Origin of the sequence: Rhodococcus sp. NPDC058532 (assembly GCF_042719255.1) — a bacterium.
In the GTDB taxonomy this organism is placed as follows: domain Bacteria; phylum Actinomycetota; class Actinomycetes; order Mycobacteriales; family Mycobacteriaceae; genus Rhodococcus_G.
Window position 1 is genome coordinate 182,206 of sequence record NZ_JBHXNU010000002.1, and the last position, 56,011, is coordinate 238,216.

The following is a 56,011-nucleotide window of genomic DNA, read 5'->3' on the forward strand; positions in this document are numbered from 1 at the left end:
CGCCGCGTGGCGTGCCGACGGTCGCATCGAGTACCTGGGCCGGTCCGACTTCCAGGTGAAGGTACGTGGCTTCCGCATCGAGCTCGGCGAAATCGAGGCGGCGCTGCGCCGGTGCCCCGGTGTCGACGCGGCGGCCGTCGCCGCGGTCGACGACCCGACGCTCGGCGGTCGTCTGGTCGCCTACGTGGTACCGAACCCGGGGACCGACCTCGATCCCTCCGGAGTGCGCTCCGCACTCGGTCGGGAGCTGCCCAGCTACATGGTGCCTGCGGTGATCGTCCCCCTCGACGCGCTGCCGCTTGGCGTCACCGGCAAACTCGATCGGAAGGCGTTGCCGGACCCGGTCTTCACACCGACCGAATACCGCAGGCCGGGGACGGACGGGGAACGCGCGGTGGCATCGGTGTTCGAGGAACTGCTCGGTGTGCAGCGGGTCGGTGCCGACGACAACTTCTTCGAACTCGGCGGCAACTCGATGGTGGCGGTGCGCGTCGTGACCCGGCTCAGGGAGCTGACGGGAGCGGAGGTGTCGCTGCAGCTGCTCATGACGGACCCCACCCCGGCGTCCATCGCGGCGCGCATGGCGGCCGGTCACGGCGATGCGGAGTCCGCGCTGCAGGTGCTCTACCCGATCCGCACCGCTGGCACCGATAGCCCGCTGTTCTGCATCCATCCGATCGTCGGATTGTCCTGGTGCTACACCGGTCTCGCGCAGCACCTCGACGCCTCGCGGCCGGTCTACGGGATTCAGTCCCCGGCGATCGTGGCGGACGGCGACGCGCCAGCCTCGCTCGACGAGCTCGCCGCGCGGTACGTCGCCGAGATCCGGCGGATCCAACCGTCGGGCCCGTACCACCTGCTGGGGTGGTCGCTCGGCGGGGTCCTCGCACACGCGATGGCGGTGCAGTTGCAGCAGGTCGGGGAGCGGGTGGAGTCGCTGACCATGCTCGACAGCATCGCCGAGCGGATCGAGCGGACCGAACCGGCCGCGCCGGTCGGTGCCGCAGATCTGTTGGCGGGACTCGGATTCGACGGGCAGCTTCCCGCGGGCCTGGACACCCTGTCCGCGGAGGCCCTCACCGAGGCGGCGTCGACGCTGCTGCCCGCAATCGGTGGACCGCTCTCGGTCTTGACTGCCGAGCACGTTCAGCGGATGATCGCGAGCGCCCAACACAATTCCGACCTCATGGAGCGTCATCGGCCGGGAGTGTTCGCGGGCGATCTGCTGTACTTCACCGCGGCACTGGATGATTCCACGGGATCACGAGGTGCCCGGACGTGGCGTCCGTTCGTCAGCGGAGGCATCGAGAACCATCAGGTCGAGAGCACGCACTGGCACATGACCGTGCCCGCGTCCCTCGACACGATCGGCCCGGTGACGCGGGCGCACCTCGCCGTCGCCGACGGTGGGCCCGGAGCCTCGACGAGAAACGGACACTGACGTATGCGGTCCAGTTGGACGATCCTGCCCGCCCTGGTCGCTGCGGTGGCGCTGACCCCGCTCGGCGTAGCCGCCGCGGGTGCCGCCCCCGCCCCCGCCGCCGCCACCGAGGCGGCGGGGGAGTCCACGCAGGCTGGCCGGCTCGACCGCATCGAGAAGATCGACGACACGCGGTGGAACGTCTTCGTGTACGCGCCGTCGATGGACGAGGTGGTGGAGTTCCAGGTGCTGCGCCCGGCCGACACCAGCGCCCCCCGGCCGACGCTGTACCTGCTCAACGGGGCCGGGGGCGGCGAGGACGGGGCGAACTGGATCGGGCAGACCGACATCGAGGACTTCTTCGCGGACAAGAACGTGAACGTGGCGATCCCGGTTGGCGGCTACATCAGCTACTACACCGACTGGCGACGCGACGACCCGAAGCTCGGCCGCAACCAGTGGCAGACGTTCCTCACCGAGGAGGCGCCGCCGGTCCTCGACGCGGCGCTCGGCGCCAACGGGGTCAACGCGATCGGCGGTCTGTCGATGTCCGCGAGCTCGGTCCTCGACCTCGCCATCCAAGCCCCCGGCCTGTACCGCGGGGTCGCCTCGTACAGCGGCTGCGCGATGACCAGCGACCCGATCGGGCAGGCGATGGTGCGGGCCGTCGTCGAGGTCGCAGGCCGGGGCGACACCCGGAACATGTGGGGTCCGCCCGGCGACCCGGAATGGGTCCGGCACGATCCGTACGTCAACGCCGACAAGCTCCGCGGGCTCGAGCTGTTCGTCTCCAGCGGCACCGGGCTGCCCGGCGAGTTCGAACGTCCCGAGGCGCCGCGGCCCGCGCTGTCGCCGCCGCTGCCGGACCAGATCGTCGTCGGCGGGGCGATTGAGGCCGCCGCCAACTACTGCACCCACCGGCTGGTGGCGCGCCTCGGTGAGCTCGGCATTCCCGTCGACACCGACCTGCAGCCGACCGGAACCCACTCGTGGGGGTACTGGCAGGACACGCTGCGCCGGTCGTGGCCGACGCTGGCCCGCGCGCTCGGCGTCGACGAGGCGTAGCCGTCAGGCCTCGGCGGGCAGGGCTGTGTCGTCAGGCCTCGGCGGGCCGCGCTGCCGCCCTTGCGTCGCGGGCCGCGGACGTCGCGGGGTGCACCGCGATCAGGCCCAACCCGGCCCGTCGCCTGCAGTGCCGCACCAACTCCGCGTACGCCGGGGCCCCGAGAAGCTCGGTCAGCTCCGGGCCGTACGACTGCCACACCGGCCGGGTGCCGACGTGCGCGTCCGGCGACCCCGAGCAGTACCAGTGCAGGTCCGCGCCGCCCTCACCCCAGCCGCGCCGGTCGTACTCGGTGAGCGTGGTCCGCAGGATCTGCTCGCCGTCCGGCCGGGCCACCCACTCCTGCGTGCGCCGAATCGGCAACTGCCAGCACACGTCCGGCTTCACCTCGAGCGGCTCGATGCCCTCGCGCACCGCCATGATGTGGAACGCGCACCCGAGACCGCCCTCGAAGCCGGGGCGGTTCAGGAAGATGCACGCACCCTTGTGCCTGCGGGTCCGCAGTGCCGGTTCGTCGTCGAGGTCGTCCTCCTCGACGTAGCCCTTCTTGCCGAGGCCCTTCTCCATGAACTGCCAGTCGGCTGGCGTGAGCATGCTCACGCAGCGGTCCAGCTTCTCGCGGTCCTCCTCGTCGGAGAGGAAGGCGCCGTGCGAACAGCAGCCGTCGTCGGGCCTGCCCTCGATGATCCCCTGGCAGGCCGGGGTGCCGAACACGCAGGTCCACCGGGAAAGAAGCCAGGTCAGGTCGGCGGCGATGAGGTGGTCGGGATTCGCCGGGTCGACGAACTCGATCCACTCGCGGGGGAAGTCGAGGTCCACCTCCGGAGTGGGCGTCATCTTCGCGGTGTTCGGGGCGGCGCCTGCTGTCACAGTGCCAGACGGTAGACCCAGTACCGTGGTCACGTGCGGTTAGGGGTACTCGACGTCGGAAGCAACACCGTCCACCTTCTGGTGGTCGATGCGCACAGGGGTGCGCATCCCACCCCGATGAGTTCGACCAAGGCGACGCTGCGGCTCGCGGAGAACACCGACGCGGCGGGCGACATCACCGTCGGCGGCGCCGAACGGCTGGTCGCGGCCGTCGGCGACTTCGCGTCGATCGCGGCCACGTCCGGGTGCGGCGAGTTGATGGCGTTCGCGACGTCCGCGGTCCGGGACGCCAACAACTCCGAGGCGGTGCTCGCCAGGGTGCGGGCCGAGACCGGGGTGAACCTGGAGGTGCTGTCCGGGGTCGACGAGGCCCGGCTGACCTTCCTCGCGGTGCGCCGCTGGTACGGCTGGAGCGCGGGCCGCATCCTGAACTTCGACATCGGCGGCGGGTCCCTCGAGATGACCGCGGGCGGGGACGAGGACCCGGACGTCGCGTTCTCGCTGCAGCTCGGCGCGGGGCGACTGACCAGGGACTGGCTGCAGTCCGACCCGCCGGGTAAGCGTCGGGTCGCGGTGCTGCGGGACTGGCTCGACGCGGAACTGGTTGAGCCGGCCAAGGCGCTGCGCGCCGCGGGCTCCCCCGACCGCGTGGTCGGCACGTCCAAGACGTTCCGGTCGCTGGCGCGACTCACCGGGGCCGCGCCCTCCGCCGCGGGCCCCCGGGTCCGGAGGACACTGACCGCGAGCGGGCTGCGCCAGCTGATCGCGTTCATCTCGCGGATGACGACGTCGGACCGCGCGGAGCTGGAGGGTGTGAGCGCGGACCGGTCACAACAGATCGTGGCAGGCGCACTGATTGCGGAGGCGAGCATGCGGGCACTGTCGGTGGACGAGCTGGAGATCTGTCCGTGGGCGCTGCGGGAGGGTCTGATCCTGCGCAAACTGGACACGGACATGGGCGGCGAACTGGTGGTGGCGCGATGAGTGGCAAGCCCGAGGACACCGGGCAGATCTCCGTCGCGGAGCTGCTCGCCCGCAACGGTCAGCAGGTCGAGTCCCGGGGCGGGCGGCGGCGCCGCGGCGCAGCAGGCGGGATCAGTGTTGCCGAACTGACCGGTGAACTGCCGGTGGTATCGGACGCGGATGTCCGGCCCCGCAACCGGCGCGCCGCACCCGACCCGGACGACGACATCGCAGGCGCCTCCGGTGCCGGTGCGGTCCCTGCCGCCCCGGCCCCGCGCCCGGAGGCCCCGGACCCGATCCCGTCGGTCAGCACGACGCCGGAGGCAACGCCGCCGTCGCTGCCCGTCGCGCCCGGCGTCCCCGCCGAGGTCGATCACACCCAGGCGATCCCGGCGCTGCGGCGGGCGGTGCTCGCGAAGGCGGACGCGGACCGCAAGGCCGCGGCCGACCGGTCCGCGCAGGACAGCGCATTGTCGACCGCGGCCCCGGCCGGGACGGTGCCCCCGACGGTGTCGGGGCCGATCCCCGCGCCAGCACCGGCCGCTGCCAGCACCGCAACCCCGGCGCCCGCGTCGGCGGTCGAGAAGACGACCGTCGTCGACGCCGTGACGCCAGCCGCGGGCGGCTCGGTTGCGTCAGCCGCGGGCGGCTCGGTCGCCAGCGGTTCGGTGCCGTCGGCGGGCCTCGGCTCCGAGTCGCCGGCCGAGAAGACCACGGTGGTGCCCGCGGCGAGCACGGGGCGCCGGTTCCGGCCGGAGCCGGAGGCGGAGGCGCCCGACGCGTCGGGCGGGTCGAAGGCCAAGCCCTACACGGGGACGCCCACCGTCCGCGAGCCCGCGCTGCTGTCCGGCTCGAGCCTCGAGGCGGACCTGCTGCGTCAGGCCCGCAGTGCCCGCACCGAGTCGCTCGACGAGGCGCGGGCACTGGTGCACACCACGGGCGAGTTCCCGCGGGTCACGGACACGCCGGGGGCCGCGGAGGCCACCGATGTGACGGTGGCGCCCGCCGCGAAGGCGGCAGGACGCGACGACACCGGCCCTGCCCCCGCGGTTGACGACGAGGACGACGGCCCTGCGGAGCAGGCGAGCACCACCCGCGGCGGCGCGCTCCGCCAGTGGGCAGTGCTCGTTGGGCAGGCCGTCGTCGCGATCGTCGCGGGCGCGCTGCTGTTCAAGGGCTTCGAGAAGCTGTGGGAATCGCTGCCGTGGGTGGCGCTGGTACTGGCCGTGCTGGTGATCGCCGGGCTGGTCGCGGTGGTCCGCATCCTGCGTCAGACCGAGGATCTGCTGAGCCTGCTGATCGCGGTGATCGTCGGCGTGTTCGTGACGATCGGCCCCCTCGTGTTCGTGCTCAGTTCGAGCTGACGGTGGCGGCGGGAAGCGGCGGTCCGGTGGACCGGGCGGCGGGCCGGGGTCACCGGATCCTGGTGGGTCTGTCGACGGCGTCGGTGTACCCGCAGAACACGGAGGCGGCGTTCGAGTACGCCGCCGAACTCGGCTACGACGGTGTCGAGCTGATGGTGTGGGCGGAGACGGCCAGTCAGGACCTGGCCACCGTCACGCGGATGGTGCGGAAGTACGCGGTCCCGGTGCTGGCCGTGCACGCGCCGTGCCTGTTGATCTCGCAGCGGGTGTGGGGCGCGGACCCGGTCGCCAAGTTGGAACGGTCGGTGCGGGCCGCGGAGGCCCTCGGCGCGCGGACCGTCGTCGTGCACCCGCCGTTCCGGTGGCAACGCCGGTACGCGGACGGGTTCGCCGATCAGGTGCACGACCTCGAGCAGCGCAGTGATGTCGCGGTCGCCGTGGAGAACATGTTCCCGATGCGCGCCGACCGATTCTGGGGCGCGAAGTCGAAGTCGGCCGAGCGGCTGGAGAAGCGGGGCGGTCCGGGACCCGGCGTGTCCGCGTTCGCGCCGTCCTACGACCCGACCGATGTCGGGCACGCGCACTACACTCTTGACCTCTCGCACACCGCGACCGCCGGGATGGACGCGGCCGCGCTCGCGAGCCGGATGGGGGAGGGCCTGACCCACCTGCACCTGGCCGATGGCCGCGGTGCGTCCGCGGACGAGCACCTGATCCCGGGGCACGGCAGCCAGCCCTGCGCGCAGATGTGCCGGTCGCTGGCCGCGTCCGCGTTCGACGGGCACGTGGTGCTCGAGATCAACACGCAGAACGCGCGCACCAGGGCCGAACGCAGGTCGATGTTGGCGCAGTCGCTGGCGTTCGCCCGCGAGCACCTCGCGAGATAGCCGCTGCCGCGGACCGTGGGGGGGGGTTCCCCCCCCGGGGGGGGGAACTCCACCCACAGTGCCGCAGGCGCATCCGCCGGGGCTCAGAGGATCCGCTGCAGGACGAAGTCGTGGTGCAGTTGGTCGCCGACCCGGAAACGTTTGGTGCCCGCCCGCGTGAATCCCTGCTTGGCATAGAAGCGTTGGGCGCGGGCGTTCTCCTGGTTGACCCCGAGCCACACCCCGGCGAGACCGGCGCCGCGCGCCGCCGCCACCGCGGCGTCCATCAGCCGGTGCGACACTCCCTCGCCGTGATGGCCGGGAAGCACGTAGAGCTTGCTGAGCTCCACGGTCGGGAGCGCCGTCACCGCACCCCGCACATCGGGGTCGTCGGGCAGGCCGTCGACGAGCATCGCGTACCCGACGATCGTCCCGCCGGTGACGGCCTTGAGCACGGTCCGGTCGGGGTCGTCGAGGTAGTCGGCGAACCGCTGGGCGGACAACACGGTGGCGAGGAAGTCGTCGACGTCGGCGGCGGTGACCGACGGCGGGCACGCCAGCGGGAAGGTGACCGCCGCGACCGCGGCGAGCTCCGCCGCGTCGGAGGAGACGGCGGGGGAGACGGTGACGGTCACAGCCGTGCCACCGTGTCCTTCGCCTGGCGCAGGCTCATGCCGGTGTGCTCGCACAGCATGCGCGCAGCCTTGCCGTCCTTGCCCTCGGACTTGAGCGCGCGCAGCGCGGGGGCGAGATCCGACCAGCCTCCGGTGGGGGGCGCACTGTCCGGGCCCGCGGTCGGCACCCACTCGCCGCGGGCGACGGCGTCGACGGCCGCCTTCGCGTCGACCAACCCGAGGTCGGTGCGTTCCCGCAGCAGGGCGATCGCCTGAACCTGCTTGTGGTCCGCGACGAGCCGTTCGATCCGGTCCCGCGTTTCGAGGTCGAGTCCGCGGACGAACGCCGGGCTGTACGGGTCCGCGAGCGCGGTCTTTCGGCGGGTCAGCAACCACACGACGACGACGGCGACGTCGACGACAATCAGCATCACGATGAGCCAGCCCCAGTTCGGCATGATGCCAGTCAACCACCTCCCGACGCCGCGCAGGCACGGGGTCAGTGCACCGGATCGGCCGCCTGCGGCGTCGTCGGCACCCGGTCCGGCCGGAACGCCGGGGCAAGCAGGATCAGGGCGACCGCGAACGCGAGCGGAATCGCGAAGCCGATCCGCATGTTCGACAGCGCGGCCACCGCGCCGACGATGCCGCCGCCGATGATGGTGCCCGCATAGTTGAACAGGTTCAGCCGCGCCACCACGGCATCCGCGCGGTCCGGCGGCGCGAGCCGGCCCGCGGCGCTGAAGCAGAGCGGCGCGACGACCGGCGCGCCGAGCCCGACGATCAGGAACCCGACGATCGCCATCACCGGTCCGGTCGCGCAGACCACGACCACCAGGCCGACCGCGCCGATCGTGGCACCGACCCGGACGACGGCGATCTCCCCGTGCCGGCGCACCCAGAAGTCGCCGGTCAGCCGGGACACCAGTCCCGCGCCCTGATATGCGGCGACGGCAAGCGCGGCGGTGCTCGCGCTGGCCAGCAGCATGTCCGTCAGGTACAGCGCGGACCAGTTGCCGACCGCGAAGTCGATCGCGAAGAACAGGGCCATCGCGATGCCGAGCGCGAGGAACGGGCGCAGCGGGACCGACAGCGGTGCCGCGGCGGTCGACGGGTCCGCCGCCTCGCTTCCGGTGACCAGCAGCCGCGGACCGAGCGCGGCGGTCCCGGCGCCGACGACCACCGCCGCGATCAGCAGGCACACCCCAAGACCGACACCGAGTCCCGCGGATGCAGACACGAACAGGGCACCGACGATGGCGCCGACGCTCCACACCGCGTGGAACGACGACAGGATCGACCGCCCGTACCGACGCTGGATCGCGACCGCCTGCATGTTCGCCGCGGCGTCCACCATCCCCAACCCGATGCCGTAGCAGGCGAATCCGACGAAGAACAGGATCGTGGTGTGGGAGAACGCGATTCCCACGCCTGCCACCGCGATCACGGACAGCCCGACGCGCAGGGTGGTCCGGCTCGACGTGCGGGTCGCGACGAACTCGGCGAGCACGCTGCCGGCCCCCGCGACGAGCGAGACGGTCACGACGGCGACGACGATGGTGGTCTCGGTGAACCCGAACTTGTCCTTGAACTGGGGAAGCTGGGTCAGCAGCACCGCGAGGAAGAAGCCCTGCAGCGCAAACGCCGCCGCGGTCGCGACGCGGGCAGTGCGCTGGTCGGGCAGGGGATCGGTCATGTTGTGGTCGGTGCTTTCGCCGGGCCCGCGGGCGGGAATGGGGGAGCAGTCGGTCGTGCACGCATTGAAACACTGCTCTGGACGTGCGTCCAGGAAACCGTCAGACTCCGTCCATGACTGCAGCGCACTCCGATCCGACCTTTCCCCCCGACTTCCTGTGGGGTGTGGCCGCGGCGGCCTACCAGATCGAGGGGGCGGTCGACGCCGACGGCCGCGGCCGGTCCATCTGGGACGAGTTCTGCGACCGACCGGACACCGTGGTCGGCGGGGAGACCGCTGCGGTCGCGATCGACCACTACCACCGGTACCGCGAGGACGTCGCCCTGATGCGTGACCTCGGGGTCGGGGCGTACCGGTTGTCGGTGTCGTGGCCGCGCGTCCAGCCCACCGGCCGCGGTCCCGTCAACGCGGCGGGCCTGGACTTCTACGACCGGGTCATCGACGAGCTCTGCGCGGCGGGCATCGCGCCAGCGGTGACGCTGTTCCACTGGGATCTCCCGCAGGCATTGCAGGACACCGGCGGATGGCTCGACCGCGACACCCCTGCCCGGCTGGCCGAGTACGCGGACATCGTCGGCCGCAGGCTCGGTGACCGGGTGCGAATGTGGATGCCGCTCAACGAACCCGTGGTGCACACCCTCTACGGTCACGCGCTCGGCGTGCATGCGCCCGGCCTGCAACTCGGGTTCGGTGCGCTCCAGGCCGCACACCACCAGCTGCTCGGCCACGGCCTTGCGGTGCAGGCGCTGCGCGCCGCGGGCTGCACCAACATCGGCATCGCCTCCAACCACGCCCCCGTGCACGCCGCGAGCGACGACCCGGCCGACGTCGAGGCAGCCGACATCTACGACCACATCGTCAACTGGACGTTCGCCGACCCCGTCCTGCGCGGTGCCTACCCGGCGCCGGAACTCGCCGCCATCCTCCAGGGGCCGATCGGCGATGACCTGAAAACCATTGCGCAGCCGCTGGACTGGTTCGGCATCAACTACTACGAGCCGACGGTGATCGGTGCCCCGATCAGCGGCGAGGGCAGCAGCGGGGTGCTCGAGGTCGACCTGCCGCCCGGCATGCCGTTCCGCCCCGTCGCGATCGAGGGCTATCCGCGGACCGACTTCGGCTGGCCGATCGTGCCCGACGGGCTGCGGGAGATCGTGCAGACCTTCGGCGACCGCTACGGCGACGCGCTGCCCCCGATCTACATCACCGAGTCCGGCGCCTCCTTCCACGACGCCGACCCGGACGGGGAGGGCCGCGTCCGTGACACCCGACGGATCGACTACCACCGCGACCACCTGCACGCCCTGCGCGCGGCGCTCGACGCGGGCGTCGACGTCCGCGGCTACTTCGTGTGGTCGATCCTGGACAACTTCGAGTGGGCCGCCGGATACCGCGAGCGGTTCGGCCTGGTCCACGTCGACTACAACACCCTCACCCGCACACCCAAGGACTCCTACCATTGGTACCGGAACCTGATCCGCGCCAACCGCCCGGCGGGCGTCACGCCATGACCCAGTAGCCCGGTGTCAGGCCGTGACGGTGCGGTCCCGCGTCAGGCCGTGACGGTGCAGTCCCGCGTCAGGCCGTGACGGTGTCCAGGTCCTGCCGCCAGTCGTACACGACCACGGTGCGCAGCACGATGTCCTGAATCGACCGGCGCCGCGGGTCGACGACCACCCAGACCAGCCCGATCGGGAAGAAGACGCACGCCAGCGCCCGCAGCAGTGCGGTCGCCCAACGGACCCGCCGGTGCCAGCGCGTGGTGACCCGCAGCCCCATCGCTAGCGACCCGACGGTGCGCCCGGTCGTCGCCCAGCACCCGGTCAGGTACACCACCGACGTGCCGAGCCATGCCGTCACCGACATCAGCAGTTCGGGTGCGGGAAAGCTGAACGCCTGCGGCGAGAGGAGCAGTCGGACGAAGACCAGCGCGAGGTAGCCGAGGCCGAGCAGCGTCAGCACGACACCGAGGTCGACCGCCGCGGCGAGGCCCCGGGTGACGATCCCGGCCGGTCGGCGTTCCGGAACGGCGGGCGTCACCGGCCGGCCCCCTCGCCGGTCCTCGGGTACCCGTGATCGTGCCGGTCGCGGCCGAACAGGCGGCCGACGAAACCGGCGACCGCGTCGTCGGCCTGCATGCCCTGGCTGCGGACCCCGCGCACCGCCTCCTCGGACAGCGACCCGGTCGAGTCGCGGATGATCTGCGGCAGGTCGACGCCGTCGATGATGCGGTTCGCGAGCCCGATCAGGTCGAGGCGGGCGATGATCGCATCGATGTCGATGCGGGCGGCGACGGCGTCCACATCGATGCCCGCCGCGAGCACGTCGAGATCGAGGGTGGCGGCAATCGCGTCGAGATCGATCCGGCGCACCTGGCGTTCGAGGTCCACCGTGTCGACGATCGCGTCGAGGTCGATCCGGCGCACGATGGCAGCCACGTCCACCCGCGCGGCGATCCGGTCGACGTCGATGCCCGCGGCGATCAGGTCGAGGTCGACGTGCTCACGCACGATCCGGGTCAGGTCGACCTCGAGCAACGCGGCGGCCACCACCTCGCGGACGGCGCCGCGCAGCACCGATCGGCCCAGCTCCGTTGCGGCACCGAGTGCCGCGGCGCCGCGCTCGGCCGCCGTCGACGCCAGCGCGTCGAGGGACCGGCCAACGCCGGGGACGACGCGGGCCGCGCCGAGGACGCCGCGCGTGGACCACCGCAGCAGGTCGACCGCGCCCGCGGCGGCACCGACCGCCATCAGCATCGGGTCGGTCCGGCGCGGGGACCCGGCAGGCGGAACTCCCGGCGGCGGCGCATCGGCGGCGATGACCATGGCGGCGTCCTCTCGATGCGGCGATTGTCTGCACCAGTACATACCCGATCGGGCGGCAGGTCCGCAGATCGGCGCACCGGGACGCCGAGCAGGACCGACGACACCACGAAGGGCCCCCGGCATGCCGGGGGCCCTTCGTGTCGAACTATGGTGCGCGATACTGGGATTGAACCAGTGACCTCTTCCGTGTCAGGGAAGCGCTCTCCCGCTGAGCTAATCGCGCGGGTTTCACCTTCGTGCGAGGTGGAGACGGGAATCGAACCCGTGTGCACGGCTTTGCAGGCCGTTGCCTCACCACTCGGCCACTCCACCGCGGGGGTTGATCACCCTCTCGAGCGGATGACGGGATTCGAACCCGCGACCCTCACCTTGGCAAGGTGATGCGCTACCAGCTGCGCTACATCCGCATTGCAATCTCGGGGGCGTTGCTTCCTCCGGGCTGCGAGAAGGAACAGTAGCCCATGGAGCGCGCAGACCACAATTCGGCTGGTCAGGATGTATTTCCGGGGATTCTGTCGGCGCGCGTGCCTGGCCGCGAGGCGGGCAGAGCGCCGCTCGCGCCGGAACGGGGGAATGAAAAAAGGACCCCGGAAATCCGGGGTCCTTTCGTCGAACTATGGTGCGCGATACTGGGATTGAACCAGTGACCTCTTCCGTGTCAGGGAAGCGCTCTCCCGCTGAGCTAATCGCGCGCGTCTATCGGTCGTGCATGAGAGGTGGAGACGGGAATCGAACCCGTGTGCACGGCTTTGCAGGCCGTTGCCTCACCACTCGGCCACTCCACCGCAAGGTTGAGTCCAACCTCTCGAGCGGATGACGGGATTCGAACCCGCGACCCTCACCTTGGCAAGGTGATGCGCTACCAGCTGCGCTACATCCGCATTGCAATCCCGGGGGCGTTGCTGCCTCCGTGCTGCGAGATGAAACATTAGCCCACGGGGTCGGGGCCGACAAATCGCCTGGTCAACTCCGGTGAATGCAAACAACAGCGGTGCAATTCACCTGCCAGTGGGCGAGGGGCCGGGCCCTTCCGTCCCGGATCGAGGTGGCGGGCGGGCGGATGCGGAACCCGCGGGCGAGGTGTCCCCGGCCGGGAGGGGGTCGGGAACGTCCTCGTGCGGGCGTGCAGCCGTGTGACCTGCCGGTTTTCCAACCATCACTGGACCGTGCTAGTTTTCTCCTCGTTCGGCCGCCGGAGTTGATCTCCGCGGCACGGTCCCGTGGCTCAGTGGGAGAGCGTCCGCTTCACACGCGGAAGGTCGCTGGTTCGATCCCAGCCGGGACCACAGCAGAAAAGGCGGTTGCGAGGGTTCTCGCGGCCGCCTTTTTGCTGTCTAATGGTTCGCCATGACGTTGGTTCACGGGTTCCCCGCCGTTGTCGACGACAGTTCCCACACCCTAATTCTCGGGTCCATGCCCGGCGCGCCGTCCCTCGTTGCAGGCAGGTACTACGCCAATCCCCGCAACAGCTTCTGGCCGATCATGGGCGAACTGTTCGGCGCGGGACCCGACCAGCCCTACCCGCACCGGCTGCGGACCCTGCAGGACAACGGCGTCGCGTTGTGGGACGTGCTGAAGGCGTGCCGCAGGACGGGCAGCGCGGACGCCGACATCGAGGTCCGCTCCGAGGTTCCGAACGACTTCGCCGCCCTCTATTCGCGGCACACCGCGATCGAGCGGGTGTTCTTCAACGGCGCCCGGGCGGAGATGGCCTACCGCCGGTCGGTGGTTGCGGCGGGTGCGCACCCCGCCGGCGTGACCCTCGCCCGGTTGCCGTCCACCAGCCCCGCGAACGCCGCGACGCCGGCCCTGGCGAAGGTCGACGCGTGGCGGGCCCTGCTGGAGCGGTGACGACCCGCGGCCGTGCTGCGGGTCGCTCGGTACCGTTGACCGGGTGACGGCACAGGCGCGCAGCGAGAACCGGTGGATGCGGGCACGACGGCGGATCGCCGCGAACCCGGTCCTGAACCTGAGCTACCGGATCGCGGTCGGTGTCGTCGGGACGCTCGTTCTCGCGGTCGGCATCATCGCGATCCCGTATCCGGGGCCGGGCTGGCTGATCGTGTTCGCGGGGCTGGGGATTCTCGGCTCGGAGTTCACCTGGGCGTACCGCCTGCTCCGGTTCGCGAAGGGCAAGTACGACGAGTTCATGGAGTGGTTCGGCAGGCAGTCCCCGGTGGTGAAGATCCTGGCGGGGCTCGGGACCGCGCTGGTCGTGGTCGCGACGCTGTGGGTGCTCGGCGCGATCGACATGGCGGGCGGGTGGATCGGGATCGAGCACCCCTTGCTCGAGTCCCCGCTCTGACAGTGCATACTGCCCGCAGCACTACAGGCGTTCGCGCAGGGGAAGTCCGGTCGAAGTCCGGCGCTGGCCCGCAACGGTAGGCCGCTCTCGCAGCGGTGAGCCCGATTACCTGCCGATCGTCGTGCGACTCCCCATCGTCGTGGTCCACGAGCGGAAGTCCGGTCAGTGCGCCGGCGGATCGGCCGGTGCCGTGTCGGATGCTGCGCTGGTGGACCCCCGAACCCCGAGGTCCCCGTGAACATTCACCACAAGCGACGCGGCATCGCTTCTCTCGCACTCGTCGCCACCCTCGCGCTGACCGGCTGCTCCCGGGACGCAGGCGCCGCCGAACACGCGGCGGCGCAGCCGTTCCCCACGCCCGTCACCGTCACCAACTGCGAGCGCACCACCACCTTCGACGCGCCACCGCAGCGGATCATCCCGATGAACGCCCACGTCACCGAGGTGCTGATCCTGATGGGCGTCGCCGACCGGATCGTCGGCATGGGCTACGGGGAAACCCCGAACCCGATGCCGGAGGTCGCCGACCGGTTCCGCGCCATCCCGAGCCTGGCCCGGCAGTACCCGACCGCCGAGCAGATCCGTGACCTCGAACCGGATCTGGTCGTCGGCGGGATGCGCAGCGCCTTCGACGCGAAGGAGGGCCGGGACCGCGACCTGCTCGAGGCGGCGGGCATCGACACCTTCCTGTTTTCCGAGTACTGCGGGCAGGGTTTCCCGTCGATCGGGCTGCTGGAGAAGGACTTCGCCGATCTCGGTGCCCTGCTCGGTGTCCCGGAGGCGGCCGCGACGCTGACCGCCGAGATCACCCAGCCGCTCGCCGAGATGCGCGAGCGGCTCACCGCGGCTGGCGCGGCGCCGGTGCCGACCTTCTTCTACGACGGCGGCGAGAACGAGCCGCTGACCATCGGCGGGGTCGGGATCGGCAATCTGATCGCCGAGTACGCGGGCGCACGCAACATCACTGCCGACGGTGTGAAGCCATACACCACGACCACCTGGGAGACGGTCGGCGAACGCGCGCCGGAGGCGATCGTCGTCCTCGACTACGGCAATGCGCCGGTCGAGCAGAAGCTGGCCTACCTGCGCGGGCACCCGATCATGTCGGCGACCCCCGCGGTCCGCGAGGACCGGATCGTCGTGCTGCCGTTGGGCAACTTCTTCGAGGGCCCGCGGATGGTCGACGCGGTGCGCGAGCTCGCCGGGCGGCTGCATCCGACCGTGCCGGGGGTGACCGGATGACGGTCGTCGCGGCGCCCGCCGCGTCGACCCCTGCCGCGGACGCCCCGGAAGCGGCCCGTCGGATCGCAACGCCCGCACTGATTCTCGGCCTCCTCGTCGCGTTACCGGTGGCGATCGCGCTCGCGGTGTCGTTCGGTTCGGTGCGGATCCCGGTCGGCGACGTGTGGGCGATCGTCGGCCACCGGATCAGCGGGGGAGCCTTCGACCCGTGGTGGTCGCAGGCCAGGGAACGGATCGTCCTCGACTCCCGCCTGCCCCGCGCCCTGACCGCGGCCGCGGTCGGTGCCGCGCTCGCGCTCGGCGGCGCGCTCGCGCAGGCCGTCACCCGCAACCCCCTCGCCGACCCGTACCTGCTCGGGGTGTCCTCCGGCGCGGGTTTCGGGGTCGTGCTGGTCACCGTGCTCGGCGTGGGCACCGGCCTGCTCGGGGTGTTCACGGTGCCCGCGGCCGCGTTCCTCGGCGCGCTGGTGCCGCTGGTCGCGGCCCTCGCGATCGGCGGCAGGCACCACAACGTGACCGGCGTGGTGCTGGTCGGCGTCGCGATGGCCCAGGTGTTCACCGCGCTGACGATGTTCGTGCTGCTGGTGATCGCGGACGAGCACCAGCTGTCGACGGTGCTGCGCTGGCTTGCTGGCGGATTCGGTGATGCCCGCTGGTCCACCGCGGTGTGGCCCGCGGTCGCGCTCGCCGTCATCGGCGCCGCCGCGCTGGCGTCGGCGCGCTGGCTCGACCTGCTGCACGCCGGCGACGACGGGGCAGCCGCGCTCGGCATGAACGTGCGCCGCTTCCGGGTGCTCGTCCTGCTGGGTGTCTCGGTACTCGCGGCGGCCGCCGTGTCCGTCGCGGGCGGCATCGGGTTCATCGGACTGCTGATCCCGCACGTGGCGGGCTTCCTGGTCGGGCTCGGCGCGATGCGGCTGCTTCCGGTGGCCGCGCTGCTCGGCGCGGTGGCGCTGGTGCTCGCGGACCTCGCCGCCCGCGCGGTCAGTGCGAGCACCGAGCTGCCGGTCGGTGTCGTCACCGCCCTGGTCGGTGCGCCGGTGTTCGTGGTGATGCTGTACCGCCAGTTTCGGCGGGAGGACGCATGAGCGCCGCGGTGGCCATCCACGAACTGCGCGCCGAGCTCGGCGGCCGCGAGGTGCTGGCCGGGGTGGACCTGCAGGTCGCCCCGGGGCAGGTGCTGGCGCTCGTCGGCCCGAACGGCAGCGGCAAGACCACGGTGCTGCGCTGCTGCTACCGGGCGATGCGGCCGAGCGCGGGCCTGATCGCGGTCGGGGGCAGGGACTCCGCGACGATCGGGCGGCGGGAGCTGGCGAGGGAACTCGCCGCGAGCACCCAGGAACCGCCGAGCGCGCCGGGGCTGACGGTGCGGGAATCGGTCCGGCTCGGCCGCGCCGCGCACCTGGGCTGGCTCGAACGCGCCAGCGGGCGGGACACGGCCGTCGTGGACGACGCGCTCGCCCAGGTCGGGTTGACCGCGCACGCCGACCGGGACGTGCGGGCGCTGTCCGGTGGGGAACGGCAGCGGGTCTCGATCGCCCGCGCCCTCGCCCAGCGGCCGCGGGTGCTGCTGCTGGACGAGCCGACCAACCACCTGGACCTGCGGCACCAGCTGACCGTCATGCGGCTGCTGCGGCGGCTGGCCGATGAGGGCCTCGCCGTGGTGGTGACGCTGCACGATCTGCGGCTCGCCGTCGAGTACTGCGACCGGATCGCGGTCCTGCACGACGGCGCGGTGGTCGGGGCCGGTGACCCCGCCCTGGTACTCGACGGGCCGCTGCTTGCCGATGTCTTCGGGATACTCGGATCCGTGCATACCGACCCGGCGACCGGGGCCCGGTCGCTGTCGGTGACCGGGCTGGCCGAGGAGGAGGTGGAGGCGCGATGAGGGCGACGCTGCTCACCGACGCGGACTGGCTCGACGCCCGGATCGCGGACACCGGACGCCGGTGGACCTGCCGGGACCGCAGGGTCAACGGCACCCTGTGGTGGTACTCGGCGAGTTCGACGCTGCTGGCGCCCGCGACCACCGGACTGCTGCGCGCCGGGGTCGCGCCCGACCCGGCGCTGGCGCACGCCACCGCGACGCTGCGCCCCGACGGCTACCTCGACGCGCTGCACACCGAGGCGACGGTGCGGGGACCGGAGCAGCTGGCCGCCGGCCTGCGGGACACCCTCGAGGCGATCATCGCCGCGTTGGCGCAGGCCAGCGGCGCCGGTGTGCCCGCGTTGTGGGCGATCGCCGCGGACTCGCTCGGGAACCGGGCGCTCGACGCGGGGGCCGGGCTCGGCTCGCCCGCCGCGGGCAGCGCGCTCGCGGTCCGGCTCGCGGAGCTGATCGGGCCGCCGCTCCCGGTGCCGAGGTTCGTCGACGTCGGTCCGCGCAGGTTCCTGCGCCGCACGTCGTGCTGCCTGATCTACCGCGCGTCCGCGGCGGTCGCCGGTGCCGATCCCGGTGCCGCCGACCGGGCCAAGTGCGTCAGCTGCCCGCATCAGCGGCCGGAGGTGCGTGCCGCGCGGCTGGCGGGCCTGTAGGCGCACCGGACCGGGTGTACGGGCCGAACGGTCGGCGGTGCCGATAGCATGAGGGCTCATCTGCCGTGCCGACGTCGTGTCGGCCCGTACACCGAGGAGCACATCGCCGTGACCACGCCTGCATCCGTAGCCCCAGCCGCCCGCGTCCGGGTGCCTGCCGGGACTACCGCCGGTGCGGCGGTCCGTGAGGCCGGCCTCCCGACCAAGGGCCCCGACACCGTCGTCGTCGTGCGGGACGCCGACGGAACCCTCAAGGACCTGTCCTGGACCCCGGACGTCGACGTGGAGGTCGAGGCCGTCGCCGCCGACACCGACGACGGTCGCAGCGTGATCCGGCACTCCTGCGCGCATGTCCTCGCGCAGGCGGTGCAGCAGGAGTTCCCGGACGCGAAGCTCGGCATCGGCCCGCCGATCAAGGACGGCTTCTACTACGACTTCCAGGTCGCCGAGCCGTTCACCCCCGAGGACCTCACCCGCCTCGAGAAGCGGATGAAGAAGATCGTCAAGGACGCGCAGCGGTTCTCCCGCCGCGTCGTCGACGACATCGAGGACGCCCGCGTCGAACTCGCGAACGAGCCGTTCAAGCTCGAGCTGATCAGCGACAAGTCCGGGATCGACGACCCGGAGATCATGGAGGTCGGCGGCACCGAGCTGACCATCTACGACAACCTCAACCCGCGCACCGGCGAGGTGATCTGGAAGGACCTGTGCCGCGGCCCGCACCTCCCGACCACCAAGTTCATCCCGGCGTTCAAGATCACCCGCAGCTCCGCCGCGTATTGGCGGGGCAACCAGGAGAACGCGCAGCTGCAGCGCATCTACGGCACCGCGTGGGAATCGAGCGAGGCGCTCGACGAGCACATGGAGCTGCTGGCCGAGGCCGAGCGGCGCGACCACCGCAAGGTCGGTGCGGAACTCGACCTGTTCTCCTTCCCCGACGAGCTCGGCTCCGGGCTGCCGGTGTTCCACCCCAAGGGCGGCATCATCCGGCAGGAGATGGAGGACTACTCCCGCAAGCGGCACGTCGAGGAGGGCTACGAGTTCGTCTACTCGCCGCACATCACCAAGGGACACCTGTACGAGGTCTCCGGTCACCTCGACTGGTACCGCGACGGCATGTTCCCGGCGATGCACATCGACGAGGAACTCAACGAGGACGGCACCGTGCGCAAGCCGGGCCAGGAGTACTACCTCAAGCCGATGAACTGCCCGATGCACAACCTGATCTTCCGGTCCCGCGGCCGGTCGTACCGGGAGCTGCCGCTGCGGCTGTTCGAGTTCGGGTCCGTCTACCGCTACGAGAAGTCCGGCGTCGTGCACGGACTGACCCGGGTCCGCGGCATGACGCAGGACGACGCGCACATCTACTGCACCAAGGAGCAGATGCGCGACGAGCTGACCACCACGCTGCAGTTCGTGCTCGGCCTGCTCAAGGACTACGGACTCGACGACTTCTACCTCGAGCTGTCGACGAAGAACCCGGACAAGTTCGTCGGCGACGACGCGCTGTGGGAGGAGGCCACCGCGACGCTCCGTGAGGTCGGCGAGGCCTCCGGCCTGACCCTGATCCCGGACCCGGGTGGGGCCGCGTTCTACGGTCCGAAGATCTCCGTGCAGGTGCAGGACGCGCTGGGTCGCAGCTGGCAGATGTCGACGATCCAGCTGGACTTCAACCTGCCCGAGCGGTTCGAGCTCGAATACACCGGCACCGACGGCGCCAAGCACCGCCCGGTGATGATCCACCGTGCGCTGTTCGGGTCGATTGAACGGTTCTTCGGCGTGCTCACCGAGCACTACGCGGGAGCGTTCCCGGCGTGGCTGGCCCCGCTCCAGGTGGTTGGCATCCCGGTCGCGGAGGCGTTCGAGGACCACCTGCACCACGTGGTCGGCGGCCTGCGCAAGGCGGGCATCCGCGCCGAGGTCGACGCCAGCGACGACCGGATGCAGAAGAAGATCCGCACCCACACCACGCAGAAGGTGCCGTTCATGCTGCTCGCGGGCGAGCGGGACGTCGAGTCCGGTGCGGTCAGCTTCCGTTTCCGGGACGGCACCCAGGTCAACGGTGTGCCGGTCGCGAAGGCCATCGCGGTGATCACCGACTGGATCGCCCGCCGCGACAACTCGTCGCCGACCGCGGACCTCGTCGGGGACCTCACATGAGTGGGACACCCGACCAGCCCGAGGGGTCGATGGTGGACACCGGGCCCGGCGACCCCGACCGGCTGCAGCGGCTGTGGTCGCCGCACCGGATGTCGTACATCGCCGAGTCGCCGAAGGCGGCGACGTCGGAGGAGGGACCGTTCACCGCGATCCCGAAGATGAGCGACGAGGAGGGCCTCATCGTCGCGCGCGGCGAGCACGTCTACGCGGTGCTCAACCTGTACCCGTACAACCCGGGGCACATGATGGTCGTGCCGTACCGGCGGGTCGCGGCGCTCGAGGATCTCACCGCGGGCGAGTCCGCCGAGCTGATGGCGTTCACCCAGCAGGCGATCCGCGTGATCAAGCGGGTGTCGCGACCGGACGCGTTCAACGTGGGTCTGAATCTCGGTGCGGCAGCAGGAGGGTCGCTCGCCGAGCACCTGCACCAGCACATCGTCCCGCGGTGGGGCGGGGACGCCAACTTCATCACCGTCCTCGGCGGCACCAAGGTGATGCCGCAGCTGCTGCGTGAGACCAGGGCGCTGCTGTCGGCCGCGTGGCAGGAGCCGATTACCGGCAGCGGAGGCGAATGAGATGCTGAGCATTCTCGGGCGGGCGTCGGTGTCGAAGGTGACCGCGCCGATGGGGCGGGCGCTGATCGGCACCGGGCTGACACCGGACGTGGTGACCGTGTTCGGCACCGTCGCCAGCGTGGCGGGCGCGCTGACCCTGTTCCCGTCCGGGCACCTGTTCTGGGGAACCATGCTCATCTGGTTCTTCGTGATGTTCGACATGCTGGACGGGGCGATGGCCCGGGCCCGCGGCGGCGGCACCCGGTACGGGGCGGTGCTCGACGCCACCTGTGACCGGATCGCGGACGGCGCCATCTTCGCCGGCCTCGCCTGGTGGGCGGTGTACCACGAGGGCAGCCGTTCACTGCTGGTCGCGACGCTGATCTGCCTGGTGACCTCGCAGGTGATCTCGTACGCGAAGGCGCGCGCCGAGGCGAGCGGCCTGTCCGCCGACGGCGGACTCATCGAGCGGCCGGACCGGCTGATCATCGTCCTCGTCGGGGCTGGATTGACCGGTATTGCGGGGCATTTCGGTATCGGATGGCTGGAATGGGCGGTGTACGTGGCGATGTGGCTGCTCGCCGTCGCCAGTGTCATCACCGTGTTTCAGCGGGTGCTTGCGGTGCGGAACTCGCCCGGTGCGCGTGACCTGCTGCCGATCGCCGCACCCGATGGCGAGGCACAGTGAGCCTCGGGGAACGGGCGAGCGATCTGGGGTACGCGGCGGGTTGGCGCCTGGTCCGGGCGCTGCCCGACCGCGTCGCGACCCGGCTGTTCGACCTCGGAGCCGACCTCGCCACCCGGCGCGGTGGGCCGGACCAGTTGCGGCGCAACCTCGCCCGCGTGCTCGGGGTGCCGCCGGATCGGGTGCCGGACGAGCTGATCCGGGCGTCGGTGCGGTCCTACGCCCGGTACTGGCGGGAGGCGTTCCGGCTGCCGTCGATGGACCAGGCCGAACTGGGTCGGCGGCTGGACTCGAAGATCCAGGGGCAGGAACACCTCGAGGCTGGTCTCGCCGCGGGCGCGGGTGTCGTGCTCGCGTTGCCGCACACCGGGAACTGGGACATGGCAGGGGTCTGGCTGGTCCAGAAGCACGGCCGGTTCGCAACGGTCGCCGAGCGGCTCAAGCCGGAGTCGCTGTACCAGCGGTTCGTCGCGTACCGGGAAAGCCTCGGCTTCGAGATCTTCCCGCTCAGCGGCGGGGAGGCGCCGCCGTTCGGTCAGCTCGCGGACCGGCTGCGGGACAACCGGGTGGTGTGCCTGCTCGGCGAGCGTGACCTCGCCGCGCGCGGGGTGCCGGTGACGTTCTTCGGGGAACCGACCCGGATGCCCGCCGGGCCAGCGAAACTCGCGATCGAGACCGGGGCGGCGCTGCTGCCCGTGCACTGCTGGTTCGAGGGGGACGACTGGGGGTTCTCGGTCGGCGCCCCGCTCGATACCGGCGGCGGGGTGCAGGCCGCGACGCAGGCCCTCGCCGACCGGTTCGCGGTGAACATCGCCGCCCACCCCGCGGACTGGCACATGCTGCAGCCGCTGTGGCTCGCCGACCTGTCCGAGGCGCGCCTGGCCCGAATGGAGTCGTGACGTGAAGATCGGGATGGTGTGCCCGTACTCGTTCGACGTCCCAGGGGGAGTGCAGGCGCACGTCGTCGAGCTCGCGCAGGTGCTGATCGAGCGGGGACACCGGGTCAGCGTGCTCGCGCCCGCCTCGGAGGGCACCGACCTGCCCGACTTCGTGGTGTCCGCGGGCCGGGCGGTCGCGATCCCGTACAACGGGTCCGTCGCCCGTCTGACGTTCGGGCCGGTGTCGTACGCGCGGGTGCGGCGGTGGATCGCCGACAACGACTTCGACGTCCTGCACATCCACGAGCCGAACGCGCCGAGCCTGTCGATGCTCGCGATGAAGATCGCGGAGGGTCCGATCGTCGCGACCTTCCACACATCGACGACGAAATCGTTGGTGCTGAGCACGTTTCAGGGTGTCCTGCAGCCGTACCTGGAGAAGATCACCGGCCGGATCGCGGTGTCGGAGCTGGCCAGGCGCTGGCAGGTGGAGTCGCTCGGCTCGGACGCCGTCGAAATCCCGAACGGTGTCGACGTGCCCGCGTTCGCGAACGCCGCACCGCTCGACGGCTATCCGCGCCGGGGCGGGACGGTGCTGTTCCTCGGCCGCTACGACGAGCCGCGCAAGGGCATGGCCGTGCTGCTCGGGGCGCTGCCCGAGCTGGTGCAGCGACACCCCGACCTGCGGGTGCTGGTCGTCGGCCGCGGCGACGAGGACCGGCTCCGCAAGGAGGCGGGCCGGTACGCGCGGCACCTGCACCTGCTCGGGCAGGTCACCGACGAGGAGAAGGCGTCCGCCCTGCGCAGCGTCGACGTGTACTGCGCGCCGAACCTCGGCGGCGAGTCGTTCGGCATCGTCCTCGTTGAGGCGATGGCCGCGGGCGTCCCGGTGGTCGCCAGCGAACTCGACGCGTTCCGGCGCGTGCTGCGCGACGGCACCGCGGGCCTGCTGACCCCGATCGGGGACTCGGCCGCGTTGGCGGCGGCGATCGACCGGGTGCTCTCGGACCCGGACCAGCGCCGCGCACTGGTCGACGTCGCCTCCGAGGTGGTCGCCGAGTACGACTGGCCGGTGGTCGCCGAGCAGATCCTGCGGGTGTACGAGACCGTGACCGTCGGCGCCCAGCCCGTGCGGGTGGAGGCCTGATGACCCTGTCCGCCACCACGATCCTGGTCGTCGCCCTCGTCGTCGCGGTCCTCGTCGCGATCGGGGTGTGGGCGTACGGCACCGCGAATCGGCTGGACCGCCTGCACGTCCGCTCCGACCTGTCCTGGCAGGCACTCGATTCGGCGCTGGCCCGCCGGGCCGTCGTCGCACGGGCCGTCGCCGCGGCGGTGGTGCCGACCGGGTACGCGTTCGGGTCGGCGCCGCCGCCGGAGCTGGGCGGGCAGCGGCTGCGCGAGCTGGCCGACCGCGCCGAACGGGCGGACCGGGCGGACCGGGAGTCCGCCGAGAATCAGTTGTCGGCGGCGTTGGCCGCGGTGCCCGGGCAGGCCCTCGCGCCGCAGCTGGTGGCGGAGCTCGCCGACGCGGAGGCGCGGGTGCTGATCGCGCGCCGGTTCCACAACGACGCGGTCCGAGACACCCTCGCGCTGCGCACCCGGCGGCCGGTGCGCTGGCTGCATCTCGGCGGAACCGCACCGCTGCCCACCTATTTCGAGATCGCCGAACGCACCACCGCGTCGGCCGGCGCCGGGCAGGGCGTCGACGAGATGCGGACCTCGGCGCGGGTGGTGCTGGTCGACGACGACGGCCGGGTGCTGCTGCTGCGCGGGCACGACCCGCAGGTGCCGGACGTGCACTTCTGGTTCACCATCGGCGGCGGCGTCGAGTCGGGGGAGAGCCTGCGCGGCGCCGCGGTCCGCGAGGTCAGGGAGGAGACCGGGCTCGTCGTCGCCGCCGACGAACTGCGCGGCCCGATCTGGCGCCGGGTGGCGGTGTTCCCGTACGACGGCGACGTGATCCGATCCGAGGAGCTGTTCTTCGCGCTGCGCCGGACCGCGTTCACGCCGCAGCGCGGCGGCTTCACCGAGCTGGAGCGGCGCGCGATCTCCGGGCACCGGTGGTGCAGCCCGGACGACATGCGGGCGGTCGCGGCGGGCGGCGAGGTGGTCTATCCGGAGGACCTGCCCGACCTGGTCGCGGAGGTGCACGCGGTGCTCGCCCGGCCGGGTGAGCCCGAGGTCCGGTCCATTCGCTGAGGCACTAGGATCGTCTTCACGACCGGCGGGGGGCCGAGCTTCGAGCCCGCGTCCGGGACGGTTCCGAGTGAGAAGCCACTACCGATGGAGTTTGCCGTGAGCACCCCCGATACCGCCCCCACAACTGGTACCGCCCGCGTCAAGCGGGGGATGGCCGAGATGCTCAAGGGCGGCGTCATCATGGACGTCGTCACTCCCGAGCAGGCCAAGATCGCCGAGGACGCGGGCGCTGTCGCGGTGATGGCGCTCGAGCGCGTTCCGGCCGACATCCGCGCGCAGGGCGGCGTGTCCCGGATGTCGGACCCGGACATGATCGACGGCATCATCTCCGCCGTGTCGATCCCGGTGATGGCCAAGGCCCGGATCGGGCACTTCGTCGAGGCGCAGATCCTGCAGTCCCTCGGCGTCGACTACATCGATGAGTCCGAGGTGCTCACCCCGGCCGACTACGCGAACCACATCGACAAGTGGAAGTTCACCGTCCCGTTCGTGTGCGGTGCCACCAACCTCGGCGAGGCGCTGCGCCGGATCACCGAGGGCGCGGCGATGATCCGCTCCAAGGGCGAGGCGGGCACCGGCGACGTCTCCAACGCGACCACCCACATGCGCACCCTCGGCGCGGAGATCCGGCGTCTCGGGTCGCTGAGCGAGGACGAGCTGTACGTCGCGGCGAAGGAGCTGCAGGCACCGTACGAGCTGGTTGTTGAGGTCGCGAAGGAGGGCAAGCTGCCGGTCACGCTGTTCACCGCGGGCGGCATCGCGACCCCCGCGGACGCGGCGATGATGATGCAGCTCGGCGCCGAGGGCGTGTTCGTCGGCTCCGGCATCTTCAAGTCCGGCAACCCCGCCGAGCGGGCCGCGGCGATCGTGAAGGCCACCACCTTCTTCGACGACCCGGACGTGCTCGCGAAGGTCTCCCGCGGCCTCGGCGAGGCGATGGTCGGCATCAACGTCGACGAGATCCCGCAGCCGCACCGGCTCGCCGAGCGCGGTTGGTGAGCTGACTGCATTCGCAGGCCGAGGGCGGCCCCTGACACAGCCGCACCGGCTCGCCGAGCGCGGGTGGTGACCCACCGCTGATTCCCCACACGGCCCCGCATCGGAAGGCGAGCGCAGCGACGCGCGTCGTGCACCGATGCGGGGCCGTCTCGTTGCTAGGTTGAGCGGCATGTCGTCGATCGAAGAGATTCTCGAACTCGAGCAGCTCGAGAAGGACATCTTCCGCGGGATCGTGGCGGAGACGATGCTGACCCGCACGTTCGGCGGCCAGGTGGCCGGTCAGGCGCTGGTGTCCGCGGTCCGGACCGTGGATCCGGCGTTCCGGGTCCATTCGCTGCACGGCTACTTTCTGCGGCCGGGAAACCCGACCATTCCGGCGGTGTTCCTGGTGGACCGGGTGCGCGACGGACGGTCCTTCTGCACCCGCCGGGTCACCGGGGTGCAGGACGGTCAGGCGATCTTCACGATGTCGGCCTCGTTCCACGTCGGGGACGTGGGGATCGAGCACGGCGACACGATGCCGCCGGTGCCCGACCCCGACGAGTTGCCGGACACGGCGCTGTCCCTGGAGGAGCTGTCCTGGGAGTTCCGGGAGTGGGCCGACTGGGACCTGCGGTTCGTGCCGCAGGAGGTCATCACCCGCCGCCCCGGGGTGCCCGCCCAGCAGCAGGTGTGGTTCCGCTACCGGCGGACCCTGCCCGAGGACCCCGTCTTCCACATCTGCACCCTCGCGTACATGTCGGACATGACGCTGCTCGGGTCGGCGCAGGTGCCGCACGCCGGTGTCCGCATCCAGCAGGCGTCCCTGGACCACGCCCTGTGGTTCCTGCGCCCGTTCCGGGCGGACGAGTGGCTGCTGTACGACCAGTCGTCCCCGTCCGCCGGTTTTGGGCGGGCACTGACGCAGGGCCGTATTTTCGACCGGTCCGGCACCATCGTCGCCGCCGTCGTGCAGGAGGGCATGACCCGCCTCATGCGGGACTGAGCCGCAGCCGCACCCGGCACACCACGGCGTCGGTGTTGCGGCGCAGCGCGCGATCGAGGTCGGCGCCGTTCCCGGTCGGCAGGATCCGCTGCCAGGCGGCTGCCGGCTCGACCTCGCCGATGACCACGACGACCCGCCGTCCGGCGAAGTGTTCGGTGATGTACCGGGTCAGCGGCGCGGCGACCCCCTCGGTGCCGCCGTCGATAAGGTCGAGGCGGACACCCGGATGCCAGGCCTCCCACGCCCGGGTGAACGCGCTCGGGGACTCACCAGCCGGGCAGACCCGGACCGCGACGACGTCGCCGCCGAACGCGAGTGCGGTGTCGATCGACTCGCGGCTCAGTTCCGAGACCTCCGCGACGGGGACGACCACGATCGTGCCCGCCCGGCGGGTGGGCGGGCCCGGGACCTCGCCGCGATGCAGCCGCACGCCGAGGGCCGTGTAGGCGGCCCGCACCCGGCCCATCGCCAGGACCAGCGCGGGCAGCGCGACCACGATCAGCCAGGCGCCCTCGGTGAACTTCATCGCGGTGGTGACGAGCGCGGCGGCGGCGGTGGTCGTTGCGCCGAGCCCGTTGAGGGCCGCCCGCCACCGCCAGCCGCTGCTGCGCACGGTCACCCAGTGCCGGACCAGCCCGGCCTGGGCCAGGGTGAACCCGACGAACACCCCGATCGCGAACAGCGGAACGAGGGCGTTCATGTTGCCGCGGGCAGCGACGACGAGCACCGCGGCGCAGCCGCCGAGCGCAAGCACCCCATACCGGTACACCTCGCGGGCCGAGCGGACCGCGAACCGGTGCGGCAGGTAGTGGTCGTCGGCGAGCAGCCGGAGCAGGGTGGGCAGGCCGCCGTAGGAGGTGTTGGCGGCGAGGGCGAGCAGCACGACGGTGGCGAACTGCACCACGTAGTAGCCGATCCCGCGGCCGAGTGCGGCCTCGGTGAGCTGCGCAAGCACCGTGCTGCCCTCGACCGGGTGCAGGGAGAACTTGCCGATCAGGACGGCGAGGCCGATCAGCATGGTGCCCAACAGGATTCCCAAGGCGACCTCGGTTCGCTGCGCGGTCCGCACCCGCGGCTCGCGGAAGCTGGGCACCGCGTTGGCGATCGCCTCGACACCGGTCAGTGCGGCGCAGCCGCTGGAGAACGCCTTGAGCAGCAGCAGCACGCCTACCGCCTGGACATTGGTGGCGACGGCCTCGCCCTCGGCGACGCTCAGCGGCTCCGTGCGCAGCAGGCCCGCCACGATGACGACGGCGATGCTCGCGACGAACACCACGGTCGGGAGCATGAACGCGCGGGCGCTGTCGGCGATGCCGCGCAGGTTCAGCGCGGTGACGGCGACGACGACGGCCAGGCAGATCCACACGGTGTGGGGGAGCAGGGCGGGCACCGCGGAGGTCAGTGCGGCGACGCCCGCCGCGACCGACACCGCGACGTTGAGCACGTAGTCGATCACCAGCGACGACGCGGCCACCAGCGCGGAGCGGTCGCCGAGCCGGGCCCTGGCCACCGCGTAGGCGCCGCCGCCGTTCGGGAACGCGGCAATCAGCTGCCGGTAGGACGCCACCAGCAGCGCGAGCAGCGCGGCGATCGCGAGCGTCACCGGGAGGGTGAACCCGAGCCCGACCCCGCCCGCGGCGGCGAGCACCAGCACGATTGCCTCCGGCCCATAGGACACCGACGCCATCGCGTCCAGGGACAGGCCCGCGAGGCCGGTGGGCACCGACAGCCGGTGCCGTTCGGGCGGCTTCGCGGCGGGGTCGCGGGGCTTCCGGATCAGCAGCGTGGAGGTCATGCGGCGAGTCTCGGCCGGTCCGCCGCGGATCCCGACGATCTTGACGATGACCTGACGGCGGTGGCCGCGGTGTTGACGGGACCGGTCGATCGGGGGATCAGCCGCCGGTCATGCTGCGGCCCGTCACCGCACGCATCGCGGCGCCCGGGCCGAGCATCGACCGACATGCCCGTCGGTATCGCCAACACCGGTCCGTATTCTCGACCCGTGCAGACGAGCCTCGACACCGCCGACCGACCCGCCGCCCCCGCCCCCACCGCGCCGCGGGTCGGCGTGCTCGCCCTGCAGGGGGACGTGCGCGAACACCTGGCCGCGCTGCGGGCCTCCGGGGCCGAGGCCATCACCGTCCGGCGCGCCGAGGAACTCGCGGGCGTGGACGGGCTGGTGATCCCCGGCGGCGAGTCGACGACGATGAGCCGTCTGCTCGTGGTGTTCGACCTGCTCGAACCGCTGCGGGCCCGGCTTCGCGCTGGCATGCCCGCCTACGGGTCGTGCGCTGGCATGATCCTGCTCGCGTCGGAGGTGCTCGACACCCGCCCCGACGCGCACTGCCTGGCCGGGCTCGACATCACGGTGCGCCGCAACGCCTTCGGTCGTCAGGTCGACTCGTTCGAGGAGGACCTCGACGTCGCGGGCGTTGCGGGGGAGCCGATGCGGGCGGTGTTCATCCGCGCGCCGTGGGTGGAGCGGGTCGGGGCGGGGGTCGAGGTGCTCGCCACCGTCCCCGACGGACCGGCCGCGGGCCGGGTGGTCGCGGTGCGGCAGGGTCCGGTGCTGGCGACGTCGTTCCACCCCGAGGTGACCGGAGACCGCCGCATCCACGAGCTGTTCGTCGGCATGGTTCGCCAGGCCAGGGTGGACCGCGGGTAAACTGGCGCTACTGTGTGCTTCCCGCCGTGGCCGCCGCGCCGCCGCGGGCGCACCCACACACCCCGCACCACGACAACCAACGGGAAGAGGGAATTCACGTATGAGCGGCCATTCCAAATGGGCCACCACCAAGCACAAGAAGGCCGTGATCGACGCCAAGCGCGGCAAGGCCTTCGCGAAGCTGATCAAGAACATCGAGGTTGCCGCGCGCACCGGCGGTGGTGACCCGGCCGGAAACCCGACGCTGTACGACGCCATCCAGAAGGCGAAGAAGACCTCGGTCCCCAACGACAACATCGAGCGGGCCCGCAAGCGTGGCGCAGGCGAAGAGGCCGGCGGCGCCGACTGGCAGACGATCATGTACGAGGGCTACGGCCCGAACGGTGTCGCGGTGCTGATCGAGTGCCTCACCGACAACCGCAACCGCGCCGCCGGCGAGGTGCGCACCGCGATGACCCGCAACGGCGGCAACATGGCCGACCCGGGATCGGTGTCGTACCTGTTCACCCGCAAGGGTGTCGTGGTGCTCGACAAGGCGGGCCGCTCCGAGGACGAGATCCTTGAGGTGGTGCTGGAGGCCGGCGCCGAGGAGATCAACGACCTCGGCGAGCAGTTCGAGGTGGTTGCCGAGGCAAGTGACCTGATCGCGGTCCGCACCGCCCTGGTCGACGCGGGCATCGACTACGACTCCGCCGACCCGGACTTCCGCGCCTCCGTCGAGGTCCCGGTCGACGCCGACGGGGCCCGCAAGGTGTTCAAGCTCGTCGACGCGCTCGAGGAGTCCGACGACGTGCAGAACGTCTACACCAATGTCGACGTCTCGGACGAGGTGCTCGCCGAACTCGACGCCTGAGTCGGGCCGTCCCGGCCGGGGTCGTGTTGGTCCCGGCCGGTGTCGGTGCCCGCGCCTATACTCTCGAACAGCTGTTCGCAGTGGCTGTGAGTTTTGTCGAGAGGTGGGCGCGTGCGGGTGATGGGTGTCGACCCGGGTCTGACGCGGTGCGGTATCGCACTGGTCGAGTCCGGGCGCGGGCGGCAGGTGACCGCGCTCGACGTCGACGTGGTGCGCACTCCCGCGGACATGGACCTGGCGATCCGGTTGAACGCCGTCTACGACGCGGCCTGTCACTGGATGGACGTGCACAGCCCCGAGGTCGTGGCGATCGAGCGCGTCTTCGCGCAGCATCAGGTGTCGACCGCGATGGGGACCGCCCAGGCCGGCGGTGTCATCGCGTTGGCCGCCAGCCAGCGCGGCGTGCCCGTCCGGTTCCACACCCCCTCGGAGGTCAAGGCGGCGGTGACCGGCAACGGGCGCGCGGACAAGGCGCAGGTCACCGCGATGGTGACCCGGATTCTCGGTCTCCAGCAGGCGCCCCGGCCCGCGGACGCCGCCGATGCGCTCGCGCTGGCCATCTGCCACTGTTGGCGGGCGCCGATGATCGAGCGGATGGCACGTGCCGAGGCGGCCGCCGCCGACCAGAAGCGACGGTACGAGGCGCGCCTCGCGGAACTGAACAGGTCCAGGGTGAAGAAGGCAGGTACACGATGATCGCGTCCGTCCGTGGTGAGGTGCTCGAGATCGCCCTCGACCACGTGGTCCTCGAGGCGTCCGGTGTCGGGTACCGGCTGAACGCCACCCCGGCGACCATCGCGACGCTGCAGCGCGGCACCGAGGCGCGACTGGTCACCGCGATGATCGTCCGCGAGGACTCGATGACCCTGTACGGATTCCACGACACCGAGTCGCGGGACCTGTTCGGGCTGCTGCAGACGGTGTCCGGTGTCGGCCCGCGGCTGGCGATGGCGATCCTCGCGGTCCTCGAACCGGAGGCGCTGCGCAAGGCGCTCGCCGAGGGCAATGTGTCGGCGCTGACCCGGGTTCCGGGGATCGGGAAGCGGGGCGCCGAGCGGATGGTCGTCGAACTGCGGGACAAGGTCGAGGCGGTCCCGGTGGCCCCCGGATCCCCCACCTCCGCGCCCGCGGCAGGCCCGATCCGGGACCAGATCGTCGAGGCCCTCGTCGGGCTCGGATTCCCGCTGAAGCAGGCCGAACCGGCGACCGATTCGGTCCTTGCCGCGGACCCCGACGCCGACACGTCGCGGGCGCTGCGCTCCGCGCTCGCGATGCTGGGTAAGACCCGGTGACCGGGTTCCCCGACGACGCGGGCTACCCCGACGACGACACCTCCCCGGTCACCGCCGAACTCGTTGCAGGCGACGGGGACGTCGAGGCGAGCCTGCGCCCGACGTCGCTGACCGACTTCATCGGCCAGCCGCGGGTCCGAGAGCAGCTGCAGCTGGTGCTGGCCGGCGCGAAGCTGCGCGGCGGCACCCCGGATCACGTCCTGCTGTCCGGTCCGCCCGGACTCGGCAAGACATCGATGGCGATGATCATCGCCGCCGAGCTGGGCACCTCGCTGCGCCTGACGTCCGGCCCCGCGCTGGAACGGGCGGGGGACCTGGCCGCGATGCTGAGCAACCTCGTCGAGGGCGACGTGCTGTTCATCGACGAGATTCACCGCATCGCTCGGCCCGCGGAGGAGATGCTGTACCTGGCGATGGAGGACTTCCGCGTCGACGTCGTCGTCGGCAAGGGCCCCGGCGCCACCTCCATCCCGCTTGAGGTCGCCCCCTTCACGCTCGTCGGTGCGACCACCCGGTCCGGCGCGCTGACCGGACCGCTGCGGGACCGGTTCGGGTTCACCGCACACATGGACTTCTACGATCCGCCCGAGCTGCAGCGAATCCTGTTGCGCTCGGCCGGGATTCTCGGTGTCCGGCTCGGTGAGGAGGCGAGCGCGGAAATCGCGGGCCGATCCCGCGGCACGCCGCGCATCGCGAACCGACTGCTGCGCCGGGTCCGCGACTTCGCGGACGTCCGCGCGGACGGGGTCATCACCAGGGACGTCGCGCGGGCCGCGCTCGCCGTCTACGACGTCGACCAACTCGGCCTCGACCGGCTCGACCGCTCGGTGCTCAGCGCCCTGGTCCGCAGCTTCGGCGGCGGACCGGTCGGGGTGTCGACGCTGGCGGTCGCGGTCGGGGAGGAACCCGGCACCGTCGAGGAGGTGTGCGAACCGTTCCTGGTACGCGCCGGTCTCGTCGCCCGGACCCCGCGGGGCCGGGTCGCGACGGCAGCGGCCTGGGAGCAGCTCGGATTGACGCCGCCCCCGGAGGCGGCGACCGGCGGAATAGAGGTGCGTGTGAACGAACCACAGCAGGCGCCGTGGGAGTAATGGCACACTGGTGTACTGCGCCGGTCCGCACGGGACCGGTCGCGCCGACAAACCTCAAGGACTGACTTCAACGATGGAATTGCTGTTCCCGCTCCTCATCCTCGTCCTGCTGGTGCCGATGTTCCTCGGCATCCGCCGCCAGAAGAAGGAGATGGCGAAGACCGCAGAACTGCAGGATTCGCTGAACGTCGGTGACCGCATCATGACCACCGCGGGCCTCTACGGCACCGTCGCCGCACTGGGTGAGACGACCGTCGACCTCGAGATCGCGCCGGGCGTCGTGACCACCTGGGCGCGCATGGTGATCCGGGAACTCGTCACCGAGGACCAGGACAACGCCGCCGCCGACACCGACGACTCGACGGTCGAGGAGACTCCCGAGCAGACTCAGCGCCGCCTCGATCAGGAATGATCTGATCGTCCCCGCTGCCGAGTGACCGCACTCGGCAGCGGTCGCGTGCGAGGCGGGCAGTCCGCACCCAGCTACTAGGAGAACTACGGATCGTGGCATCACCCAGCGGAGCCGTCCGGCCTGCGCGTTCGCTCGTGATCTTCGGGCTGATCGTCGCCGTGCTGTATGCGCTCGTCTTCTTCACCGGGGACAAGTCCCCGACCCCGAAGCTCGGCATCGACCTGCAGGGCGGGACCCGGGTCACCCTCACCGCACGCACCCCGGACGGCAGCACGCCGAGCCAGGACAGCCTGCGGCGGGCCCAGGAGATCATCGAGACCCGCGTCAACGGGCTCGGTGTTTCCGGCTCCGAGGTGGTCATCGACGGTGACAACCTGGTGATCACGGTGCCCGGTGACGACAGCGCCCAGGCCCGCACGCTCGGTCAGACGGCCCGCCTGTACATCCGCCCGGTGCTCGGTTCGCAGGTGTCGGCGAACACCCAGGCGCAGTCCGGTCAGGCCCCCGCGGCGGAGTCCCCGGCCCCGGCGCCCGCTCCGGCCACCGATGACCCGGCCACCGATGTCCCGGCCCCGCAGAACCGCCCGTTCCCCGCGCAGGAGCCCGACGTCCCCGCGACGGACACCCCGGAGCCCGAGGCGCCGGCACCCGCCGCCGAGACCCCGGTCGCGGACGAGGCCGACGAGGCCGCCGCGGAGATCGCGGCAGCGAAGGCGACCCGGCAGAGCACCGACCCGGCCGTGCAGCAGCAGGCGATGGCGTCGCTGGACTGCTCCGCCGCCGACCCGCTGCAGGGCAACGACGACCCGGCGCTGCCGCTGGTCGCCTGCTCCACCGACGGCACCACCGTGTACCTGCTCGGCCCGAGCATCATCGACGGCCAGGAGATCTCGGACGCCACCTCGCAGTTCAACACCCAGCAGGCCCGGCACGAGGTCAGCCTCACCTTCAAGTCCGGTGGCAGCTCCACCTGGGCGCAGTTCACCGCGGCCAACATCGGCAAGCAGGCCGCGTTCACCCTCGACTCGAAGGTCGTCAGCGCACCCGTCGTGCAGGGCGCGACCCCGGCGGGCAGCGCCACCTCGATCACCGGTGATTTCACCGCAACCACCGCGAAGGAACTCGCGAACACCCTCAAGTACGGTTCGCTGCCGCTCTCGTTCCAGGCGTCGGAGGCCGAGACGGTGTCGGCGACCCTCGGACTGGCCTCGCTGCAGGCCGGCCTGATCGCGGGCGCGATCGGTCTGATCCTGGTGCTGCTGTACTGCCTGATCTACTACCGCATGCTCGGCATCCTGACCGCGCTGTCGCTGGTCCTGTCCGGGCTGCTGGTCTACGCGATCATGGTGCTGCTCGGCCGCTACATCGGGTTCACCCTCGACCTCGCGGGCATCGCCGGTCTGATCATCGGCATCGGCATGACGGCCGACTCGTTCGTCGTCTACTTCGAACGCATCAAGGACGAGATCCGGGAGGGTCGCAGCTTCCGGTCCGCGGTGCCGCGCGGCTGGGCACGGGCCCGCAGGACCATCCTGTCCGGCAACGCGGTCAGCTTCATCGCGGCGGCGGTGCTGTACGTGCTCGCCGTCGGTCAGGTGCGCGGCTTCGCGTTCACCCTCGGCCTGACGACCATCCTCGACGTCATCGTGGTGTTCCTGGTGACCCATCCGCTGGTGCACCTGGCGTCGAAGTCGGCGTTCTGGTCGAAGCCGAGCGTCAACGGCCTCGGTGCCGTCAGCCAGGTGGCACGCGAACGTAAGACGGCGGTCGCCGCCTCGCAGGCGAAGGAGTCCTGAACATGAGCAACAACACGGACATCTCCGACGGCGCCGTCGACGAGGCGACCCTGCCCCGGCACGGTCTGCTGTCCCGGCTCTACACCGGCACCGGCGCGTTCGAGGTGGTCGGCAAGCGCCGGGTCTACTACGCACTGGTCGCCGCCGTGGTGGCCATCTCGCTGCTGAGCATGATCTTCCGCGGATTCTCGCTCGGCATCGACTTCGAGGGCGGGTCCCGCATCCAGTTCCCGGCGGCGACGGGGGCGACGACCGAACAGGTCGAGGCGGTGTACTCGGAGGCGCTCGGCCAGGATCCGGTGTCGGTGCAGACCGTCGGCGCCGGGGACAGCGCCACCATTCAGATCCGGTCGGACGCGCTCGACGCGCGGCAGACCGTTGAACTGCAGAACGCCCTGTTCGACGCCTTCCAGCCGGAGGACAAGAACGGCGAACCGAGCAAGAACGCGATCAGCGTCGCCGACGTCAGCGAGACCTGGGGCAGCCAGATCACCAAGAAGGCGCTGATCGCGCTGCTGGTGTTCCTGGTGATCGTCAGCATCTACATCGCGATCCGATTCGAGCGGGACATGGCGATCGCGGCGATCATCGCGCTGTTCTTCGACATGGTGGTCACCGCGGGCGTGTACTCGCTGATCGGTCTTGAGGTGACCCCGGCGACCGTCATCGGCCTGCTCACCATCCTCGGCTTCTCCCTGTACGACACCGTCGTCGTCTTCGACAAGGTGGAGGAGAACACCCGGGGCGTTCTGCACACCACCCGCCGCACCTACGGGGAGCAGGCGAACCTCGCCGTCAACCAGACGCTGATGCGCTCGATCAACACCACCGTGATCAGTGTGCTGCCGGTGATCGGTCTGCTGGTCGTCGCGGTCTGGCTGCTCGGCGTCGGCACGCTCAAGGACCTCGCGGTCGTGCAGCTGGTCGGCATCGTGGTCGGCGCCTTCTCGTCGATCTTCTTCGCGACGCCGCTGCTGGTGTCGATCAAGGAGCGGTGGGGGCCGGTTGCCGCGCACACCAGGAAGGTGCACGCGCGCCGGGCGGAACGATCCGGCGGGTCGGCCCCGGTTTCGGGGGCGGCACTGGCAGGCTCGACCGGGGTGCTGCCGACGCCGCGGCCCACCGGCGCTGCCCCGAGGCCGGGTGCACGGCCGACCGGGAAGCGCGACAAGAAGAGGTAGAGCGACATGCGCAGCAGTGCCGTCCGGAACCGGATCGCGGTGGCCGCCGCCTGCGCGCTGGTCGGGGCCAGCGCCGCGTGTTCGACGCAGGAGGACCAGGTCCCCTCGATCGGGTATGCCGTCGACAACGTCGTCAGCACGTACAACGCGAACACCGTCGCCGGCGCCGCCGACGGTGCGCGGCAGGCGTTCGTGCGGGTGCTGACCGGCTTCAGCTACCTCGGCCCGGAGGGCACCGCCCTGTCCGACGGTGACGTCGGCTCGATGCTGACCGCGCCCGGCGACACCCTGACCGTCGCCTACCGGATCAATCCGGACGCCGTCTACTCCGACGGTGTCCCGGTGACCTGCGACGACATGGTGTTGGCCTGGGCTGCGGGCAGTGGACGGTACCCGCAGTTCCACGCGGCAAGCCGGGCAGGCTACGCGGACATCGACCGGGTCGACTGCGCGCCGGGCGGCAAGGACGCGACGGTCGTGTTCAAGCCGGGCCGCGCGTTCGCCGACTGGCGCGGGCTGTTCGGGGCGACCGCACTGATGCCCGCGCACGTGGCGGGACGGGTCGCGAACGTGCCCGACGTCGTCGGCGCACTCAACGGCGGCGACACCGAAGCGATCGGCAGGCTCGCCGAATTCTGGAACACCGGCTGGGCCCTCACCCCGGGACCGGCGGACCCGGCGCTGTTCCCGTCGTCGGGGCCGTACCGGTTGGACTCGGTCGGCCCGGACGGCGAGGTGGTCCTCGTCGCCAACGACAAGTGGTGGGGGAACAAGCCGGGCACCGACCGGATCGTGGTGTGGCCGAAGAACTCCGACCTTCCCGCGCGGCTGTCCGCCGGTGAACTCGACGTGATCGACGTCGGCGCGGGCTCGATCGACGGGCTGGCCCCGGGGGACGGCTTCACCACGACCACCGCGCCGTCGCGCAGCAGCGAGCAGTTCGTGCTCGCGACCGGCGGGGTGTTCGGGTCGGCGGACGCGCGGCGCGCGTTCGCGTCGTGCGTGCCGCGGCAGAGCCTGTTCGACGAGTACGGCCACCCCGGCTTCGACATCGCGTCCGGGCTGGGATCGGGTGTGCTGAACTCGCGGATCGCGCAGCCGGACATGCTGATCTATCCGACCGCGGCGGGCGTGGTCGGAGACCGCTACCTGCAGCCCGACGTCGACGCCGCGCGGTCCGCCCTCGCGGCGTCGGGTCAGGGGCCGATCACCGTCCGGGTCGGCTATCTCGCCCCGGATGCGCGCCGCGCGCAGATCGTCGCCGACGTCGCCGCGGCGTGCGCGCCTGCCGGGATCACCGTCGAGGACGCGGGATCGCCGGACTACACGCCGGGCGCGCTCGGCGCGGGACAGGTCGACGCCGTGCTCGGCGGGACCGGGTCCGCGCAGGGCGCGGCGGGACTGGACTCGGTGGTGCCGCCCGCGTATTCGCTCGCGGCGGGGAACGGCACCAACATCGGCGACTTCCGCAACGGCCGGGTCACCGAGATCGCCGACCAGTTGGCGGTCGACACCGCCGAGGGCAGCCGGCTGAACCTCACCACGGAGGCCGAGAACATTCTGTGGACCGAGATGCCGTCGCTCCCGCTGTTCGCGGCGCCGCGCGCCACCTCGATCGCCGCGGGGATGCACGCGGCGGTACCGAACGCGACCGTCGCCGGGGCCGGGTGGAACATGGACCGGTGGATACTTCTCCGGTGAGCACCGACCGAACCGACCTGGCGTCCGCCGACGTCGCCCGCCTGATCCGCTGGGTGGATGACTTCCCCGAGCCAGGGGTGCGGTTCGCGGACCTGACCCCGGTGTTCGCCGACGCCGCCGCGTTCCGGGACGTGGTCGATGCGATGGCCGCGCTCGCGGACGGCGTCGACCTGGTCGCCGGCATCGACGCCCGCGGCTTCCTGCTCGGCGCAGGCGTCGCCCGGGCACTCGACGCCGGGGTGCTCGCGGTCCGGAAGGCGGGCAAGCTGCCGCCGCCGGTGCTGTCGCAGTCCTACGGGCTCGAGTACGGCACCGCGACGCTGGAGATCCCGGCGGACGGCATCGACCTGCGCGGGCGCCGGGTGCTGGTGATCGACGACGTCCTCGCGACCGGCGGCACCCTCGGTGCCGCGGCGGAGCTTCTCGAGGCGGCGGGTGCCGTCGTCGTCGCGATCGCGGTGGTCCTCGAGATCGAGGGGCTTCGCGGACGCGGTCGCCTGCCGGACCGCCCGCTGACCTCGTTGCTGCGGGTCTGAGGGCTAAAGTTGGTGCGGGTGAGCAGTTCGAATCGGTAGGGAGGTGACGGATGTGACGCAGAACCTCGACAGGTCCGGGTCCGGGGGTACGACGCCGAACGACGCGTCCGCGCAGGCGGTTCCGACCTCGGCGTCGCGTCGCGTCCGGGCCCGGCTGGCCCGCCGGATCACGGCACAGCGCAACACCACGATCAGGCCGGTGCTCGAACCGCTCGTCGCGATCCACCGCGAGCTGTACCCGAAGGCGAACCTCGCCACGCTGCAGCGCGCCTACGACGTCGCCGAGGAACGGCACGCGCACCAGAAGCGCAAGTCCGGCGACCCGTACATCACCCACCCGCTCGCCGTCGCGACGATCCTCGCCGAACTCGGCATGGACACCACCACCTTGATCGCGGCGCTGCTGCACGACACCGTCGAGGACACCGGCTACTCGCTCGAGCAGCTCACCGGCGACTTCGGGGAGGAGGTCGCGCACCTCGTCGACGGGGTCACCAAGCTGGACAAGGTGGTGCTCGGTCACGCCGCCGAGGCGGAGACCATCCGCAAGATGATCATCGCGATGGCCCGCGATCCGCGGGTGCTGGTGATCAAGGTCGCCGACCGCCTGCACAACATGCGCACGATGCGGTTCCTGCCGCCGGAGAAGCAGGCCCGCAAGGCTCGCGAAACACTGGAAGTGATTGCGCCGCTTGCGCATCGGCTGGGTATGGCGACCGTCAAGTGGGAGCTGGAGGACCTGTCCTTCGCGATCCTGCACCCGAAGAAGTACGAGGAGATCGTGCGGCTGGTCGCGGACCGCGCGCCGTCCCGGGACACCTATCTGGCGAAGGTGCGGGCCGAGATCAACGCGACCCTGTCCGCGTCCCGGATCAGCGCGACCGTCGAGGGCAGGCCCAAGCACTACTGGTCGATCTACCAGAAGATGATCGTCAAGGGCCGCGACTTCGACGACATCCACGACCTGGTCGGCGTCCGGATCCTGTGCGACGAGATCCGGGACTGCTACGCGGCGGTCGGTGTCGTGCACTCGCTGTGGCAGCCGATGGCGGGCCGGTTCAAGGACTACATCGCCCAGCCCAGGTACGGGGTGTACCAGTCGCTACACACCACCGTCATCGGCCCGGAGGGCAAGCCCCTTGAGGTGCAGATCCGCACCCGCGAGATGCACCGGACCGCGGAGTTCGGCATCGCCGCGCACTGGCGGTACAAGGAGACGCGCGGCAAGCACGGCTCCGACACCGCCGAGGTCGACGACATGGCGTGGATGCGTCAGCTGCTGGACTGGCAGCGGGAGGCCGCCGACCCGGGCGAGTTCCTCGAATCGCTGCGCTACGACCTCGCGGTCAAGGAGATCTTCGTCTTCACCCCGAAGGGCGAGGTGATCACGCTGCCCGCCGGGTCGACCCCGGTCGACTTCGCGTACGCGGTGCACACCGAGGTCGGGCACCGGTGCATTGGCGCCCGCGTCAACGGCCGCCTCGTCGCGCTCGAACGGACCCTGGAGAACGGTGAGGTCGTCGAGGTGTTCACCTCGAAGGCCACGAACGCCGGACCGAGCCGGGATTGGCAGACGTTCGTGGTGTCACCGCGGGCGAAGGCGAAGATCCGGCAGTGGTTCGCGAAGGAACGCAGGGAGGAGGCCCTCGAGGCGGGCAAGGAGGCCATCGCCAAGGAGGTCCGGCGGGGCGGGCTGCCGCTGCAGCGGCTGCTCAGCGCCGAGTCGATGACCGCGATCGCGCATGAACTGCGGTACGCCGACGTGTCCGCGCTGTACACGGCGGTCGGCGAGCACAACGTCTCCGCGCAGCACGTCGTGCAGCGCCTCGTCGCGCAGCTCGGCGGCGTCGGCGCGGTGGAGGAGGAACTCGCCGAACGGTCCACGCCGTCGACGATGCCGATGCGGCCGCGGCGCGGCACCGACTCCGGTGTCCTGGTTCCCGGCGCGGAGGGCACCGTTGCGAAGCTCGCGAAGTGCTGCACCCCGGTGCCCGGCGACGAGATCATGGGGTTCGTCACCCGCGGCGGCGCGGTCAGCGTGCACCGTACCGACTGCACCAACGCGTCGTCGCTGCGCGGGCAGTCGGAGCGGATCATCGAGGTGCAGTGGGCGCCGTCGGCGTCGTCGGTGTTCCTGGTCGCGATCCAGATCGAGGCCCTCGACCGGCACCGGCTGCTCTCGGACGTGACGAAGGCCCTCGCCGACGAGAAGGTGAACATCCTGTCGGCGTCGGTGACCACCTCGGGGGACCGGGTCGCGATCAGCCGGTTCACCTTCGAGATGGGCGACCCGAAGCACCTCGGGCACGTGCTCAACGTGGTCCGCAACGTCGAGGGCGTGTACGACGTTTACCGGATGACCAGCGCGGCCTGAACGCGATCGGCTCGGTTCAGGCCGCGCGGCGTCACTCAGCCGACGGTGGCCGTCTCGATCTGCACCGGGGTGTTCGGCTTGCCGCCGCCCGCGGACATCGACCCGTCGTCGCCGGCCGCGGCGACCTTCTCGACGGTGGCGAGGCCCTCGTCGGAGATGGTGCCGAAGACGGTGTACTGCGGCGGCAGCACCGAGTCCGCGTACACCAGGAAGAACTGGCTGCCGTTGCTGCCCGGCTGCCCGGAGTTCGCCATCGCCACCGTGCCGCGGGGGTACCGCATCGGCTGCTGCCCGGCCGGGTCGTCCGCGCCGTACACGGTGGTCGGGTACTCGTTGTCGAAGCCGTAGCCGGGTCCGCCGGTGCCCTGCCCGGTCGGGTCGCCGCACTGCAGCACCTGCAGCCCGGGGCTGGTGACCAGCCGGTGGCACGGGGTGTCGTCGAAGTAGCCCTGCTCGGCGAGCGACACGAACGAGTTGACCGTGCACGGGGCCTCCGCGCGGTCCAGGGTCAACCCGATCGGGCCCTGCGAGGTGGTCAGGGTGACCGCGGCCGTCCCCACGGTCGAGACGTCCGTCGTCGCGGGCGGCTGCACCGGCTTCGCGGCCTGCCGCGACGTCGACGGGTACTCGCAGGACACCGTCGACGCTGCCGCCGCCGGGACCGCGGGCAGCGCCGGGTACACCGACATGTCCACCTCCGGCTGCGCCGTCCGGGCCGCGGCCGACGTCGTCGACGCGGCGGCGTCGGTTCCGGTGTCGTCGGACGAGCAGGCGACGGCGGTCAGCGCGAGGCCGACGCCGGCCGTCGCGGCGAGGGTGCGGATCAACGGGGTACGCATCATGCGGCCACCGTAGCCGTCTGGATCTGCACGGGGGTGTTGGGCTTGCCGCCGCCCGCGGACATCGAGCCGTCGTCACCGGCGGCGGCGATCTTCTCGACGGTGGCGAGGCCCTCGTCGGAGATGGTGCCGAAGACGGTGTACATCGGCGGCAGCGGGGAGTCGTCGTACACCAGGAAGAACTGGCTGCCGTTGCTGCCGGGCTGGCCGGTGTTGGCCATCGCGATCGTGCCGCGCGGGTAGGTCACCGGCTGGTCGATCGTCGGATCCTCCGGGCTGTACTGGTCGGTGGGGAACTCGTTGACGAAGCCGTAGCCCGGCCCGCCGGTGCCCTGCCCGGTCGGGTCGCCGCACTGCAGGATCTTCAGGCCGACGGTGGACAGCCGGTGGCAGGGGGTGTCGTTGAAGTAGCCCTGCTCCGCCAGCGAGACCATGCTGTTGACCGTGCACGGCGCCTTCGCCCGATCCAGGTTCAGGCCGATCGGCCCCTGGTCGGTGGCCAGGTCCACGGTGACGGTGCCCTCGGCGGAGACCGCCGTCGCGTTCGGCACGGTCGCCTGCTTCGCCGGGGTCTGCCCGTCGGGAATGTAGGTGCAGTCGACGGTGGCGGGCAGCGCCTCCGCGCGGGCGGTGGGCAGCGCGCCCGGCGTTGGCTGCTCGGTGGGTTCCTGACCGGCGTCGGCGGCGGTGTCGACGGAGTCGTCGGAGCGGGTCAGCCCGAACACCACCGCACCCGCCGCGACCACGACGACGGCGCCGAGGACGGACACCGCGATCGTCATCCGCTTGCGTTTGCGTTCCCGCTCCGCCCGTCGCTCGAGCTGTCGCTCCAGCTTGCGTTTCGCTGCCTGGCGACGCTGCTCATTGCTTGGCACTGCTGGCTACCTCCGGATCTGGACCCACACGTGCGGCGCCGGTTTCGGCGCCGAATTTGTCGGTGACCGAGTCTGCCACCCGAACCTGTGAAACGGCGCCGCTGTCGTAACACATAGGCTGTGCGGCGGACCTGTCCCATCACCTCGAGGAGCGATTGCCGTGCTCGTCACCGGATTCCCGGCCGGCGCCTTCCAGACGAACTGCTACATCCTCGCGCAGGACGGCGCGAGCGAGTGCCTCGTCGTCGACCCCGGACAGAACGCGGCGGAACCGCTGATCGAGTTCCTCGGCGAGCAGTCCCTGACCCCCGCAGCGGTGCTGCTCACGCACGGGCACCTCGACCACACCTGGTCGGTGCAGCCGGTGTGCGAGAAGTTCGGGATTCCCGCCTACATCCATCCCGAGGACCGCTACATGCTGTCCGACCCGCTGCGCGGCACCGGTGCAGCGCTGTCCGCGATGATCGGGGACGCCGAGTTCCGGGAGCCGTCCGAGGTGATCGACCTCGCGGACGGCGACGTCCTCGACCTCGCGGGCATCACGATCACCGTCGACCACACCCCCGGCCACACCCAGGGCTCGGTGGTGCTCCGCACGACGGTCGGCACCGAGCACGGCGTTGTCCCGCTGGCCTTGACCGGCGACACCCTGTTCGCCGGGTCGATCGGCCGCTCCGACCTGCCCGGCGGCAACCATGAGCAGCTGCTCGCGTCGATCGCCGCCAAGCTGCTGATCCTCGACGACGCGACCGCGGTGCTCCCCGGCCACGGCGGCGCGACATCGATCGGGCAGGAGCGGGCGTCGAACCCGTTTCTGGTTGGACTGTCCGGGTAGCGGTAGGGAAAAGTAGGCATCGTGAGCAAGTCCAGTAACAGCGCGTTCTCTGCCCCCAAGGGCGTCCCCGACTACGTGCCGCCGGTGTCGGCGGAATTCGTCGCCGTCCGCGACGGGCTGACCCGGCCCGCCCGGCTCGCCGGGTACGGCCACATCGAGCTGCCGATCTTCGAGGACACCGGCCTGTTCGCGCGCGGTGTCGGCGAATCCACCGACGTGGTCAGCAAGGAGATGTACACCTTCGCAGACCGCGGTGACCGGTCGGTGACGTTGCGGCCGGAGGGCACCGCGGGCGTGATGCGCGCCGTCATCGAGCACGGACTCGATCGCGGGCAGCTGCCGGTGAAGCTGAGCTACGCGGGCCCCTTCTTTCGGTACGAGCGCCCGCAGGCGGGCCGCTACCGGCAGCTGCAGCAGGTGGGGGTCGAGGCGATCGGTGTCGACGACCCGGCCCTCGACGCCGAGGTGATCGCGATCGCCGACGCCGGCTTCCGCGGGCTCGGGCTCGACGGGTTTCGGCTCGAGATCACCTCGCTCGGCGACGACACCTGCCGCCCGCAGTATCGGGAGCTGCTGCAGGAGTTCCTGTTCGGGCTCGACCTCGACGAGGACACCCGGCGGCGCGCGGAGATCAACCCGCTGCGGGTCCTCGACGACAAGCGCCCGCACATCAAGGAGCTGACCGCCGACGCACCACTGATGCTCGACCACCTGTCGCAGGAGGCGAAGGCGCACTTCGACGAGGTGCTGGCGCACCTGGACGCGCTGGGCGTGCCGTACACGATCAACCCGCGGATGGTGCGCGGACTCGACTACTACACGAAGACGACGTTCGAGTTCGTGCACGACGGCCTCGGCGCGCAGTCCGGGATCGGTGGCGGCGGACGCTACGACGGCCTGATGGCGCAGCTCGGCGGACAATCGTTGTCCGGCATCGGGTTCGGACTCGGTGTCGACCGCACGATCCTCGCGTTGCAGGCGGAGGGCAAGACGGCGGCGACGCCCGCCCGCTGCGAGGTGTTCGGCGTGCCCCTCGGCGCCGAGGCGAAGGGCACGCTGGTGGTCATCGCCGCGCAGCTGAGGTCCGCGGGCATCCGCGTCGACCTCGCCTACGGTGGGCGCGGCGTCAAGGGCGCGATGAAGGCCGCGGACCGTTCCGGCGCGAAGCTTGCCCTCGTCCTTGGCGAGCGGGACATCGAGGATGGGGTGATCGGCGTCAAGGACCTGGCGACCGGGGACCAGCGTCAGGTGTCGCTCGATGCCGTTGTCGCCGAGGTGGGTTCGGTCCTTGCCGGCAGCTGACGGCGGGTCGGTCGACCTGGACCTGGTGCCAGCGCGCCTGATCACGCCGCGGCTGCGCCGGCTGGCGGTGTTCGCGTTCCTGCTGGGGGTGGTGGTCGGTGCGATCGTCGGTGTGTTCACCTCGGTCGCCGTCGGCGCCCTCGTCGGGTCGCTGCTCGGTGTTCCGACCGCGCTGTCCGCGTTGGCCGCGACCCGGCGCCGAACATCGATGACCGACACGGTGATTCATGCCCACTCCGGTCTCCGCGCGGTGTCCGTCGACGTCGCGCGGGCGGTGAGCGCGGAACTGCTGGTGCGCAGCGGCCGGGTGTCACAGGTCGCGCTGCGGGTAGGGGACGGCGACCGCCGGGTCACCGTCCCGCTGGCGCTGTACACCGCCGACGGCGGCCGCGAGCTCGAGGTGCTGCCGCTGCGCGCGCTGGCCGACGGGCTGGTGTCGGGGGAGCTGGCGCCCGCGGTCGCGATGTCCACGGTGCTGATCGCGCAGCTGCGGGCCGAGGCCCGCGGGGCTGGCCTGGAGGAGCGGCCGCTGTACCGGGCCGTGCAGCTCGCCAGGGAAGCGAACCGCGTCCCGCAGACGATCCTCACCGACGAGGAGGTCGTGCGGCTCACCGACTGATCGGTGTGCCGCACGAGCTCTCGTCGGTGGGCGGCGGCAGGGTCAGAGCGCGATCAGCGCCGTGCTGAAGAACAGTGACTGCGTGAACAGAACCCAGTCGTTGATGATGTGGGCACCGATCGACACCGTCAAGTTCTTGGTGCGAATGTAGGCCAGCGTCAACACCAGTCGGGCGCCGCCGATGACGATGAGCGCTTGGGCGAAATTCCAGTCGTAGGTCGGCAGGTGCGCGGCTCCAAACCACACCGCGCTGATCAGCCACGCGAGCACGATGGCCGTCGTGCGCGGCAGCTTCCCCTTCGTGACGAGGAAGTACAGCAGCGCGAGGAACGGGATGATCGTGAACAGTTCCTCGCCGACCAGCTGGATGCCGGTGCCCGCGTAGAACGCAACGTAGTCGAGGGCGCCCCAGCCGTCGGAGCCGTCGACGGCGGGATTCTCGGCGGTCCCGAACAGGGCCTTGACGATCAGGGCGAGGATCGAGGTGACGACCAGGTTGAGGACGGCGAACCCGATCATCGTGCGCACGTCGGCGCCGTTCACCTTCCGGAACAGCGCCTTCCACTGGTCGCGAGCCAGGTACGCCAGTGTGCCCAGCGGGATCGCGACGAACAGGATCCGCGGTAGCAGGGCGACGAGGGGAGTCGACTGGGGGAGGGTGACCAGGGCAGCGAACCCGACGGCGACCGAGATCCACAGCAGGATCCACTGCTGCACGGTGAAGCCGACCGGGACGCCGGTGTAGTAGGGGAAGTCCTTGCCGTCGCGGCGCTCCACAAGTTTGCCGAACCGGTCGCTCGGGGCGGCGTGGCGGACGGGTGCGGGGCGAGCACTCGATGGGTCGCTCACGGATGTGCCTCTCGTCCAAGGGATGTGTCGGCTACATCATCACGGCTCACGCCTCATAATCGGGTGACCGTCCCGCCGTGTCCGCCACCGCGTCGGGCGCGGCGAGCCGGTCGAGCACCGCGGACAGCCGGTGCATTGCCTGGAGTGTGCTAGCCAGCTCGTCCGGGTCGAGCTCCCGCGTCAGCCGCCGCGCGAATGCGCGGTGTGCCGGGTCGATCCGGCGCACCGCCCGGCGGCCCTCCTCGGTGGCCGCCACCAGTTTGGCGCGGCGATGGGCCGGGTTTGGCCGGTACTCGGCGAGACCGCGGTCCACGAGCAGGTTCGCGATCCGCTGCACCGCCTGGCGGGTGATGCCCATGTCGCGGGCGATGTCGGCCACCGGCTGGGGCCGCGGCAGTACCGCGCCGAGGACCTGCCACCAGGCGGCGGTGAGGCCGACCGGTCGCGTCAGGTCCTCGGCGACGGCAAGGAACTGCCCGTTGAGGCGGAACGACGCCAGCGCGAGGCCACTGAGGAGCTGTTGGTGGGGGAGCTCAGTCACCGGTTGGCCAGCGCGTAGAAGCCTGCCGGGTCGCGCAGGCCGTATAGGGCGAACCAGGCGTCGAGCACGTCGGGCTCGTACAGGTCGAGGCGGCGGAAGATCTCCCGCGCGAAGTGGACCGGTGCGGTGCCCGACGCGGTGATCAGGTCGCGGTCGGTGACCGCGGGTTCGTCCCGGTAGCGGGATCCGCCCGCGTAGCCGACGCCGTCGAGGAATTCGGCCGCGTTGCTGGTGTGGGCGTGCTCGTCGAGGAGTCCGGCGAGGGCGAGGCCGCCCGTTGCGCCGCAGATCGCCGCGACGGGGACGCCCGCCCGCAGGAACTCGCCCGCCTTCTCCGCGAACGGCGTGAACGTGTCGGTGTTCCAGATGTTGTTGCCCGCGAGGATCAGCATCGCGCTGCCGCGCGGGTCGAGGTCGTCGAGGGTGGTGTCGGGCAGCATCCGCAGGCCGCCGGTGGAGGTCACCGGTGCGGTGGTCGCGCCGACGGTGGCGACGGCGTACCGGCCGGGGGTCTTCTGCCATTCCGGATTGTTGATGTGGTCGATGGCGTAGCCGATCTCCCAGTCGACGAACGTGTCGTAGAGGGCGACGTGCACGGTGTCAGTCATGACAACAGACTGTCAATATGACAAGGCGTTGTCAATAGTGTTGGGTGTTGGGTGTTGGGTGTTGGGTGCTGGTCGGGTCAGAACGGTGCCGGCTCCTCGCGGGCGGTGGGCCGGGTCGGGTCCGTGAGGTCGACCTCGATCGGCGTCGCCGGGACGACGACGGACGGGCCGGGTCGCGGGTGGGCGTCGATGACGTAGCGGAGGTCGGCCTCCACCCCGCGGCCGTGGTGCGGGTCGAAGAGTCGGTCGAGGGTGAGCGGGTCGGTGAGGGTCAGGCCGTACGACTCGGCGAGGTTGCGGTCGGCGGCGCCCACGGTCGCGGTGTCGTCGCTGAAGGCGCCCGCGGGGTCCGTGGTCGCGAATTCCCCGGTCGGGGCGGTCCATTCGAGCCGGCCGCCGCCAAGTTGTCGAACCGTCCAGAGTCCGCTCGTCTTGAGGCGGTGGTGGCGCCGGCACAGGCAGGCGAGGTTCTGCTCGACGGTGCGGCCGCCGCGCCCGGGGTCGGCATGGTCGAAGGGGACGGTGTGGTCGAGGTCGCAGGTAGCGGCGCGGGCGCTGCAGCCGGGGAACCGGCAGGTGCCGTCGCGGGTCCGCACGATCTCGGCGAGGCGCGCCGAGGGGCGATAGGTCAGCTGCTCGCGGCGGTGCGCGGTGCGTTCGCGAATCGCGGTCGGGGTGATTCCGGCGGCGCGCAGGGCGCGCCCGATCCCGACGACGGCACCGTGCGGGAGGCTGCCCGCGCGGCGGCGGGCGAGCCAGGCATCATCGGAAACCGGTTCGGGCGCAGGGGTGTCCGGCGGGTGGAATGGCTCGCCGCGGTCGGGTGCGGGTTCCGGCGTCGGTTCGGTCCCGGTGTGTCCGCAGAGGGCGTCGAGGATCGCCTCGCGGTCGGCGTCGGTCAGGGTGAGGACCCGCCGCCAGGTGCCGTCGGCGGACAGCTCGCGTGCGAGGTCCGCGTCGATCCAGCCGTGCCCGGCCAGATACCCGGGGAGATCGTCGAGGCTGAGGAGGGTGGTCAGGTTCACGCCGACATGGACGGTGGTCGGGGGCAGCGGCCGCGCCGTGAACGACGGTGCTGCGGCGTGATGCGTCGGTGTGGTGCACTCGCTGCTCGTTCGGCCGGCGGCGGTGCAGTCGGTGCGGCCGCAGCGGCAGTCTAGGTACGGACTGTCGGTGGCGAGGGCGAGTAGGGCGTCGGCGCGGCGCTGCGCGAAGCTGCGGGGATCGTCGGCGCAGACGTCGAAGCACATCGACCGCAGTCGCATTGCGATGATCTGCCCGGCGGGGCCGGGGAGGGTGCCGTCGACGGTGCACGTCCCGTCCTCATTGGCGTGGAACCGGATGTCGCGATCGGCCTCGGCCTGCTGCCTGCGGCGTGTTGCCGCATCGGGATCGTGGCGGGCGATCAGGCGGCGCGCCTTGGCCCGCAGCTTCGTGGTGTTCAGGGTGTCCGACCCATCGAGGAGTAGTCGCTCGATGTGGTCCACCCGGTCCAGGGAGACGTTGGTGAGGGCGTCGGAGATGGTCTGCGCGCGGGCCTGGTCGATGGCTCCCGCTGCGAATGCGGCTGAGGTGGCGTGCAGTCGCCAACGCAGGTCGACGCCGAGGCCGATCACCCGGTGCGCGGTCGGCTCGGTCCACCGATAGACCAGGCCGACCTCCGCGGCGGCGAACTCGCCCTGGAATGCGTCATTGCAGCCCCGCTTCGCATCGGCCGCGCACCGCGCCAGGTAGACGGTGGCGACGGCGTCGACCTCGAGGAACTGTGCCCGCGCGATCGCCGCGTGCTGCTCGCGGAGTACCGCCGACCACTCGACCTCGGGAACGCCGGCCAGAACCCCCGACGCCGGTGCCGAGTCTCGCGGTGTCGCGTCGTCCCGCGGTGTCGAGTCTCGCTGTGTCGAATCCCCCGAATCGAACATGCGTACGAGTGTAGCGGGAGGTGCGCCTCGGGTCGAGGCTGCTTCGCCAGCCGTACCATGTGGCCCCGCTGCCGCCCTCGATGGTGGTCAGCTGAGTGCCCTTCTGATCCGGTCCGCGACGGCGCTCGCCTCGGCATGGTCGACATATCTCGTTCGGGGCCAGAAGAAGCCGCGCAGGCCGTCCCCCGTGGTGCGGGGCACGATGTGCACGTGCAGGTGCGGCACCGACTGCGACACCGTGTTGTTGATCGCGACGAACGATCCCTGTGCGCCCAGGCCAGCGACCATTGCCGCGGACAGCCGTTGTGCGGCGGTGAACACCGGCGAAATCAGGTCGGCGGGCAGATCGGCCAGCACCGGGACGTGGGTGCGCGGCACCAGCAGGACGTGGCCCGCGAATACCGGCCTGTGGTCGAGGAACGCCACCGTGTCCGCGTCCCGGTGGACGATGTGCGCGTCGATTCGGCCGTCGGCGATCCCGCAGAACAGGCAGTCGCCCGGCGCTGTTCGCGCCCCCGGCGGATCGGTGATCATGGGTCCATCCTGCGCCCCGGAGATGGTGGCTGTGGCTACTCGCCGGCCGGCACTCGACGTGGCTGCCCGCTGCTGCCATCGTTGAGGGAGGGAGTTGAGGAGGCGACCATCATGGATGCGAAGACGTGGTCGGTGACCATGGAGATCGACGAGCACGACGGACGGACGCGCGCGAAGGCGCGGCTGCACGCGGAGGGGAGGCCGGACCTGGTCGGCGTCGGCTTGGCCCGGCTCAACCCGGCCGACCGCGACGTGCCCGCGATCGGTGACGAGCTCGCGACCGCGCGTGCGCTTGCGGACCTGTCGCATCAGCTGATCGATGCGACCGCGGCCGACATCGAGAGCATCACCCACCGGAAGGCGCTGCTGTACGCGTAGCTGCCCGGGAAGCGAATTCCCTGCCAGGCTTGACTCGACCTAGAACGAATGTTCGACTATGGGTCATGCGGTGGCAGGGACAGACGCTGGAGGCCGTCGAATCGGACGTCGAGGACGGCGCCCTCCCCGGTCTGGCGCGGGCCGGGCTGGTGCGCAGCGTGCAGACCCCCGAGTTTGACGGCGTCACCTTCCATGAGGTCCTGTGCAAGTCCGCGCTGAACCGGGTGCCGGACGGGTCGCCACTGCCGTTCCGGTTCACCGTCAACACCTTTCGCGGCTGCACCCATGCGTGTCGCTACTGCTTCGCCCGGCCGACCCACGAGTACCTCGACCTCGACGCGGGTGCGGACTTCGACACCCAGCTGGTCGTCAAGGTCAACGTCGCCGCGGTGCTGCGCCGCGAACTCGCGCGCCGATCCTGGAAGGGGGAACCGGTCGCGCTCGGCACCAATACTGACCCCTACCAGCGCGCCGAGGGCCGCTACCGGCTGATGCCCGGCGTCATCACCGCGCTCGCTGAGTCGGGGACACCGTTCTCGATCCTCACCAAGGGCACCCTGCTGCGGCGCGACCTGCCACTGCTCACCCTCGCAGCCCGTCAGGTCCCGGCCTCACTCGCGGTGTCGCTGGCAATCGGCGACGCGGACCTGCAGCGGGCGATCGAACCGGGCACCCCGTCGCCGCGGGCCCGGCTCGACCTGATCCGGGCGATCACCGATGCGGGCTTCGACTGCACGGTCATGGTCGCGCCGGTCATGCCGTATCTCACCGACTCGACCACGCACCTGGACGGCCTGCTCGGTGCGATCGCGGAGGCAGGCGCGACCGGTGTCACGGTCATCCCGATGCACCTGAGGGGCAGCACTCGCGGGTGGTTCCTGAACTGGGTGGCCGACCACCATCCGGCGCTGATCCGCCGATACCGGCAGCTCTACGGGCGCGGCGCCACCGTCACCCCCGAGTATCGGGCATGGCTGCGAGACCGGGTGACGCCCCTCGTCGAGCGGTACGGACTCGGTGGCGCGGCCCCGCGTCCGCCGGCGCCTGCCGCGCAGCCACCGGAACCGGTCGGCGCTGGCGCGCAGGCGCTGACACTGTTCTGAGCGCGGGGTAGATTCCGGACACCGGCACGAACCATCCGACGGCGGAGGGTGCGATGAGCGAGGACCGTGCGGCGGGTCGGCGGGCGAATCTCCGCTGGCTCCGGCTCGCGATCGTCTACGTTCTCCTCGCGATCGCCGCCTATCAGATGTCGGGCTGGCTGTTCCACAATCTGCGCGGATTCCTCGGTCTGCTGTTCCTGGCGTGGCTCGCGAGCGTCACCATCGAACCGGTCGTCGACTGGTTCGAACGGAAGGGGCTGCGGCGCGGCGCGGGCACCGGCATCGTGCTGGTCGCGGTGATCCTGTTCGCGATCGGATTCGTCGCGGTCTTCGGTGCCCTCCTCGCTGAACAGTTGGCGCAGCTACTGACCGCGCTGCCCGACGCGCTGTCTCGGGTGACCGACTGGGCCAACCGCACGTTCGGAACCGACTTCGCGACCGGCAAGGATCTGATCAAGATCACCCCGGAGACGGTCCGGGACCTCGCCCAGAAGTACACCCCCAGCGTCCTCGGGGTGGTGTCGTCGCTGGTCGGCGTCGTGTTCCAGGGACTGACTCTGCTGCTGTTCGTGTTCTACATGTCCGCGGAGGGCCCGCAACTGAGGCGGACCATCTCCAGTTGGTTCCCGGCGCGGCAGCAGGAGATCATCTCCACGGTGTGGTCGATCTCGGTCGACAAGGCGGGCGGCTACGTGGTGTCGCGGCTGATCCTTGCCGCCGTCAGCACGGTCGCCACCGGGATCTTCCTGATGCTGATCGGGGTGCCCTACTGGCTGCCGTTGGCGATCTGGACGGGGGTCGTCTCCCAGTTCATCCCGACCCTCGGCACCTACCTGGCGATCGCGTTGCCCGCGATCATCGCGGCGGCCCAGCAGCCGATGGACGGGGTGTGGGTGGTGGTGTTCGGGACCGCGTACCAGCAGGTGGAGAACTACCTCCTGCATCCCCGGATCACGTCGAGGACGGTGTCGATCCATCCGGCAGTGGCCTTCGGCTCGGTGATCGTCGGGGCGTCGCTGTTCGGCGCCGTCGGCGCGCTGGTGTCGGTCCCAGTGGTCGCCGTCATCCAGGCGATCGTCGAAACCTACGGGCGCCGTTACGAACTCGTTCATGAGCGGCCGGACGGCGCGGATTCGACCTGACGCCGAGCGTGGGGACGACTGCTTCCACCTTCAACCTATAGCGCACCCGGGGGCTTGCCGCAAGGCCCGGGGTGCGGCGCAGAATCGTCCGCCGAAGCCGCAACCAGCGGACTTCTCGACGCCGAGGGGGCGCATGTCACAGCACGGGTACGAGGACGAACTCCGGTCCGAGCAGGACTACGTTGCGGGATTGCACGCGCGGCTGGACGCGGAGCGGGCCCGGGTGCAGCAACGGCACGGCGCCGCGCTGCGCAGCCCGGTCGACGCCGAGAACGGCGGCACCCTGGTCGAGCGCGACGTTGCGGTGCGGACGTTGGCAGCCGAGGTGGCGCGCCTGAACGTCGCCGACAGCGGGCTGTGCTTCGGCCGGCTGGACGCGATCTCCGGGGAGCGGTCGTACATCGGCCGCATCGGCCTCCTCGACGACGCGAACGATCGCGAACCGCTGCTGCTCGACTGGCGGGCGCCCGCGTCGCGTGCCTTCTACACCGCCACCGGTGCGCACCCGGAGGGCATGCGGCGGCGCAGGCAGTTCCACGGACGCGGCCGTGCGGTGGTCGGGTACACCGACGAGGTGCTCGGCAGTCCGGACGGCGACGCGGCGGGCGATGATGCGCTGCTCGCGGCGGTGAACGCGCCCCGCGGCGACGGCATGCGGGACATCGTGGCGACGATCCAGGCCGAGCAGGACCGGATCATCCGGCTCGAGCATCCCGGCGTGCTCGTCATCGAGGGCGGACCCGGCACCGGGAAGACGGTGGTCGCCCTGCACCGCGTCGCCTACCTGCTGTACACGCAGCGGGAGCAGATCGCCCGCCACGGCGTCCTCGTCGTCGGGCCGAATCGGGCGTTCCTGACCCACATCGACCGGGTGCTGCCGTCGCTGGGGGAGACCGACGTCGTGTTCACGACCACCGGCGACCTGGTTCCGGGCCTGCACGTCACCGCGGTGGATCCGCCCGAGACGGCCCGGATCAAGGGATCGCTGCGGATGCTGGACGTGCTCGCGGCGGCGATCGCCGACCGGCAGCGACTGCCGGAGGATCCCGTGACGCTCGACCTCGCCGACGTGACGGTGCGCATCGACGCCGAGACCGCGGCGTGGGCCAGGGAGGAGGCGCGGGGAAGCGGCCTGCCGCACAACGCCGCCCGCGCAATCTTCACCGACATCGTCACGTACGTGCTCACCGAGCGGGCGATCGGGCGGATCGGTCGCGGCTGGCTGAGCCGGACCGACCGTGAGGCATGGGAGCAGCTGCGCGCGGACCTGCGCGCCGAGCTGGCGGAGCACGCCGCCTTCACCGCGGCGCTCGACGAACTGTGGCCGATGCTCGCGCCGGAAACACTGCTGGCGCAGCTGTATTCGTCACCGAGCCGGCTCGCTGCCGCGGGAGCGGACCCGGTGTTGCTGCGGGAGGAAGGCGACGCCTGGACGGTGTCGGACGTGCCGCTGCTCGACGAATTGGTCGACCTGCTCGGGACCGACCCGGCCGCGGAGCGGGCCGCCGACCGGCGCCGGAGGGCCGAAGCCGACGCGGCGGCGACCTACGCGGCGGGGGTGCTCGATCTGATGGTCGGTCGCGCCGACCACATGGACGACGACGATCACCTGTTTGCGACCGACCTGCTCGACGCGGGAGAGTTGGCGGACCGTTTCGTCGAACGGGACACCAGGGACCTCGCGGACCGCGCTGCGGCGGATCGGGACTGGACCTACCGGCACGTGGTGGTCGACGAGGCGCAGGAGCTCTCGGAGATGGACTGGCGGGTACTGATGCGGCGCTGCCCGAGCCGGTCGTTCACGGTCGTCGGCGACCTGGCGCAACGGCGATCGGCGGCCGGGGCGTCGTCCTGGGCCGCGCTGTTCGACCGATATGTGCCGGGCCGGTGGGTGTACCGGCCGCTGTCGGTCAACTACCGCACCCCGGCCGAGATCATGGCGGTCGCGGGCGCGCTGCTCGGTGAGTTCGCGCCCGATGTCGTGCCGCCGGAATCGGTGCGCGCGTGCGGGGTCCGGCCGTGGGCCAGGCGGGTCGACGGGGACGGTGACCTCGGGGTCGCCATCGACGAGTTCGTCCGTGCCGAGTCGGGAAGGGCGGGGACGAGCGTGGTCATCGGGCCGGACGGCGTCCCCGGTGCGGTGCCGCCGTCGCAGACGAAGGGTCTTGAGTTCGACGCGGTGCTGGTCGTCCTTCCGGAACGGATCCTCGCCGACGGCCCCCGCGGTGCGGCCGATCTGTACGTCGCCCTCACCCGAGCGACCCAACGGCTCGGCGTCCTGCACCGCGCCCCGCTGCCGCGGGCGCTGGCCGGGCTCACCGGTGACGGCCCGCACGGCGTCGACGGCGGCGCCCGGTAGCGCCGTTCGTCAGCTGCCCGTCAGCGCGGACGGGTTGTCGAGGTCGCGGGCGGCGTAGGTGTTGCAGTCCGACACCTGGCCGGTCTGGTAGCCGGTGAGGAACCACTTCTGCCGCTGTTCGGCGGACCCGTGGGTCCAGCCCTCGGGGTTCACCCGGCCGGTCGCCGCCCGCTGGATCCGGTCGTCGCCGACCGAGGACGCGGCGGACAGTGCATCCCGGATGTCGTTCTTGCTCAACGGCTCCAGGAACGGTGCTCCGCCGTCGGGGCCGGCCTGGTTGTCGGCGTAGTGCGCCCAGATCCCGGCGTAGCAGTCGGCCTGCAGCTCGGTGCGCACCGCGCCGGACTCGGGTCCGCGGGGGTCGGCCTGGGCGCGTCCGATGTCGCCGAGCTGGTTCTGGATGTGGTGGCCCACCTCGTGCGCGACCACGTACTCCTGCGCGAGGGGTCCGCCCGACGAGCCGTATTGGTCGACGAGCAGCTGGAAGAAGCTGGTGTCGAAGTAGCCGGTCGAGTCGGCCGGGCAGTAGAACGGCCCGACGTCGCTGGTCGCGTTGCCGCAGCCGGTGTTGATCGCGCCGGAGAACAGGGTGATGCCCGGCTCGACGTATCGGGTCCCGGTCTGCTCCTCGAGCTCCGCGCCCCACACCGAGTCCAGGCTCGCTGCGGTGAACGCGACGCGGCAGTTCACGTCGCGGTTGGCGTCGGCGCCGGTCTCGCAGTTCTCCAGGGTGCCGCCCGCGGCGCCGGGCTGCGGTTCGGTGCCGGACTGCCCGCCGCCGAGCAGGCTTGCGGGGTCGCCGCCGAGCAGCAGGGCCAGCACCAGCACCACGATGCCGCCGAGACCGCCGCCGAGCGCGACCTTGCCGCCGGGGCCGCGGCGCCCGCCGCCGCCCCCGCCGACCCGCACCCGGCCACCGTCCATCCGCGCGCCCTCGTTGAAGGTCATCGTCCACCCCTCGCTCTCCGCGTCCGATCCGTGCGCATCAGCTTGGCACGAAGGCTGCTGGTCGTGATGGTCCGCCGCATTGTGTCTTCGGATCGGGACCTCCGTAGGATCACAGGGCAACCACTCCCAGACATCTCGTGCTGGACGCGTGAAAGGAACCCCGTGCTGCGCACCCATCTCGCCGGCTCGTTGCGAGCCGAGCAGGCCGATCAGACCGTCACCCTCACCGGCTGGGTAGCGCGGCGGCGCGACCACGGCGGCGTCATCTTCATCGACCTGCGGGACGCGTCCGGCGTCGCGCAGGTGGTCTTCCGCAGCGATGACGTGCTCGAGCAGGCGCACCGGCTGCGCGCCGAGTACTGCGTGAAGGTCACCGGTGCCGTCGAGGTCCGGCCCGAGGGCAACCAGAACTTCGAGATCCCGACCGGCGCGATCGAGGTCAATGCGACGCAGCTCGAGGTCCTCAACGAGAGCGCCCCGCTGCCGTTCCAGCTCGACGACCAGCCCGGCGAGGAGGCCCGCCTCAAGCACCGCTACCTGGACCTGCGTCGCGAGGGCCCGGCCCACGCGATCCGGCTGCGGTCGAAGGTCAATGCGGCGGCCCGCGAGGTGCTCGCCCACCACCAGTTCGTGGAGGTCGAGACCCCGACCCTGACCCGGTCCACCCCGGAGGGTGCGCGCGACTTCCTGGTTCCCGCCCGCCTGCAGCCGGGCAACTTCTACGCGCTGCCGCAGTCGCCGCAGCTGTTCAAGCAGCTGCTGATGGTCGGCGGCATCGAGCGGTACTACCAGATCGCGCGCTGCTACCGCGACGAGGACTTCCGCGCCGACCGGCAGCCGGAGTTCACCCAGCTCGACATCGAGATGAGCTTCGTCAACCAGGACGACGTGATCCTCCTCGCGGAGGAGATCCTGACCAACCTGTGGAAGCTGATCGGGCACGAGATCACCACCCCGATCGCCCGGATGACCTACGCCGAGGCGATGCGCCGCTACGGCTCCGACAAGCCGGACCTGCGGTTCGGCATCG

General features: G+C 71.2%; 54 protein-coding genes, 7 tRNA genes and 1 riboswitch (2 of these 62 running past the window's edge). Of the genes, 40 read left to right on the forward strand and 21 right to left on the reverse strand.

Going from position 1 to position 56,011, the window contains the following annotated elements; translation table 11 throughout:
- Together ACFWQG_RS03515 and ACFWQG_RS03520 are read left to right on the forward strand one after the other, a co-directional pair.
- Positions 1-1,441: the end of a non-ribosomal peptide synthase/polyketide synthase gene (locus tag ACFWQG_RS03515; RefSeq protein ID WP_378506203.1), read on the forward strand. 26,219 nt of this gene lie to the left of the window's left edge; the window shows 1,441 of its 27,660 coding nt (coding positions 26,220-27,660); its start codon lies off the left edge, out of view; it ends in the stop codon at positions 1,439-1,441.
- Between the two features lie 3 nt (positions 1,442-1,444).
- Entirely contained in the window at positions 1,445-2,485 is a 1,041-nt protein-coding gene (locus tag ACFWQG_RS03520; protein ID WP_378506204.1) for an alpha/beta hydrolase, read from the forward strand.
- A gap of 31 nt (positions 2,486-2,516) precedes the next feature.
- Here ACFWQG_RS03520 and ACFWQG_RS03525 read toward each other — a convergent pair whose 3' ends face one another.
- Positions 2,517-3,320 (reverse strand): hypothetical protein, encoded by an 804-nt coding sequence (locus tag ACFWQG_RS03525; protein WP_378506397.1) that lies wholly within the window; start codon positions 3,318-3,320, stop codon positions 2,517-2,519.
- Between the two features lie 66 nt (positions 3,321-3,386).
- Here ACFWQG_RS03525 and ACFWQG_RS03530 point away from each other — a divergent pair, with 66 nt between their 5' ends.
- The 3 genes from ACFWQG_RS03530 (at position 3,387) to ACFWQG_RS03540 (ending at position 6,567) form a co-directional block, all read left to right on the forward strand.
- The gene (locus ACFWQG_RS03530; protein WP_378506205.1) at positions 3,387-4,337 is read left to right on the forward strand and encodes a hypothetical protein; all 951 of its coding nucleotides are present in this window, start codon (positions 3,387-3,389) and stop codon (positions 4,335-4,337) included.
- Positions 4,334-5,680, forward strand: a complete 1,347-nt coding sequence (locus ACFWQG_RS03535; RefSeq protein ID WP_378506206.1) for a hypothetical protein — start codon at positions 4,334-4,336, stop codon at positions 5,678-5,680. Before ACFWQG_RS03530 ends, ACFWQG_RS03535 begins: the two co-directional genes overlap by 4 nt.
- A gap of 62 nt (positions 5,681-5,742) precedes the next feature.
- Positions 5,743-6,567, forward strand: coding sequence for a sugar phosphate isomerase/epimerase family protein (locus ACFWQG_RS03540; protein ID WP_378506398.1), 825 nt, complete (start codon positions 5,743-5,745; stop codon positions 6,565-6,567).
- A gap of 83 nt (positions 6,568-6,650) precedes the next feature.
- Here the strand turns inward: ACFWQG_RS03540 and ACFWQG_RS03545 are convergent, their stop codons facing one another.
- The 3 genes from ACFWQG_RS03545 to ACFWQG_RS03555 are packed head-to-tail and all read right to left on the reverse strand — an operon-like array spanning position 6,651 to position 8,856.
- Positions 6,651-7,181 (reverse strand): GNAT family N-acetyltransferase, encoded by a 531-nt coding sequence (locus ACFWQG_RS03545; RefSeq protein ID WP_378506207.1) that lies wholly within the window; start codon positions 7,179-7,181, stop codon positions 6,651-6,653.
- Positions 7,178-7,618, reverse strand: a complete 441-nt coding sequence (locus tag ACFWQG_RS03550; protein WP_378506208.1) for a hypothetical protein — start codon at positions 7,616-7,618, stop codon at positions 7,178-7,180. Before ACFWQG_RS03550 ends, ACFWQG_RS03545 begins: the two co-directional genes overlap by 4 nt.
- 41 nt (positions 7,619-7,659) lie before the next feature.
- Positions 7,660-8,856, reverse strand: coding sequence for an MFS transporter (locus tag ACFWQG_RS03555; protein ID WP_378506209.1), 1,197 nt, complete (start codon positions 8,854-8,856; stop codon positions 7,660-7,662).
- 113 nt (positions 8,857-8,969) lie between these two features.
- Here ACFWQG_RS03555 and ACFWQG_RS03560 point away from each other — a divergent pair, with 113 nt between their 5' ends.
- Complete coding sequence (locus ACFWQG_RS03560) at positions 8,970-10,367, forward strand: GH1 family beta-glucosidase (RefSeq protein WP_378506210.1); 1,398 nt, start codon at positions 8,970-8,972, stop codon at positions 10,365-10,367.
- A gap of 67 nt (positions 10,368-10,434) precedes the next feature.
- Here the strand turns inward: ACFWQG_RS03560 and ACFWQG_RS03565 are convergent, their stop codons facing one another.
- From ACFWQG_RS03565 to ACFWQG_RS03600, 8 genes are all read right to left on the reverse strand, one after another.
- Positions 10,435-10,896, reverse strand: a complete 462-nt coding sequence (locus ACFWQG_RS03565; protein WP_378506211.1) for an RDD family protein — start codon at positions 10,894-10,896, stop codon at positions 10,435-10,437.
- Positions 10,893-11,681: a hypothetical protein gene (locus ACFWQG_RS03570; protein WP_378506212.1), complete on the reverse strand. Its 789-nt coding sequence runs from the start codon at positions 11,679-11,681 to the stop codon at positions 10,893-10,895. Before ACFWQG_RS03570 ends, ACFWQG_RS03565 begins: the two co-directional genes overlap by 4 nt.
- A gap of 148 nt (positions 11,682-11,829) precedes the next feature.
- Positions 11,830-11,904, reverse strand: a tRNA-Val gene (locus tag ACFWQG_RS03575).
- Positions 11,905-11,922: 18 nt separating this feature from the next.
- Positions 11,923-11,993, reverse strand: a tRNA-Cys gene (locus tag ACFWQG_RS03580).
- Positions 11,994-12,015: 22 nt separating this feature from the next.
- Positions 12,016-12,088 (reverse strand) — tRNA-Gly (locus ACFWQG_RS03585).
- Positions 12,089-12,298: 210 nt separating this feature from the next.
- Positions 12,299-12,373, reverse strand: a tRNA-Val gene (locus ACFWQG_RS03590).
- A gap of 22 nt (positions 12,374-12,395) precedes the next feature.
- A tRNA-Cys gene (locus ACFWQG_RS03595) sits at positions 12,396-12,466 on the reverse strand.
- Between the two features lie 23 nt (positions 12,467-12,489).
- Positions 12,490-12,562: transfer RNA gene (locus ACFWQG_RS03600), tRNA-Gly, on the reverse strand.
- Positions 12,563-12,895: 333 nt separating this feature from the next.
- On the opposite strand from ACFWQG_RS03600, the gene ACFWQG_RS03605 reads away from it, so the two are divergent.
- The 15 genes from ACFWQG_RS03605 to ACFWQG_RS03675 all read left to right on the forward strand — a co-directional run bounded on the left by ACFWQG_RS03605 (position 12,896) and on the right by ACFWQG_RS03675 (position 26,226).
- Positions 12,896-12,967, forward strand: a tRNA-Val gene (locus ACFWQG_RS03605).
- A gap of 61 nt (positions 12,968-13,028) precedes the next feature.
- Positions 13,029-13,532: a DNA-deoxyinosine glycosylase gene (locus tag ACFWQG_RS03610; RefSeq protein WP_378506213.1), complete on the forward strand. Its 504-nt coding sequence runs from the start codon at positions 13,029-13,031 to the stop codon at positions 13,530-13,532.
- A gap of 76 nt (positions 13,533-13,608) precedes the next feature.
- Entirely contained in the window at positions 13,609-13,986 is a 378-nt protein-coding gene (locus ACFWQG_RS03615; protein WP_378506399.1) for a TIGR02611 family protein, read from the forward strand.
- Between the two features lie 8 nt (positions 13,987-13,994).
- A riboswitch (cobalamin riboswitch) is annotated at positions 13,995-14,118 on the forward strand.
- A 102-nt stretch (positions 14,119-14,220) separates the two neighbouring features.
- On the forward strand, positions 14,221-15,228 hold the full coding sequence (locus ACFWQG_RS03620) for an ABC transporter substrate-binding protein (protein WP_378506214.1): 1,008 nt from the start codon (positions 14,221-14,223) through the stop codon (positions 15,226-15,228).
- Positions 15,225-16,316: a FecCD family ABC transporter permease gene (locus tag ACFWQG_RS03625; protein ID WP_378506215.1), complete on the forward strand. Its 1,092-nt coding sequence runs from the start codon at positions 15,225-15,227 to the stop codon at positions 16,314-16,316. The genes ACFWQG_RS03620 and ACFWQG_RS03625 overlap by 4 nt, the downstream gene beginning before the upstream one ends.
- Complete coding sequence (locus ACFWQG_RS03630) at positions 16,313-17,116, forward strand: ABC transporter ATP-binding protein (RefSeq protein ID WP_378506216.1); 804 nt, start codon at positions 16,313-16,315, stop codon at positions 17,114-17,116. Before ACFWQG_RS03625 ends, ACFWQG_RS03630 begins: the two co-directional genes overlap by 4 nt.
- Positions 17,113-17,763, forward strand: a complete 651-nt coding sequence (locus ACFWQG_RS03635) for a hypothetical protein (protein ID WP_378506217.1) — start codon at positions 17,113-17,115, stop codon at positions 17,761-17,763. Before ACFWQG_RS03630 ends, ACFWQG_RS03635 begins: the two co-directional genes overlap by 4 nt.
- A 108-nt stretch (positions 17,764-17,871) precedes the next feature.
- Positions 17,872-19,923, forward strand: coding sequence for a threonine--tRNA ligase (thrS, locus tag ACFWQG_RS03640; protein ID WP_378506218.1), 2,052 nt, complete (start codon positions 17,872-17,874; stop codon positions 19,921-19,923).
- Complete coding sequence (locus ACFWQG_RS03645; protein WP_378506219.1) at positions 19,920-20,498, forward strand: HIT family protein; 579 nt, start codon at positions 19,920-19,922, stop codon at positions 20,496-20,498. The genes thrS and ACFWQG_RS03645 overlap by 4 nt, the downstream gene beginning before the upstream one ends.
- Before the next feature lies 1 nt (position 20,499).
- Entirely contained in the window at positions 20,500-21,165 is a 666-nt protein-coding gene (gene pgsA, locus ACFWQG_RS03650; RefSeq protein ID WP_378506220.1) for a phosphatidylinositol phosphate synthase, read from the forward strand.
- Positions 21,162-22,061, forward strand: coding sequence for a phosphatidylinositol mannoside acyltransferase (locus ACFWQG_RS03655; RefSeq protein ID WP_378506221.1), 900 nt, complete (start codon positions 21,162-21,164; stop codon positions 22,059-22,061). Before pgsA ends, ACFWQG_RS03655 begins: the two co-directional genes overlap by 4 nt.
- Position 22,062: 1 nt before the next feature.
- On the forward strand, positions 22,063-23,187 hold the full coding sequence (locus ACFWQG_RS03660) for a glycosyltransferase family 4 protein (RefSeq protein WP_378506222.1): 1,125 nt from the start codon (positions 22,063-22,065) through the stop codon (positions 23,185-23,187).
- Positions 23,187-24,242, forward strand: coding sequence for an NUDIX domain-containing protein (locus ACFWQG_RS03665; protein WP_378506223.1), 1,056 nt, complete (start codon positions 23,187-23,189; stop codon positions 24,240-24,242). Before ACFWQG_RS03660 ends, ACFWQG_RS03665 begins: the two co-directional genes overlap by 1 nt.
- A gap of 84 nt (positions 24,243-24,326) precedes the next feature.
- Positions 24,327-25,241 (forward strand): pyridoxal 5'-phosphate synthase lyase subunit PdxS, encoded by a 915-nt coding sequence (gene pdxS, locus ACFWQG_RS03670; protein ID WP_378506224.1) that lies wholly within the window; start codon positions 24,327-24,329, stop codon positions 25,239-25,241.
- A gap of 169 nt (positions 25,242-25,410) precedes the next feature.
- The gene (locus tag ACFWQG_RS03675; RefSeq protein ID WP_378506225.1) at positions 25,411-26,226 is read left to right on the forward strand and encodes an acyl-CoA thioesterase; all 816 of its coding nucleotides are present in this window, start codon (positions 25,411-25,413) and stop codon (positions 26,224-26,226) included.
- Here ACFWQG_RS03675 and ACFWQG_RS03680 read toward each other — a convergent pair.
- On the reverse strand, positions 26,213-28,021 hold the full coding sequence (locus ACFWQG_RS03680; RefSeq protein ID WP_378506226.1) for an APC family permease: 1,809 nt from the start codon (positions 28,019-28,021) through the stop codon (positions 26,213-26,215). The genes ACFWQG_RS03675 and ACFWQG_RS03680 overlap by 14 nt on opposite strands.
- Positions 28,022-28,294: 273 nt before the next feature.
- Here ACFWQG_RS03680 and pdxT point away from each other — a divergent pair, with 273 nt between their 5' ends.
- From pdxT to ACFWQG_RS03735, 11 genes are all read left to right on the forward strand, one after another.
- Entirely contained in the window at positions 28,295-28,891 is a 597-nt protein-coding gene (pdxT, locus tag ACFWQG_RS03685; protein ID WP_378506400.1) for a pyridoxal 5'-phosphate synthase glutaminase subunit PdxT, read from the forward strand.
- Positions 28,892-28,991: 100 nt separating this feature from the next.
- The gene (locus ACFWQG_RS03690; protein ID WP_378506227.1) at positions 28,992-29,744 is read left to right on the forward strand and encodes a YebC/PmpR family DNA-binding transcriptional regulator; all 753 of its coding nucleotides are present in this window, start codon (positions 28,992-28,994) and stop codon (positions 29,742-29,744) included.
- Positions 29,745-29,855: 111 nt separating this feature from the next.
- Positions 29,856-30,440, forward strand: coding sequence for a crossover junction endodeoxyribonuclease RuvC (gene ruvC / locus ACFWQG_RS03695; protein WP_378506228.1), 585 nt, complete (start codon positions 29,856-29,858; stop codon positions 30,438-30,440).
- Positions 30,437-31,036, forward strand: a complete 600-nt coding sequence (ruvA, locus tag ACFWQG_RS03700) for a Holliday junction branch migration protein RuvA (protein WP_378506229.1) — start codon at positions 30,437-30,439, stop codon at positions 31,034-31,036. Before ruvC ends, ruvA begins: the two co-directional genes overlap by 4 nt.
- Positions 31,033-32,127, forward strand: a complete 1,095-nt coding sequence (gene ruvB, locus ACFWQG_RS03705; RefSeq protein WP_378506230.1) for a Holliday junction branch migration DNA helicase RuvB — start codon at positions 31,033-31,035, stop codon at positions 32,125-32,127. Before ruvA ends, ruvB begins: the two co-directional genes overlap by 4 nt.
- Positions 32,128-32,200: 73 nt before the next feature.
- A complete protein-coding gene (yajC, locus tag ACFWQG_RS03710) occupies positions 32,201-32,539 on the forward strand; it encodes a preprotein translocase subunit YajC (protein ID WP_378506231.1) in 339 nt (112 codons plus the stop codon).
- 92 nt (positions 32,540-32,631) lie between these two features.
- Positions 32,632-34,335, forward strand: coding sequence for a protein translocase subunit SecD (gene secD / locus ACFWQG_RS03715; RefSeq protein ID WP_378506232.1), 1,704 nt, complete (start codon positions 32,632-32,634; stop codon positions 34,333-34,335).
- A gap of 2 nt (positions 34,336-34,337) precedes the next feature.
- On the forward strand, positions 34,338-35,516 hold the full coding sequence (gene secF, locus ACFWQG_RS03720) for a protein translocase subunit SecF (RefSeq protein ID WP_378506233.1): 1,179 nt from the start codon (positions 34,338-34,340) through the stop codon (positions 35,514-35,516).
- 6 nt (positions 35,517-35,522) lie between these two features.
- Positions 35,523-37,217, forward strand: coding sequence for an ABC transporter substrate-binding protein (locus tag ACFWQG_RS03725; RefSeq protein ID WP_378506234.1), 1,695 nt, complete (start codon positions 35,523-35,525; stop codon positions 37,215-37,217).
- A complete protein-coding gene (locus tag ACFWQG_RS03730; RefSeq protein ID WP_378506235.1) occupies positions 37,214-37,753 on the forward strand; it encodes an adenine phosphoribosyltransferase in 540 nt (179 codons plus the stop codon). The genes ACFWQG_RS03725 and ACFWQG_RS03730 overlap by 4 nt, the downstream gene beginning before the upstream one ends.
- A 52-nt stretch (positions 37,754-37,805) precedes the next feature.
- Positions 37,806-40,127, forward strand: a complete 2,322-nt coding sequence (locus tag ACFWQG_RS03735; RefSeq protein ID WP_378506236.1) for a RelA/SpoT family protein — start codon at positions 37,806-37,808, stop codon at positions 40,125-40,127.
- Between the two features lie 35 nt (positions 40,128-40,162).
- Here ACFWQG_RS03735 and ACFWQG_RS03740 read toward each other — a convergent pair whose 3' ends face one another.
- Positions 40,163-40,969 carry a peptidylprolyl isomerase gene (locus ACFWQG_RS03740; protein WP_378506237.1) on the reverse strand — a complete coding sequence of 269 codons (807 nt, stop codon included), beginning with the start codon at positions 40,967-40,969 and terminating at the stop codon, positions 40,163-40,165.
- Positions 40,966-41,841: a peptidylprolyl isomerase gene (locus ACFWQG_RS03745; RefSeq protein ID WP_378506238.1), complete on the reverse strand. Its 876-nt coding sequence runs from the start codon at positions 41,839-41,841 to the stop codon at positions 40,966-40,968. The genes ACFWQG_RS03740 and ACFWQG_RS03745 overlap by 4 nt, the downstream gene beginning before the upstream one ends.
- A gap of 160 nt (positions 41,842-42,001) precedes the next feature.
- Here ACFWQG_RS03745 and ACFWQG_RS03750 point away from each other — a divergent pair, with 160 nt between their 5' ends.
- Genes ACFWQG_RS03750 through ACFWQG_RS03760 form a run of 3 tightly spaced genes read left to right on the forward strand, consistent with a single transcriptional unit; the run spans position 42,002 to position 44,597 of the window.
- On the forward strand, positions 42,002-42,676 hold the full coding sequence (locus tag ACFWQG_RS03750; RefSeq protein ID WP_378506239.1) for an MBL fold metallo-hydrolase: 675 nt from the start codon (positions 42,002-42,004) through the stop codon (positions 42,674-42,676).
- Positions 42,677-42,697: 21 nt separating this feature from the next.
- On the forward strand, positions 42,698-43,978 hold the full coding sequence (hisS, locus tag ACFWQG_RS03755) for a histidine--tRNA ligase (protein ID WP_378506240.1): 1,281 nt from the start codon (positions 42,698-42,700) through the stop codon (positions 43,976-43,978).
- Positions 43,965-44,597, forward strand: a complete 633-nt coding sequence (locus ACFWQG_RS03760) for a hypothetical protein (protein WP_378506241.1) — start codon at positions 43,965-43,967, stop codon at positions 44,595-44,597. Before hisS ends, ACFWQG_RS03760 begins: the two co-directional genes overlap by 14 nt.
- Positions 44,598-44,639: 42 nt before the next feature.
- Here ACFWQG_RS03760 and ACFWQG_RS03765 read toward each other — a convergent pair whose 3' ends face one another.
- From ACFWQG_RS03765 to ACFWQG_RS03785, 5 genes are all read right to left on the reverse strand, one after another.
- Positions 44,640-45,446, reverse strand: coding sequence for a CPBP family intramembrane glutamic endopeptidase (locus ACFWQG_RS03765; protein WP_378506242.1), 807 nt, complete (start codon positions 45,444-45,446; stop codon positions 44,640-44,642).
- 46 nt (positions 45,447-45,492) lie between these two features.
- Positions 45,493-45,987, reverse strand: a complete 495-nt coding sequence (locus ACFWQG_RS03770) for a MarR family winged helix-turn-helix transcriptional regulator (protein WP_378506243.1) — start codon at positions 45,985-45,987, stop codon at positions 45,493-45,495.
- Complete coding sequence (locus ACFWQG_RS03775) at positions 45,984-46,595, reverse strand: DJ-1/PfpI family protein (protein ID WP_378506244.1); 612 nt, start codon at positions 46,593-46,595, stop codon at positions 45,984-45,986. The genes ACFWQG_RS03770 and ACFWQG_RS03775 overlap by 4 nt, the downstream gene beginning before the upstream one ends.
- 77 nt (positions 46,596-46,672) lie before the next feature.
- On the reverse strand, positions 46,673-48,517 hold the full coding sequence (locus tag ACFWQG_RS03780) for a DUF222 domain-containing protein (RefSeq protein ID WP_378506245.1): 1,845 nt from the start codon (positions 48,515-48,517) through the stop codon (positions 46,673-46,675).
- A gap of 87 nt (positions 48,518-48,604) precedes the next feature.
- Positions 48,605-49,051 carry an HIT family protein gene (locus tag ACFWQG_RS03785; RefSeq protein ID WP_378506246.1) on the reverse strand — a complete coding sequence of 149 codons (447 nt, stop codon included), beginning with the start codon at positions 49,049-49,051 and terminating at the stop codon, positions 48,605-48,607.
- Between the two features lie 111 nt (positions 49,052-49,162).
- Between ACFWQG_RS03785 and ACFWQG_RS03790 the strand changes: the two genes are divergently transcribed.
- The 4 genes from ACFWQG_RS03790 (at position 49,163) to helR (ending at position 54,033) form a co-directional block, all read left to right on the forward strand.
- Positions 49,163-49,429, forward strand: a complete 267-nt coding sequence (locus ACFWQG_RS03790; RefSeq protein WP_378506247.1) for a DUF1876 domain-containing protein — start codon at positions 49,163-49,165, stop codon at positions 49,427-49,429.
- A gap of 65 nt (positions 49,430-49,494) precedes the next feature.
- A complete protein-coding gene (locus ACFWQG_RS03795) occupies positions 49,495-50,532 on the forward strand; it encodes an Rv2578c family radical SAM protein (protein ID WP_378506248.1) in 1,038 nt (345 codons plus the stop codon).
- A gap of 53 nt (positions 50,533-50,585) precedes the next feature.
- Complete coding sequence (locus ACFWQG_RS03800) at positions 50,586-51,674, forward strand: AI-2E family transporter (RefSeq protein WP_378506249.1); 1,089 nt, start codon at positions 50,586-50,588, stop codon at positions 51,672-51,674.
- A gap of 133 nt (positions 51,675-51,807) precedes the next feature.
- The gene (gene helR, locus ACFWQG_RS03805) at positions 51,808-54,033 is read left to right on the forward strand and encodes an RNA polymerase recycling motor ATPase HelR (protein ID WP_378506250.1); all 2,226 of its coding nucleotides are present in this window, start codon (positions 51,808-51,810) and stop codon (positions 54,031-54,033) included.
- Positions 54,034-54,042: 9 nt separating this feature from the next.
- Here the strand turns inward: helR and ACFWQG_RS03810 are convergent, their stop codons facing one another.
- Positions 54,043-54,981 (reverse strand): neutral zinc metallopeptidase, encoded by a 939-nt coding sequence (locus ACFWQG_RS03810; RefSeq protein WP_378506251.1) that lies wholly within the window; start codon positions 54,979-54,981, stop codon positions 54,043-54,045.
- A 162-nt stretch (positions 54,982-55,143) separates the two neighbouring features.
- Here ACFWQG_RS03810 and aspS point away from each other — a divergent pair, with 162 nt between their 5' ends.
- Positions 55,144-56,011: the start of an aspartate--tRNA ligase gene (gene aspS / locus ACFWQG_RS03815; RefSeq protein ID WP_378506252.1), read on the forward strand. Its footprint extends 905 nt past the window's final position; the window shows 868 of its 1,773 coding nt (coding positions 1-868); the start codon lies at positions 55,144-55,146; its stop codon lies off the right edge, out of view.

Bases quoted from the DNA above. Each gene is read 5' to 3' on its own strand.
- ruvA (WP_378506229.1), top strand. From the start codon at position 30,437: ATGATCGCGTCCGTCCGTGGTGAGGTGCTCGAGATCGCCCTCGACCAC.
- ACFWQG_RS03680 (WP_378506226.1), bottom strand. From the start codon at position 28,021: ATGACCTCCACGCTGCTGATCCGGAAGCCCCGCGACCCCGCCGCGAAG.
- ACFWQG_RS03795 (WP_378506248.1), top strand. From the start codon at position 49,495: ATGCGGTGGCAGGGACAGACGCTGGAGGCCGTCGAATCGGACGTCGAG.
- ACFWQG_RS03615 (WP_378506399.1), top strand. From the start codon at position 13,609: ATGCGGGCACGACGGCGGATCGCCGCGAACCCGGTCCTGAACCTGAGC.
- ACFWQG_RS03555 (WP_378506209.1), bottom strand. From the start codon at position 8,856: ATGACCGATCCCCTGCCCGACCAGCGCACTGCCCGCGTCGCGACCGCG.
- ACFWQG_RS03625 (WP_378506215.1), top strand. From the start codon at position 15,225: ATGACGGTCGTCGCGGCGCCCGCCGCGTCGACCCCTGCCGCGGACGCC.
- ACFWQG_RS03800 (WP_378506249.1), top strand. From the start codon at position 50,586: ATGAGCGAGGACCGTGCGGCGGGTCGGCGGGCGAATCTCCGCTGGCTC.
- ACFWQG_RS03630 (WP_378506216.1), top strand. From the start codon at position 16,313: ATGAGCGCCGCGGTGGCCATCCACGAACTGCGCGCCGAGCTCGGCGGC.
- ACFWQG_RS03635 (WP_378506217.1), top strand. From the start codon at position 17,113: ATGAGGGCGACGCTGCTCACCGACGCGGACTGGCTCGACGCCCGGATC.
- ACFWQG_RS03560 (WP_378506210.1), top strand. From the start codon at position 8,970: ATGACTGCAGCGCACTCCGATCCGACCTTTCCCCCCGACTTCCTGTGG.
- ACFWQG_RS03645 (WP_378506219.1), top strand. From the start codon at position 19,920: ATGAGTGGGACACCCGACCAGCCCGAGGGGTCGATGGTGGACACCGGG.
- helR (WP_378506250.1), top strand. From the start codon at position 51,808: ATGTCACAGCACGGGTACGAGGACGAACTCCGGTCCGAGCAGGACTAC.
- ACFWQG_RS03520 (WP_378506204.1), top strand. From the start codon at position 1,445: ATGCGGTCCAGTTGGACGATCCTGCCCGCCCTGGTCGCTGCGGTGGCG.
- ACFWQG_RS03570 (WP_378506212.1), bottom strand. From the start codon at position 11,681: ATGGTCATCGCCGCCGATGCGCCGCCGCCGGGAGTTCCGCCTGCCGGG.
- ACFWQG_RS03790 (WP_378506247.1), top strand. From the start codon at position 49,163: ATGGATGCGAAGACGTGGTCGGTGACCATGGAGATCGACGAGCACGAC.
- ACFWQG_RS03610 (WP_378506213.1), top strand. From the start codon at position 13,029: ATGACGTTGGTTCACGGGTTCCCCGCCGTTGTCGACGACAGTTCCCAC.
- ACFWQG_RS03810 (WP_378506251.1), bottom strand. From the start codon at position 54,981: ATGACCTTCAACGAGGGCGCGCGGATGGACGGTGGCCGGGTGCGGGTC.
- ACFWQG_RS03740 (WP_378506237.1), bottom strand. From the start codon at position 40,969: ATGATGCGTACCCCGTTGATCCGCACCCTCGCCGCGACGGCCGGCGTC.
- pdxS (WP_378506224.1), top strand. From the start codon at position 24,327: ATGGAGTTTGCCGTGAGCACCCCCGATACCGCCCCCACAACTGGTACC.
- ACFWQG_RS03665 (WP_378506223.1), top strand. From the start codon at position 23,187: ATGACCCTGTCCGCCACCACGATCCTGGTCGTCGCCCTCGTCGTCGCG.
- yajC (WP_378506231.1), top strand. From the start codon at position 32,201: ATGGAATTGCTGTTCCCGCTCCTCATCCTCGTCCTGCTGGTGCCGATG.
- ACFWQG_RS03675 (WP_378506225.1), top strand. From the start codon at position 25,411: ATGTCGTCGATCGAAGAGATTCTCGAACTCGAGCAGCTCGAGAAGGAC.
- ACFWQG_RS03775 (WP_378506244.1), bottom strand. From the start codon at position 46,595: ATGACTGACACCGTGCACGTCGCCCTCTACGACACGTTCGTCGACTGG.
- ACFWQG_RS03780 (WP_378506245.1), bottom strand. From the start codon at position 48,517: ATGTTCGATTCGGGGGATTCGACACAGCGAGACTCGACACCGCGGGAC.
- ACFWQG_RS03535 (WP_378506206.1), top strand. From the start codon at position 4,334: ATGAGTGGCAAGCCCGAGGACACCGGGCAGATCTCCGTCGCGGAGCTG.
- ACFWQG_RS03690 (WP_378506227.1), top strand. From the start codon at position 28,992: ATGAGCGGCCATTCCAAATGGGCCACCACCAAGCACAAGAAGGCCGTG.
- ACFWQG_RS03550 (WP_378506208.1), bottom strand. From the start codon at position 7,618: ATGCCGAACTGGGGCTGGCTCATCGTGATGCTGATTGTCGTCGACGTC.
- ACFWQG_RS03525 (WP_378506397.1), bottom strand. From the start codon at position 3,320: ATGACGCCCACTCCGGAGGTGGACCTCGACTTCCCCCGCGAGTGGATC.
- secF (WP_378506233.1), top strand. From the start codon at position 34,338: ATGAGCAACAACACGGACATCTCCGACGGCGCCGTCGACGAGGCGACC.
- ACFWQG_RS03785 (WP_378506246.1), bottom strand. From the start codon at position 49,051: ATGATCACCGATCCGCCGGGGGCGCGAACAGCGCCGGGCGACTGCCTG.
- ACFWQG_RS03725 (WP_378506234.1), top strand. From the start codon at position 35,523: ATGCGCAGCAGTGCCGTCCGGAACCGGATCGCGGTGGCCGCCGCCTGC.
- pgsA (WP_378506220.1), top strand. From the start codon at position 20,500: ATGCTGAGCATTCTCGGGCGGGCGTCGGTGTCGAAGGTGACCGCGCCG.